At 43.2% G+C, this 55301-nt stretch carries 67 protein-coding genes and 1 other RNA gene (1 of these 68 running past the window's edge); 41 read left to right on the forward strand and 27 right to left on the reverse strand.

The window, feature by feature from the left end; genetic code table 11:
* Positions 1-169 precede the first annotated feature (169 nt).
* Positions 170-1423, forward strand: coding sequence for a homoserine dehydrogenase (locus E2L07_RS07740; RefSeq protein WP_134229285.1), 1254 nt, complete (start codon positions 170-172; stop codon positions 1421-1423).
* Here the strand turns inward: E2L07_RS07740 and E2L07_RS07745 are convergent.
* The gene (locus tag E2L07_RS07745) at positions 1365-1664 is read right to left on the reverse strand and encodes a hypothetical protein (RefSeq protein WP_010897422.1); all 300 of its coding nucleotides are present in this window, start codon (positions 1662-1664) and stop codon (positions 1365-1367) included. The genes E2L07_RS07740 and E2L07_RS07745 overlap by 59 nt on opposite strands.
* A 158-nt stretch (positions 1665-1822) precedes the next feature.
* On the opposite strand from E2L07_RS07745, the gene ssrS reads away from it, so the two are divergent.
* Positions 1823-2011, forward strand: a non-coding RNA gene (gene ssrS, locus E2L07_RS07750) — 6S RNA.
* Between the two features lie 224 nt (positions 2012-2235).
* Complete coding sequence (locus E2L07_RS07755; RefSeq protein ID WP_053431578.1) at positions 2236-2997, forward strand: tRNA threonylcarbamoyladenosine dehydratase; 762 nt, start codon at positions 2236-2238, stop codon at positions 2995-2997.
* A 50-nt stretch (positions 2998-3047) separates the two neighbouring features.
* Here E2L07_RS07755 and E2L07_RS07760 read toward each other — a convergent pair whose 3' ends face one another.
* Both E2L07_RS07760 and E2L07_RS07765 read right to left on the reverse strand, forming a co-directional pair.
* Positions 3048-3659 carry an RsfA family transcriptional regulator gene (locus E2L07_RS07760; protein ID WP_134229286.1) on the reverse strand — a complete coding sequence of 204 codons (612 nt, stop codon included), beginning with the start codon at positions 3657-3659 and terminating at the stop codon, positions 3048-3050.
* 84 nt (positions 3660-3743) lie between these two features.
* Positions 3744-5030: a replication-associated recombination protein A gene (locus E2L07_RS07765; RefSeq protein WP_134229287.1), complete on the reverse strand. Its 1287-nt coding sequence runs from the start codon at positions 5028-5030 to the stop codon at positions 3744-3746.
* Positions 5031-5181: 151 nt separating this feature from the next.
* On the opposite strand from E2L07_RS07765, the gene E2L07_RS07770 reads away from it, so the two are divergent.
* The 21 genes from E2L07_RS07770 to E2L07_RS07870 all read left to right on the forward strand — a co-directional run bounded on the left by E2L07_RS07770 (position 5182) and on the right by E2L07_RS07870 (position 24339).
* On the forward strand, positions 5182-5886 hold the full coding sequence (locus E2L07_RS07770) for a YczE/YyaS/YitT family protein (protein WP_010897426.1): 705 nt from the start codon (positions 5182-5184) through the stop codon (positions 5884-5886).
* Complete coding sequence (gene cymR, locus E2L07_RS07775; RefSeq protein WP_010897427.1) at positions 5819-6238, forward strand: cysteine metabolism transcriptional regulator CymR; 420 nt, start codon at positions 5819-5821, stop codon at positions 6236-6238. The genes E2L07_RS07770 and cymR overlap by 68 nt, the downstream gene beginning before the upstream one ends.
* A 24-nt stretch (positions 6239-6262) precedes the next feature.
* Entirely contained in the window at positions 6263-7423 is a 1161-nt protein-coding gene (locus E2L07_RS07780) for a cysteine desulfurase family protein (RefSeq protein ID WP_134229288.1), read from the forward strand.
* 30 nt (positions 7424-7453) lie between these two features.
* Complete coding sequence (gene mnmA, locus E2L07_RS07785) at positions 7454-8569, forward strand: tRNA 2-thiouridine(34) synthase MnmA (RefSeq protein ID WP_134229289.1); 1116 nt, start codon at positions 7454-7456, stop codon at positions 8567-8569.
* A gap of 136 nt (positions 8570-8705) precedes the next feature.
* Positions 8706-9380 carry a tetratricopeptide repeat protein gene (locus tag E2L07_RS07790; protein WP_134229290.1) on the forward strand — a complete coding sequence of 225 codons (675 nt, stop codon included), beginning with the start codon at positions 8706-8708 and terminating at the stop codon, positions 9378-9380.
* Positions 9377-11698 (forward strand): SF1B family DNA helicase RecD2, encoded by a 2322-nt coding sequence (recD2, locus tag E2L07_RS07795; RefSeq protein ID WP_134229291.1) that lies wholly within the window; start codon positions 9377-9379, stop codon positions 11696-11698. The genes E2L07_RS07790 and recD2 overlap by 4 nt, the downstream gene beginning before the upstream one ends.
* A gap of 26 nt (positions 11699-11724) precedes the next feature.
* The gene (locus E2L07_RS07800; protein ID WP_010897432.1) at positions 11725-12198 is read left to right on the forward strand and encodes a PRC-barrel domain-containing protein; all 474 of its coding nucleotides are present in this window, start codon (positions 11725-11727) and stop codon (positions 12196-12198) included.
* Positions 12199-12212: 14 nt separating this feature from the next.
* Positions 12213-12401, forward strand: a complete 189-nt coding sequence (locus E2L07_RS07805) for a hypothetical protein (protein ID WP_010897433.1) — start codon at positions 12213-12215, stop codon at positions 12399-12401.
* Positions 12402-12448: 47 nt separating this feature from the next.
* Positions 12449-12625, forward strand: coding sequence for a DUF3918 domain-containing protein (locus E2L07_RS07810; protein ID WP_134229292.1), 177 nt, complete (start codon positions 12449-12451; stop codon positions 12623-12625).
* 223 nt (positions 12626-12848) lie between these two features.
* Entirely contained in the window at positions 12849-13925 is a 1077-nt protein-coding gene (locus E2L07_RS07815; protein WP_010897434.1) for an AI-2E family transporter, read from the forward strand.
* Between the two features lie 330 nt (positions 13926-14255).
* Positions 14256-16895 carry an alanine--tRNA ligase gene (alaS, locus tag E2L07_RS07820; protein WP_134229293.1) on the forward strand — a complete coding sequence of 880 codons (2640 nt, stop codon included), beginning with the start codon at positions 14256-14258 and terminating at the stop codon, positions 16893-16895.
* An 80-nt stretch (positions 16896-16975) separates the two neighbouring features.
* Positions 16976-17248, forward strand: a complete 273-nt coding sequence (locus E2L07_RS07825) for an IreB family regulatory phosphoprotein (protein WP_010897436.1) — start codon at positions 16976-16978, stop codon at positions 17246-17248.
* Complete coding sequence (ruvX, locus tag E2L07_RS07830; RefSeq protein WP_134229294.1) at positions 17245-17667, forward strand: Holliday junction resolvase RuvX; 423 nt, start codon at positions 17245-17247, stop codon at positions 17665-17667. Before E2L07_RS07825 ends, ruvX begins: the two co-directional genes overlap by 4 nt.
* A 13-nt stretch (positions 17668-17680) precedes the next feature.
* Positions 17681-17962, forward strand: coding sequence for a DUF1292 domain-containing protein (locus tag E2L07_RS07835; RefSeq protein ID WP_010897438.1), 282 nt, complete (start codon positions 17681-17683; stop codon positions 17960-17962).
* 174 nt (positions 17963-18136) lie between these two features.
* A complete protein-coding gene (gene mltG, locus E2L07_RS07840; RefSeq protein WP_134229295.1) occupies positions 18137-19285 on the forward strand; it encodes an endolytic transglycosylase MltG in 1149 nt (382 codons plus the stop codon).
* A gap of 101 nt (positions 19286-19386) precedes the next feature.
* On the forward strand, positions 19387-20130 hold the full coding sequence (locus tag E2L07_RS07845; RefSeq protein WP_276399885.1) for an O-methyltransferase: 744 nt from the start codon (positions 19387-19389) through the stop codon (positions 20128-20130).
* Entirely contained in the window at positions 20117-21046 is a 930-nt protein-coding gene (locus E2L07_RS07850; RefSeq protein WP_010897441.1) for a peptidase U32 family protein, read from the forward strand. Before E2L07_RS07845 ends, E2L07_RS07850 begins: the two co-directional genes overlap by 14 nt.
* Before the next feature lie 15 nt (positions 21047-21061).
* Entirely contained in the window at positions 21062-22324 is a 1263-nt protein-coding gene (locus tag E2L07_RS07855) for a peptidase U32 family protein (RefSeq protein ID WP_010897442.1), read from the forward strand.
* Positions 22324-22959 carry a uridine kinase gene (udk, locus tag E2L07_RS07860; protein ID WP_134229296.1) on the forward strand — a complete coding sequence of 212 codons (636 nt, stop codon included), beginning with the start codon at positions 22324-22326 and terminating at the stop codon, positions 22957-22959. The genes E2L07_RS07855 and udk overlap by 1 nt, the downstream gene beginning before the upstream one ends.
* Positions 22960-23123: 164 nt before the next feature.
* Positions 23124-23600 carry a transcription elongation factor GreA gene (gene greA, locus E2L07_RS07865; RefSeq protein ID WP_010897444.1) on the forward strand — a complete coding sequence of 159 codons (477 nt, stop codon included), beginning with the start codon at positions 23124-23126 and terminating at the stop codon, positions 23598-23600.
* 187 nt (positions 23601-23787) lie between these two features.
* Positions 23788-24339, forward strand: a complete 552-nt coding sequence (locus tag E2L07_RS07870) for a YrrS family protein (protein WP_134229297.1) — start codon at positions 23788-23790, stop codon at positions 24337-24339.
* 31 nt (positions 24340-24370) lie between these two features.
* On the opposite strand, the gene E2L07_RS07875 is transcribed toward E2L07_RS07870, so the two are convergent.
* Positions 24371-24580: a YrzA family protein gene (locus E2L07_RS07875; protein ID WP_053431566.1), complete on the reverse strand. Its 210-nt coding sequence runs from the start codon at positions 24578-24580 to the stop codon at positions 24371-24373.
* Positions 24581-24714: 134 nt separating this feature from the next.
* Between E2L07_RS07875 and mtnN the strand changes: the two genes are divergently transcribed.
* The gene (mtnN, locus tag E2L07_RS07880) at positions 24715-25410 is read left to right on the forward strand and encodes a 5'-methylthioadenosine/S-adenosylhomocysteine nucleosidase (protein WP_010897447.1); all 696 of its coding nucleotides are present in this window, start codon (positions 24715-24717) and stop codon (positions 25408-25410) included.
* 80 nt (positions 25411-25490) lie between these two features.
* Positions 25491-25736 (forward strand): YrhC family protein, encoded by a 246-nt coding sequence (locus E2L07_RS07885; RefSeq protein ID WP_053431564.1) that lies wholly within the window; start codon positions 25491-25493, stop codon positions 25734-25736.
* 35 nt (positions 25737-25771) lie between these two features.
* Here E2L07_RS07885 and E2L07_RS07890 read toward each other — a convergent pair whose 3' ends face one another.
* Positions 25772-26395 (reverse strand): NUDIX hydrolase, encoded by a 624-nt coding sequence (locus tag E2L07_RS07890; RefSeq protein WP_010897449.1) that lies wholly within the window; start codon positions 26393-26395, stop codon positions 25772-25774.
* Positions 26396-26828: 433 nt separating this feature from the next.
* Here E2L07_RS07890 and E2L07_RS07895 point away from each other — a divergent pair, with 433 nt between their 5' ends.
* The 5 genes from E2L07_RS07895 to E2L07_RS07915 all read left to right on the forward strand — a co-directional run bounded on the left by E2L07_RS07895 (position 26829) and on the right by E2L07_RS07915 (position 31131).
* Positions 26829-27437: a DUF6431 domain-containing protein gene (locus E2L07_RS07895; RefSeq protein ID WP_276399879.1), complete on the forward strand. Its 609-nt coding sequence runs from the start codon at positions 26829-26831 to the stop codon at positions 27435-27437.
* Between the two features lie 36 nt (positions 27438-27473).
* A complete protein-coding gene (locus E2L07_RS07900) occupies positions 27474-28826 on the forward strand; it encodes a DDE-type integrase/transposase/recombinase (protein WP_134229026.1) in 1353 nt (450 codons plus the stop codon).
* On the forward strand, positions 28819-29619 hold the full coding sequence (locus E2L07_RS07905) for an ExeA family protein (RefSeq protein ID WP_134229027.1): 801 nt from the start codon (positions 28819-28821) through the stop codon (positions 29617-29619). The genes E2L07_RS07900 and E2L07_RS07905 overlap by 8 nt, the downstream gene beginning before the upstream one ends.
* A 387-nt stretch (positions 29620-30006) precedes the next feature.
* Entirely contained in the window at positions 30007-30675 is a 669-nt protein-coding gene (locus tag E2L07_RS07910) for a DUF4397 domain-containing protein (RefSeq protein ID WP_010897450.1), read from the forward strand.
* Between the two features lie 240 nt (positions 30676-30915).
* A complete protein-coding gene (locus tag E2L07_RS07915) occupies positions 30916-31131 on the forward strand; it encodes a hypothetical protein (protein ID WP_010897451.1) in 216 nt (71 codons plus the stop codon).
* A gap of 90 nt (positions 31132-31221) precedes the next feature.
* On the opposite strand, the gene E2L07_RS07920 is transcribed toward E2L07_RS07915, so the two are convergent.
* On the reverse strand, positions 31222-32646 hold the full coding sequence (locus E2L07_RS07920; RefSeq protein ID WP_134229298.1) for an alanine/glycine:cation symporter family protein: 1425 nt from the start codon (positions 32644-32646) through the stop codon (positions 31222-31224).
* A gap of 254 nt (positions 32647-32900) precedes the next feature.
* On the opposite strand from E2L07_RS07920, the gene sigK reads away from it, so the two are divergent.
* The gene (gene sigK, locus E2L07_RS07925; RefSeq protein ID WP_010897453.1) at positions 32901-33608 is read left to right on the forward strand and encodes an RNA polymerase sporulation sigma factor SigK; all 708 of its coding nucleotides are present in this window, start codon (positions 32901-32903) and stop codon (positions 33606-33608) included.
* 38 nt (positions 33609-33646) lie between these two features.
* On the opposite strand, the gene E2L07_RS07930 is transcribed toward sigK, so the two are convergent.
* The 5 genes from E2L07_RS07930 to E2L07_RS07950 all read right to left on the reverse strand — a co-directional run bounded on the left by E2L07_RS07930 (position 33647) and on the right by E2L07_RS07950 (position 36949).
* The gene (locus E2L07_RS07930; RefSeq protein ID WP_134229299.1) at positions 33647-34201 is read right to left on the reverse strand and encodes a hypothetical protein; all 555 of its coding nucleotides are present in this window, start codon (positions 34199-34201) and stop codon (positions 33647-33649) included.
* A gap of 492 nt (positions 34202-34693) precedes the next feature.
* Complete coding sequence (locus tag E2L07_RS07935; protein WP_053431560.1) at positions 34694-35050, reverse strand: hypothetical protein; 357 nt, start codon at positions 35048-35050, stop codon at positions 34694-34696.
* Complete coding sequence (locus tag E2L07_RS07940; RefSeq protein ID WP_134229300.1) at positions 35019-35639, reverse strand: ImmA/IrrE family metallo-endopeptidase; 621 nt, start codon at positions 35637-35639, stop codon at positions 35019-35021. The genes E2L07_RS07935 and E2L07_RS07940 overlap by 32 nt, the downstream gene beginning before the upstream one ends.
* Before the next feature lie 136 nt (positions 35640-35775).
* Positions 35776-36114: a helix-turn-helix domain-containing protein gene (locus E2L07_RS07945; protein WP_010897456.1), complete on the reverse strand. Its 339-nt coding sequence runs from the start codon at positions 36112-36114 to the stop codon at positions 35776-35778.
* A 253-nt stretch (positions 36115-36367) separates the two neighbouring features.
* Positions 36368-36949, reverse strand: coding sequence for a DUF421 domain-containing protein (locus E2L07_RS07950; protein ID WP_134229301.1), 582 nt, complete (start codon positions 36947-36949; stop codon positions 36368-36370).
* A gap of 174 nt (positions 36950-37123) precedes the next feature.
* Here E2L07_RS07950 and E2L07_RS07955 point away from each other — a divergent pair, with 174 nt between their 5' ends.
* From E2L07_RS07955 to E2L07_RS07965, 3 genes are all read left to right on the forward strand, one after another.
* Entirely contained in the window at positions 37124-37555 is a 432-nt protein-coding gene (locus tag E2L07_RS07955; protein ID WP_134229302.1) for an ArpU family phage packaging/lysis transcriptional regulator, read from the forward strand.
* A gap of 326 nt (positions 37556-37881) precedes the next feature.
* Positions 37882-38166 (forward strand): BhlA/UviB family holin-like peptide, encoded by a 285-nt coding sequence (locus E2L07_RS07960; protein WP_134229303.1) that lies wholly within the window; start codon positions 37882-37884, stop codon positions 38164-38166.
* Positions 38167-38309: 143 nt separating this feature from the next.
* The gene (locus E2L07_RS07965; RefSeq protein WP_134229304.1) at positions 38310-39071 is read left to right on the forward strand and encodes an N-acetylmuramoyl-L-alanine amidase; all 762 of its coding nucleotides are present in this window, start codon (positions 38310-38312) and stop codon (positions 39069-39071) included.
* A gap of 218 nt (positions 39072-39289) precedes the next feature.
* On the opposite strand, the gene E2L07_RS21195 is transcribed toward E2L07_RS07965, so the two are convergent.
* Positions 39290-39643, reverse strand: a complete 354-nt coding sequence (locus E2L07_RS21195) for a hypothetical protein (protein WP_243854932.1) — start codon at positions 39641-39643, stop codon at positions 39290-39292.
* A gap of 46 nt (positions 39644-39689) precedes the next feature.
* Positions 39690-40118, reverse strand: a complete 429-nt coding sequence (locus tag E2L07_RS21200) for a hypothetical protein (protein WP_053431550.1) — start codon at positions 40116-40118, stop codon at positions 39690-39692.
* 174 nt (positions 40119-40292) lie between these two features.
* On the opposite strand from E2L07_RS21200, the gene E2L07_RS07975 reads away from it, so the two are divergent.
* Together E2L07_RS07975 and E2L07_RS07980 are read left to right on the forward strand one after the other, a co-directional pair.
* Positions 40293-41114 carry a PPC domain-containing protein gene (locus tag E2L07_RS07975; protein ID WP_134229305.1) on the forward strand — a complete coding sequence of 274 codons (822 nt, stop codon included), beginning with the start codon at positions 40293-40295 and terminating at the stop codon, positions 41112-41114.
* 21 nt (positions 41115-41135) lie between these two features.
* Entirely contained in the window at positions 41136-41873 is a 738-nt protein-coding gene (locus E2L07_RS07980) for a hypothetical protein (RefSeq protein ID WP_053431548.1), read from the forward strand.
* A gap of 18 nt (positions 41874-41891) precedes the next feature.
* Here E2L07_RS07980 and E2L07_RS07985 read toward each other — a convergent pair whose 3' ends face one another.
* Positions 41892-42434: a GNAT family N-acetyltransferase gene (locus E2L07_RS07985; protein WP_010897468.1), complete on the reverse strand. Its 543-nt coding sequence runs from the start codon at positions 42432-42434 to the stop codon at positions 41892-41894.
* A gap of 193 nt (positions 42435-42627) precedes the next feature.
* Here E2L07_RS07985 and E2L07_RS07990 point away from each other — a divergent pair, with 193 nt between their 5' ends.
* The gene (locus tag E2L07_RS07990; RefSeq protein ID WP_134229306.1) at positions 42628-43347 is read left to right on the forward strand and encodes a polysaccharide deacetylase family protein; all 720 of its coding nucleotides are present in this window, start codon (positions 42628-42630) and stop codon (positions 43345-43347) included.
* Positions 43348-43536: 189 nt separating this feature from the next.
* Here the strand turns inward: E2L07_RS07990 and E2L07_RS07995 are convergent, their stop codons facing one another.
* The 4 genes from E2L07_RS07995 to E2L07_RS08010 form a co-directional block, all read right to left on the reverse strand.
* Positions 43537-44325 carry a lytic polysaccharide monooxygenase gene (locus tag E2L07_RS07995; protein ID WP_134229307.1) on the reverse strand — a complete coding sequence of 263 codons (789 nt, stop codon included), beginning with the start codon at positions 44323-44325 and terminating at the stop codon, positions 43537-43539.
* Between the two features lie 311 nt (positions 44326-44636).
* Positions 44637-46139 carry a transposase gene (locus tag E2L07_RS08000; RefSeq protein WP_134228599.1) on the reverse strand — a complete coding sequence of 501 codons (1503 nt, stop codon included), beginning with the start codon at positions 46137-46139 and terminating at the stop codon, positions 44637-44639.
* A gap of 265 nt (positions 46140-46404) precedes the next feature.
* Complete coding sequence (locus E2L07_RS08005) at positions 46405-46587, reverse strand: hypothetical protein (RefSeq protein ID WP_010897471.1); 183 nt, start codon at positions 46585-46587, stop codon at positions 46405-46407.
* A complete protein-coding gene (locus E2L07_RS08010) occupies positions 46565-46777 on the reverse strand; it encodes a sporulation histidine kinase inhibitor Sda (protein ID WP_010897472.1) in 213 nt (70 codons plus the stop codon). The genes E2L07_RS08005 and E2L07_RS08010 overlap by 23 nt, the downstream gene beginning before the upstream one ends.
* 157 nt (positions 46778-46934) lie before the next feature.
* Here E2L07_RS08010 and E2L07_RS08015 point away from each other — a divergent pair, with 157 nt between their 5' ends.
* Positions 46935-48536 (forward strand): catalase, encoded by a 1602-nt coding sequence (locus tag E2L07_RS08015; RefSeq protein ID WP_134229308.1) that lies wholly within the window; start codon positions 46935-46937, stop codon positions 48534-48536.
* Positions 48537-48659: 123 nt separating this feature from the next.
* Entirely contained in the window at positions 48660-49625 is a 966-nt protein-coding gene (locus E2L07_RS08020) for an alpha/beta hydrolase (RefSeq protein WP_053431545.1), read from the forward strand.
* 86 nt (positions 49626-49711) lie between these two features.
* On the opposite strand, the gene E2L07_RS08025 is transcribed toward E2L07_RS08020, so the two are convergent.
* Both E2L07_RS08025 and pssA read right to left on the reverse strand, forming a co-directional pair.
* Positions 49712-49984 (reverse strand): HU family DNA-binding protein, encoded by a 273-nt coding sequence (locus E2L07_RS08025; protein ID WP_134229309.1) that lies wholly within the window; start codon positions 49982-49984, stop codon positions 49712-49714.
* A 166-nt stretch (positions 49985-50150) separates the two neighbouring features.
* Positions 50151-50690 carry a CDP-diacylglycerol--serine O-phosphatidyltransferase gene (pssA, locus tag E2L07_RS08030; RefSeq protein WP_134229310.1) on the reverse strand — a complete coding sequence of 180 codons (540 nt, stop codon included), beginning with the start codon at positions 50688-50690 and terminating at the stop codon, positions 50151-50153.
* Between the two features lie 140 nt (positions 50691-50830).
* On the opposite strand from pssA, the gene E2L07_RS08035 reads away from it, so the two are divergent.
* Positions 50831-51610 carry a phosphatidylserine decarboxylase gene (locus E2L07_RS08035; RefSeq protein ID WP_134229311.1) on the forward strand — a complete coding sequence of 260 codons (780 nt, stop codon included), beginning with the start codon at positions 50831-50833 and terminating at the stop codon, positions 51608-51610.
* Positions 51611-51619: 9 nt separating this feature from the next.
* Here E2L07_RS08035 and E2L07_RS08040 read toward each other — a convergent pair whose 3' ends face one another.
* The 7 genes from E2L07_RS08040 to E2L07_RS08070 form a co-directional block, all read right to left on the reverse strand.
* Positions 51620-52078, reverse strand: a complete 459-nt coding sequence (locus tag E2L07_RS08040) for a small multi-drug export protein (protein WP_134229312.1) — start codon at positions 52076-52078, stop codon at positions 51620-51622.
* Between the two features lie 108 nt (positions 52079-52186).
* Positions 52187-52540 carry a monovalent cation/H(+) antiporter subunit G gene (mnhG, locus tag E2L07_RS08045; protein ID WP_053431544.1) on the reverse strand — a complete coding sequence of 118 codons (354 nt, stop codon included), beginning with the start codon at positions 52538-52540 and terminating at the stop codon, positions 52187-52189.
* Positions 52515-52802, reverse strand: coding sequence for a Na(+)/H(+) antiporter subunit F1 (locus tag E2L07_RS08050; protein ID WP_010897481.1), 288 nt, complete (start codon positions 52800-52802; stop codon positions 52515-52517). Before E2L07_RS08050 ends, mnhG begins: the two co-directional genes overlap by 26 nt.
* Entirely contained in the window at positions 52802-53278 is a 477-nt protein-coding gene (locus tag E2L07_RS08055; protein WP_010897482.1) for a Na+/H+ antiporter subunit E, read from the reverse strand. The genes E2L07_RS08050 and E2L07_RS08055 overlap by 1 nt, the downstream gene beginning before the upstream one ends.
* Before the next feature lie 5 nt (positions 53279-53283).
* On the reverse strand, positions 53284-54765 hold the full coding sequence (locus E2L07_RS08060) for a Na+/H+ antiporter subunit D (RefSeq protein WP_134229313.1): 1482 nt from the start codon (positions 54763-54765) through the stop codon (positions 53284-53286).
* Positions 54758-55096, reverse strand: a complete 339-nt coding sequence (locus tag E2L07_RS08065) for a Na(+)/H(+) antiporter subunit C (RefSeq protein ID WP_010897484.1) — start codon at positions 55094-55096, stop codon at positions 54758-54760. The genes E2L07_RS08060 and E2L07_RS08065 overlap by 8 nt, the downstream gene beginning before the upstream one ends.
* Positions 55096-55301: the 3' end of a Na(+)/H(+) antiporter subunit B gene (locus E2L07_RS08070; protein ID WP_010897485.1), read on the reverse strand. Its footprint extends 235 nt past the window's final position; the window shows 206 of its 441 coding nt (coding positions 236-441); the start codon falls outside the window, past its right edge; its stop codon occupies positions 55096-55098. Before E2L07_RS08070 ends, E2L07_RS08065 begins: the two co-directional genes overlap by 1 nt.

Here is a 55301-nt window from a genome sequence, read left to right on the forward strand (position 1 = left end):
TGGTTTTCGGCGTTATGATCGCTTGCGAAGCCGTATTCTCTTGCATCATCAATTCAAACATCAAACATTCGGGGTAGGATAAGAGGGGCTCGCCCTCCTATGCCACCCCAACATTTGACTAAGAACCTATAAAAATGAGGAGAGGGCATACGAAAGGGGAAATAATCAGATGATTAAAGTTGGTGTGATCGGATTTGGCACCGTTGGGCAAGGTGTTGTCGAGAGTCTAGTTCAATTGGAGCGAGGATTAAGGAAAGAAGTTACTCTCGAAATGTTGCTTGTGACCAATCGGAGAAAGCATGAACATAGTGAACAGTACGCCCTTGTAACAGACGATTGGAAGACATTTGCTGCTCGTCATTATGATGTGGTATTTGAGGCGGCTGGTGGAATTGAGCCAGTGTATGATTATGTCCGCTTCTTTTTGAAAAAAGGCGTACCCGTCGTGACCGCAAACAAAAAACTCGTTGCTGAAAGAGGAGAGGAACTGGAACGGCTAGCTGCCGAAAACGACACGTACCTTTGTTACGAGGCAGCGGTAGCCGGAGGAATCCCGATTTTAAATGCCATTAAAGGTACGCTAGCGACGACTTCCTTTACATCAGTAGCGGGGATTTTAAATGGAACGACAAACTATATTTTAACAGGGATGATTGAGCAAAACCGACCGTTTCAAGACATGCTGGAGGAAGCCCAGGCCAAAGGGTATGCAGAGGCTGATCCAACGGACGACATTGAAGGATATGATGCATGGTATAAAATCCGAATATTAGCACGACTTTGTTTTGGGATTTGGTCAAACCGTGACGACATTTCGCGAAGCGGACTACATGACGTGCTCGACTGGCACGTCGAATTAGGTCAATCACTAGGGCTCACGTTAAAGCTTGACGGTAGAGCCTCTGTAAAAAATAACACCATTATTGGGTCTGTTGCACCTGCCTTTTTTACAAACGATCATCCATTTAGTACAGTCTATGGCGTTACGAACGCTGTTGTCTTGGAAGGGAAAGCGATCGAGCGACTGCTGTTCACTGGACCTGGTGCAGGGAAGGAGGCGACGGCCAACAGCATGGTCGAAGATTACTTGTTCCATGAACGATACAAAGGAGAACGTCAACCGATGCTCATAAAAGAAAAAGAGCAAAACAGGATCGCGAACGTCCTTGTCATGGTTGCTGCTCATGAAAAAAAGGAAGCAGAAAAGGTGGTAGAGCACTTACCGTGTCAACGGATCAATACATTTGCGGCGGGCGAAGGCGAAGCGTGGTGGCTGAAGGTATATGAGGATGTTATCCCATTCATTTCGAAGCAGCTAGGATTAAGTCTCTATCGTGTTTATGGGGCGTTTGAAAAACAGCTAGTTACGACAAATATGCATCACCCTTCGTCAATCGATGAAACGCTTGAACAAAAGGCTTAGGGTCATCTTTAATAATAAACGTGCGTACACCGCTGGTCGTATGAAGATAAAGATAGCCCATATCCTCTTCAGACTTACGGTAAGAAATATCTAAAATCTGCTTGAGCGGAAAGGTTTCTGATGATGTTACTAATTGATCAGGAAACAGGTGCATTTCAAACGTTTCCTCGATCGTTCGTTTTTCGATCCATCCTATTTCTTGCCGGATGAGAACATAGCGTTGACTTGCAAGACAGTCCATGTAAACCCTCCATAATCAGTAATGGATTTGCTATTTATCGTATCACAGTTACAAGGTGAGCGACAAAAGAAAACAATGACTGAAAATTGCGAAAAAAGATGGTGCACCCTTGCATTAGATGAGGTCTTTATGCTAGAATAAGGTCAGAAATTGAACAAAGAGTCCTGAGGTGTACGTGCATAACTGTACGTTTTGAGCCAACACTTTTGAATAAGGGAGCTTGTTGTCTCCTCATGGATTACATGCCCTTTCTCATAGATGAGGGACGTAAGAAGTGATGAGCAGAGCACCCACCTGCCGAGGGCAGGTTCAAAACCAAAGTTTTCGACGGCACATTTGGGACTCTTTCACACACTGTATTTTGAGCCTAAGGGGGACACACCCTTAGGTTTTTTTACGCTTAAGAGAGTAAAGCGATCGCTTCCGCCATACATAAGGCTAACCTCAATGAACCTCTTTTTAACTCATACTCGTTTCCCCAGAATCAAGCGTTGAGGTCTTTGTTTTTTCGATCTGTTATGATATAGTCATTTCCGTAAAAGGATTGACGCATGTGGAAGGAGAAGAAGGAATGTTGCACCAATTTTCAAGAAATGAACTTGCCATCGGACACGATGGATTAGAGCGCTTAAAGCAATCGACGGTTGCGGTTTTAGGAGTTGGCGGAGTGGGCTCGTTTTCCGTAGAGGCATTAGCCCGTTCCGGTGTCGGCCGCATCGTCATCGTTGATAAAGATGATGTGGATATTACAAATGTGAATCGTCAAATTCACGCATTGCTATCGACGGTCGGAAGGCCAAAAGTAGACTTGATGAAAGAGCGAATTTCCGACATAAATCCAGAGTGTGAAGTCATTGCCTTAAAAATGTTTTACACAGAAGAGACATATGAGCAGTTTTTCAGCTACGAGCCAGACTACGTCATTGACGCCAGTGACACGATTACGTACAAGATTCATCTTATGAAAGAATGTCTCAAGCGGAACATTCCGATCATCTCGAGTATGGGTGTTGCTAATAAGATGGATCCGACTCGTCTGCGAATTGCGGATATCTCGAAAACGAGCTATGATCCGATTGCAAAGGTGATTCGCACCCGCTTACGCAAAGAGGGGATTCATAAAGGGATCGAAGTCGTTTATTCCGATGAGCAGCCAATTCGAATCAGAGAAGACATTCGCAAAGAAATTGTCCCAGAGGCTGCCGAAAGTGGAAAGATACGAAAGGCGAAAATGCCACCATCCTCTAATGCATTCGTTCCGTCGGTTTCTGGATTATTCATGGCCGGTCACGTCATCAGCAAACTTCTCGATGGCATTGAAATCCAGCGTTAATACAACACAAAGCCCACTCAGTCACTCATGACCGAATGGGTTTTGTTTCGTTATTTTGCGATTTTTTCCAAATTACCGTTTTTATCCATCTTGAATGCTTGCGTCGAGGCTGGTTCGTCGTCTTGTAAAATCGCCATCCGCCGCGCACGATTCATAATTTGGATCATTGATTGATAATCTTCTTCGATGATACTATGCTCTTGTTTGATTTTTTGTAGTTCTTTTTCAAGCTCTTTGTTTCGTTCTTGAAGCTGTTCATTTTGTTTCATCAGCTCTTCTTGCTCTTTACGCGTTTGTCCGTCTGCTACTTTATGGGTTGCTAACTGCTGTAAAAATTCAATTACCATCGGTAGTGTAAGAGATGTAGCCTCACCAGTTAACACAACTGGTTGTTGGCTCGCTGTAGGATATAGCTGATAGGCATAAGATGCTGCACGTTTTCGGCGCTTTCGTTCCTTTTTCGCTTCCGCAATTTGTTTTACATAACGCTGACGGACAACAGCATTCCAGCGGAATCCGCAGGCTGCAGATGTCCGGTTTAATACGTCACCTACTTCATCAAAGGCACGTAATTGGGTGCTTCCTTCTTCAATATGTTTTAGTACGGTTTCCGCTAAGAAAACATCATCTTCATGAGACCATGCATCTTGTCTTACTTTCATTCTGGATCATCTCCTCATTAAATCATTGTCTAGTTGTATCGTTTCCAAGAATATGAAGAGATATACCAGTATGATAGAAAAATGCTAGCTTTCTTTTGAAAATGTTGATTTTCTAAGCTTCTCATAGACATCTGCTAAGGCATCTTCAAACTTGCCTGTTCGCTTGGGCTCATAGTATGCTCGACTTTTTAAGGAATCAGGTAAATATTGTTGTTTAACCCAACCACGTTCATAATCGTGTGGATATTTATAGCCAATTCCTCGTCCGAGTTGTTCAGCCCCTTTATAGTGGGCATCTTTTAAATGGGCTGGAACGCTTCCGACATGACCTTTACGAATATCGGCAATCGCTGCATCTAAAGCAACATAAGCAGAATTCGACTTAGGGGAGAGGCAAAGTTCAACCACAGCATTTGCCAGCGGGATGCGGCCTTCTGGGAAGCCGAGGCGCTCTGCTGCTTCAATGGCCGCAAGGGTCCGCGGCCCTGCCTGTGGGCTGGCGAGCCCAATATCTTCGTATGCAATCACAAGTAAACGACGGCCAATGCTTACTAAATCTCCCGCTTCAATGAGTCTTGCAAGGTAGTGAAGAGCTGCATTGACATCACTGCCGCGAATCGATTTTTGAAAAGCGGATAAAACATCATAATGGGCATCACCATCTTTATCATGATGAAAGCTTTTTCGTTGAATGCACTCCTCTGCAACAGATAATGTAATTTCCTTCTCTCCCTTAACATTCGGTTGGGTCGAGCGTACGGCAAGCTCTAGTCCATTTAAAGCAGAGCGTACATCTCCGCCACAAGCGAAGGCAAAATGCGCCAACGCCTCGTCGGAAATGACAACAGGCTCCTCCCCAAGTCCGTGTGTTTTATCCGTCAAGGCTCTTGTTAAGGCAACTTTAATCTCATCCGTCGTTAGTGGAGTGAGTTCAAAAATTTGGCAGCGGCTACGGATCGCAGGATTGATGGAGTGGAACGGATTGGCTGTTGTCGCTCCAATTAAAATAAGCAGCCCTTTTTCTAGGTGAGGCAAGAGAAAGTCTTGCTTCCCTTTGTCGAGGCGGTGGACTTCATCTAAAATAAGAATAAGTTGGCCAGACATTTTTGCTTCCTCAACGACAATTTCCATATCTTTTTTATTGTTGACGACTGCATTCAACAACTTATAATGAGTATCTGTACTGCCGGCGATGGCTTGAGCGATCGATGTTTTTCCGACTCCCGGAGGTCCGTATAAAATCATCGATGAAAGCTGCCCAGCATCCACCATGCGACGGATAATTTTTCCTTCACCAACTAAATGTTGTTGACCAATCACTTCATCAATGTTCGATGGCCGCATTCGATAGGCTAGTGGCTGTTTTTTCATGTAACGTCACCTACAATGTTTAAGTCTGTCTCAAGTGTAAAACATCTTGAAGAAAAAACCAATGCAAACGCAAACCGTGTGAGATGATACCAATTTGAAAACAATTCATGCTATAATGGCAAGGACTTCAAGAGAGAGAAGGGTATTCAGAATGTTATCTGAAACGGAGTGGAGAACGAAACGCTTACTTTTACGTTGGCTTATTTTCATGATCGGCCTGATCGTCATGTCCTTTGGGATTGCTTTGATGATTCGTGCCAATTTAGGAAGTGCTCCATGGGATGTCCTACATATCGGTTTAACGATGCAGTTTGGCTTAACGGTCGGATCGTGGTCGATTATTATGGGTTTTTGTATCATTGGTCTGACTGCTTGGTTAACGAAGGAATGGCCGCAGCTAGGAGCGTTTGTAAACATGCTTTTAGTTGGTGTGTTCATCGATATCTTTTTATGGATGATCCCTCCATTTGAAGGGTTTGTCGTCCAACTGATCGCTTTGATCGTTAGTATTATAATTATCGGATATGGTATCGGTTTATATATCGCACCGAATTGTGGGGCAGGTCCACGGGACAGTTTAATGCTAGCCATCGCTGAAAAAACGGGATGGAAGGTGCAGTATGCAAGGGGCGGGATGGAAATACTCGTACTCACAGCAGGCTGGCTATTGGGTGGACCGGTATTTCTCGGGACGGTTCTGTTTTGTTTCGGGATCGGAACGATTGTCGGGTTTACGCTACCCCAATGCAAAGCGTTCGTAGATTACTTATTAGAAAGAGGGATTCGTTATGAAAATATCCACGAAAGGGCGTTACGGACTTACCATCATGATGGCGCTCGCGAAAAAATCAGGTGAGGGTCCAATTTCGCTAAAATCGATCGCGAAAGAGCATGACTTATCAGAACATTATTTAGAGCAATTAATAGCACCGTTACGTAACGCTATGCTTGTAAAAAGCGTTCGGGGTGCTTACGGAGGATATATGTTAGCAAAAGAGGCATCAGAAATTACCGCTGGGGATATCATTCGCGTGCTTGAGGGGCCGATTAGCCCGGTGGAAGTGATGGAGAACGAAGAACCGGCCAAAAGAGATCTATGGATTAAAATTCGCGATGCGGTCAAGGAAGTGTTGGATAGTACCACATTGGAAGATTTAGCGAATTATGAAGATAAAGGTGACCAAGAATATTATATGTTCTATATTTAGCATTTGAAGAGGGTGTGTGTAACTATGGAGCCGATTTATTTAGATCACGCGGCAACATCACCGGTTCATCCAGAAGTGATCCAAGCGATGCTCCCCTATTATGAGGAGCAATTCGGGAATCCATCTAGCATTCATCAGTTTGGGCGCAGAGCGCGTCAAGGAGTGGATGAGGCGAGAGGGACGATCGCGAGGCTCCTTCAGGCGGACCCTTCTGAATTCATTTTTACGAGTGGTGGTACAGAAGCCGATAATTTAGCGATTTTTGGCTATGCTTATCAACATCGGGGAAAAGGAAATCATATTATTACGAGTCAAGTAGAACACCATGCGGTTCTTCATGCATGTCAAGAGTTGGAACATCAAGGTTTCGAAGTGACGTACGTACCAGTCGATCAAACGGGACGCGTTTCGGTAGAAGACGTTAGGCAAGCGTTACGCGATGACACCATTCTCGTAACACTCATGTATGGGAATAATGAAGTTGGGACGATTCAACCGATTGCTGAGATCGGTGCCTTGCTTCAAGACCATCAAGCGGTGCTTCATACAGATGCTGTTCAAGCGTTTGGCGCAATCTCAATTGAGCTTGACCATCTTCCTGTCGATATGCTGTCAGTATCTGCACACAAAATTAACGGCCCAAAAGGTGTTGGTCTTTTGTATGTTCGAGATGGGGTTGTCCTGAAGCCGGCTTTATATGGCGGGGAGCAAGAACGGAAGAAGCGAGCAGGTACGGAAAATGTTGCAGCGATTATCGGTTTTGCTAAGGCGGTGGAAATAGCCATTGCCAATCGGGAAGAGCGGCAAAAAGCTTATTTCGATTATTGTCAAACATTCTTTGACCAGTTCCAACAAGAGGGCGTACAATTTGTCATGAATGGACACCAGACATGGCGCTTACCTCACATTTTTAATGTCAGCTTTCCTGGTGTTCATGTGGAAGCGCTACTCGTTAATCTTGACCTCGCGGGAATTGCTGCTTCAAGTGGCTCTGCATGTACGGCAGGATCGATCGAGCCTTCCCACGTCCTTGTGGCGATGCATGGAAGCGACTCAGAGCTTGTCACATCAGGTGTGCGCTTTAGCTTTGGTTTAGGCAATACGAAAGAGCATGTGCAATGGGCGGCAAAAGAAACAGCGAAGATTGTCAAACGACTTCAGGACCAAGAGGCGTTTATTCGATAAAAAACCCAAGACCAAAAGGTGGTGATGCAAATGGAAGCAAAACGACCAGAACAGACGCGAGTCGTCGTCGGGATGTCAGGTGGGGTCGACTCATCTGTAACAGCCTTACTTTTAAAGGAACAAGGCTATGATGTCATCGGGATCTTTATGAAAAATTGGGACGATACAGATGAAAACGGTGTTTGTACTGCGACCGAAGATTATCATGATGTCGTTCAAGTATGTAATCAGCTAGGGATCCCATATTACGCGGTCAACTTTGAAAAAGAGTATTGGGACAAAGTCTTCACCTACTTTTTAGAGGAATACAAGGCTGGTCGAACGCCAAATCCAGATGTGATGTGTAATAAAGAAATTAAATTTAAAGCGTTCTTGAACCATGCGTTAACCTTAGGTGCAGACTATGTAGCGACAGGTCATTATGCGCAAGTAAAAAATGTCGATGGCCAATATCAATTAATTCGCGGGAAAGACCCGAACAAGGATCAGACGTACTTTTTAAACGCGTTAAGTCAGCAACAGCTGTCAAGGGTTATGTTTCCTCTCGGCCATTTAGAGAAAAAAGAAGTACGTGCCATTGCGGAACGGGCAGGGTTAGCAACGGCGAAGAAAAAAGATAGCACCGGGATCTGTTTTATCGGAAAACGGGATTTTAAAGAATTTCTGAGCTCCTATTTACCTGCACAGCCAGGAGAGATGCAAACGTTAGACGGTGAAGTGAAAGGCACTCATGACGGTTTAATGTACTACACGCTTGGCCAAAGACAAGGGTTAGGGATCGGTGGTTCAGGAGAGCCTTGGTTTGTGATCGGAAAAAACCTTGAAAAAAACATCTTATATGTAGGACAAGGCTTCCATCACCCAGGGTTGTATTCGGAAGGGCTACGCGCGATTAAGGTGAATTGGATTTTGCGAAGAGAAAGCGACGAGCCGTTTGAATGTACAGCGAAGTTTCGTTATCGTCAGCCAGATCAAAGGGTGACGGTCTATTCACAGAGCGATGGAACCGTAGAAGTCCTGTTTGCCGAGCCACAACGGGCGATCACACCAGGACAAGCAGTTGTCTTCTATGATGGCGATGTCTGCCTTGGCGGCGGGACAATTGATCACGTGTTGAAAAAGAAAGAGGATCGGGAAAGCGCCTGACGTTTTCCCGCTTTTTCTGAACATTGAACTACACAAAATGGACAGGAGAATGATGGGCTGGGCATGGCGTATGTGCTCGGCTTGCTTTTCATCTTTTGGAACCGTGAGGAAAAACCATGAGTAAGGGGGAAACGAAATGAACTTTCATGAGCAAGGAGTTCGCTACATGCGAGAAGAGAACTATGAAGAGGCGGCGAAGGCATTTAATGCAGCAATTGAAGCCAATCCGAGTGATCCAATTGGGTTTGTGAACTTTGGGAACCTTCTTGGAATGGTAGGAGAACTGGACAAGGCGCTTATCTTTTTTGATAAAGCCATTGGCCTTCAAGAAGATTGCGCTCCTGCCTACTATGGGGCTGGGACGATTTATTATAAGCAAGAAAAGTTCGAGGATGGGGCAAAAATGTTTAAGCAGGCGATTGCCCACAAATTAAACGAGACTGATGTTTATTTCATGCTCGGTATGTGCTATTACCAATTAGGTGCGCTTCCCCATGCCCAGGCTAATTTCCAGCGCACACTTGAGCTTGATTCGAATGATGTGGAAGCCCGTTTCCAGCTTGGGCTTTGTCTTGCTCAACTGGAACAGGTTGACGAAGCGATTAAACATTTGCAACTTGTCGTTGAACATGTCCCTGATCATGCGGATGCTCACTTTAATCTTGGAGTAGCTTTTGCATACAAAGATCGACTGGAAGAAGCTTTGGCTCATTTTGAACGAGCGATACATATTCAGCCGGAGCATATTCTAGCCCATAACGGTAAAAAAACGGTGGAAGAAGCGTTAAATAAAGGAGCGAACGAAGCATGACGGATGGGCGCTCATTGACCAATGAAAATGAGCACCTCGAGAAAAGCTATCTCAAAGGGGAAGTCGTTCAGATCATCTTTCGGAACGAAGAGAACCAGTACACGGTTGCGCTAGTTCGTGTCCACGAGTCGTCTGATGATGTGAAAGAGAAAACGATGACCGTGGTTGGTTTGCTACCGAAGCTAGAAGTTCATGATACGTTTACCTTTTATGGTTCTTTCAAAGAGCACCCTCGTTTCGGTGAACAGTACGTTGTGGACGACTTGCGCCGCGAAGTACCGAAAACGTCACAAGGGATCATTCGTTATTTGTCGAGCGACAGATTTCCAGGCATCGGAAAAAAGACAGCTCAGCAAATTGTAGATACACTTGGAGAACAAGCGTTGTCACGAATTGTAGAGGATGAATCGGCCCTTGATGCCGTACCAAAGCTTTCAAAAGAGAAAGCGAAACTGCTTCGAGAACAGCTTTTAGAGCAGCAAGGTTTTGAACAAGTTTTGACCGCTTTATCCGATTACGGGTTTGGGGTGGAGTTGTCGATGAAAGTATTTAATGTCTACAAGCTTCACGCCCTTGAAATCATTCGCACGAATCCATACCAACTCATCTATGATGTGGAGGGAATAGGATTCCGTCGTGCAGATCGTCTTGGAGCAGCCATTGGCATTAAAGGCAACCATCCCGACCGAATTCAAGCCGGCTGTCACTTCGTTTTACAAGAGTGGTGCTTACAAGAAGGGCACATTTTTTTGACGAAGGAAGCGCTCATTCCTAAGATTATTCAGCTTTTATCATCACCAGCTGAGTCGATTGAGGAGCAGGACGTATTAGAGCAAATGCAAATGATGGAAGAAGAAGGAGCTCTCATAGTTGAAGAGGAGCGCGTGTATATAAAATCGTTATACTTTGCAGAAAAAGGAATTGTATCAAGCATCGTTTCGCTACTTCATCAGGAAGTACAAGAGGAGTTCCCTGCTTCAGAATTTTTGCAAAAGCTTGGAGAGTTGGAGGAAGAGCTGAAAATTGAATATGCCCCGTCTCAACGGGAGGCGATTGAAACAGCCCTTTCTTCACCGTTTATGATTTTAACCGGAGGGCCTGGGACGGGGAAAACGACGGTCATAAAAGGGATTGTGGAGCTGTATGCCCGCCTTCACGGACTTTCGCTTAATGTCGCTGATTATCCGAAAGGGACTTCCTTCCCAATATTACTCGTGGCCCCGACTGGCCGGGCAGCCAAACGGATGAGTGAAGCGACAGAGCTGCCAGCCACGACAATCCACCGTTTATTAGGATGGAAAGGTGCCAATAGTGGCTTTGACAAAAATGAACACGATCCCCTAGAAGGTGAGCTCCTAATTGTGGATGAAGTGTCGATGATGGACGTGTGGATTGCTAACCAGCTGCTAAAATCCGTACCGAAAGGGATGCAAGTCATTTTTGTTGGCGACCAAGATCAGCTTCCTTCTGTTGGTCCAGGCCAGGTGATGAGAGATTTGCTTACCTCGGGTGTCGTTCCTACGGTGGAGTTAACGGATATCTATAGGCAAGCGGAAGGGTCCTCAATCATTGATCTAGCGCATGCCATAAAATCAGGTTCATTACCAAATAACATTGTAGAGCCAATGAAGGACAGGCGCTTTTTTCCGTGCACACCGGAACAAGTAAAGGAAGTGATTGGGCAAATTTGTCGTGGGGCAAAAAGCAAAGGCTATACTGCTAAAGACATCCAAGTGCTCGCGCCAATGTATAAAGGAAATGCTGGAATTAATGAATTGAATGCCATGCTTCAAGAATTGTTCAATCCAGCGAGTGAGCAGCGGAGAGAGTTACGGTTCGGGGATATCGTATACCGCACAGGGGATGTTGTCTTACAGCTTGTAAACAATCCTGATGAGAATGTCTATAATGGGGACCGAGGGGAAATTGTGGCCATCTTATTTGCCAAGGAAACGGTGGAAAAACAAGACCAAGTCGTCATTTCTTTCGATGGCGTGGAAGTGATTTATTATCGTAAAGATTTATCACAGATTACTCATGCGTATTGTACATCCATTCATAAAGCACAAGGAAGTGAATTTCCTACGGTCGTCATGCCGATCATCCGCAACTATTCACGGATGCTAAAGCGGAACCTTTTGTACACAGGAATAACGAGAGCGAAGCAATATTTATTAATGTGCGGGGAAGTTTCAGCGATGGAACGAGCGATTCAAGAATTAGATGAAGACGGCCGGAATTCTATGCTGAAGGAGAAGCTTCAGGCAGTACTGGGAAAAGACAACGGACATGACCTAAAGGACGATTGCTTACACTAAAAAATGTTCGGGAAGGTGGCGATACTTTGCGAACATTTGCCTCACTTGAAGGATTACCAGTCATCGACAGGCAGACAGGCAATGAGCTCGGATCGGTGATGGATGGGATCATCGCTCCAGATCGGATGATGGGTTTTCTCGTCAACAAAAACGGTTGGTTCCATCGCCATCAATGGCTCCCGCTTGATCATATTATTAGTCTTGGTACAGACGGAGTAATGATTGAAGCAAAAGGCCTTTCCAAAGAAATTTCGACAAATGGGGGAGCGGCTTATCCGCTCATGCATGGACAGCATAAATTGCAAGGGAAACCTCTCATTACAGAGGAGGGGGAACGGCTCGGCTTAGTGCAAGATGTATATTTTCTGGAAAAAGCGGGCAAGATCGTAGCGTATGAAGTTACCGAAGGTCTGCTTGCTGATATAACAGAAGGGCGAAAAGTCGTGCGCAGCAATGGACCTGTAACGGTAGGCAAAGATGTTTTGATTGTGTCTATGTAGAGGAGGTCCAGTCCATGCAATGCCCCAACTGTCAGTCGAAAGATATTGGAAAGATCGGTACGCACCAATATTATTGCTGGAATTGTTTTGTTGAAATGACGTTAACGAAGGGAAAGCTATCCCTTCATCAGGTGGAAGAAGATGGGACGTTGAGCTCGTTGGATGATCTGTTTGAGGATCACGATTTGCAAATCGGGTCGTAGCAGATGATTGGAAAGTCGCCAAATGAAGACGTGGAGGTGACGTGCTAATGCGTACAGCAGCTTGGACATCACTTGTTGCTCTTGGAGTAGGAGCAGCTGCGTATTCGATGAGCGACCGTAGAACTAAAAGACGAATTCAGCGATATATCCAACCTATTACCCAAATGAACATGGGAAGTGGTTGGAGATCGATTCGTCGCCAGATTTCAAGAACTTGGTCTTAGTGTTGTGTTAAGGACTGAGCCGTATTTTCGGTTCAGTCTTTTTTTGCTTTAAAAGGACTGAACCTTTTATCAGGAGTGTAAGAAAGCAGCCGAAAAACTATTTAACGTTAAAAAGATACGTTTTGCAAAAATGAGATCTGACCAAGGGAATTTGCGTAAATTTAAATGATTCGATGCACACTAACAAATAAATCGATGACGGGGTTTACGCGAGAGGTGTGGCATGGAACGAGATCAACACATTCGAATCATTTACAAATTAATAATCGTTCTCCTGGTTCTTCTCATCATTTACGTTGTCGTGCAACTAGCCGATCTCTGGGTACCGTTTGTATACGTACTGAAACGGCTCTTAATCCCCCTTGGTCTCGCTGCAATCATTACCTATTTATTTCACCCGCTAATTGAAGCCATGCATCGCCGCGGAATGGGTAGAGGCTTAGCCGTATTACTCGTGTTCGGTGCAATGATTGCCTTGCTTGTTTGTTTTGCTGTCGTTGGCGCCCCATACGTACTTCAGCAAATAGAGGAGCTGACGACATCCTTTCCTACGGTCATGAAAGATGTGGAGGGAACGGTGTCAAAAATGGAATGGCAAATTCAGCAACTCCCACATCCTTTCCACAATCAGGCGGAAAATTGGCTTAACCACCTTGGGAAAAAAGCAGGTAACCTTTTAGGACAAATGGAGCGGGTGATCGTCGTTTTGATTCAATCGATGGTGTTATTGATTACAGTCCCTTTTCTTGTTCTATATTTTCTAAAGGATTTCGATCTGATTGAACGAGCGGCATGGTATGTGACTCCTCGAAAATGGCGTCCTAGTTTAAAACGGTATGTCCGCGACGTGGATCGCTCATTCGGTCGGTATATTCGCGGGCAATTGCTCGTGGCACTGTCTGTTGCCGTTGTTTCAATGATGGCGCTTTGGCTGATCGGGGTTCCTTATCCGATCCTTCTCGGTGGCTTTATTGGTGCGACAAATATTATTCCTTATTTTGGTGCATTTATCGGGGCTGTCCCCGCCCTCGTATTCGCGTATTTTGAGTCATGGCCTGTCCTTTTAGCAACAGCGATTGCCCTGTTTCTCCTCCAGCAATTAGAAGGGAACGTGTTATCCCCGCTCATTGTTGGTCATTCCCTTCACCTCCATCCGATCACGATTATCTTAGCGTTGCTTGTAGGCGTTGAAGTCGGCGGGGTAATCGGCTTAATTTTAGCGGTTCCGATTCTCGCAGTTTTAAAGGTAACGTTTATTCATTTGCGTCTTCACGTTAGTAAAGTTGACAGGGAGGTGTAACGTTTTTTATAATATAGGTGCAAAATGGAAAACAGGTAATACGTTGATGGAACGAGTACGTTGCAGACCATCCAAAAACGCCTACATAGCTAGTGCGTAATCAGAGAGGTTGTTCCTTGGCTGAAAGAACAACTGGATGAAGGGTAACGGAAGGCTACTCCGAAGTGCAGGAAAACCCTGCCGTTTGCTGCGTTAAGGCTTAAAGTGATGGACCTATGTCCATAATTAGGGTGGTACCGCGTGACTTCAGCTCTCGTCCCTTCATAAGGGAGAGGGCTTTTTCTTATGGAACCAAAGCCCACATATAGGAGATAAAGGAGTGTACCTGAAATGAAATATCTTACGTCAGCACAAGTTCGACAAATGTTTCTCGACTTTTTTAAAGAAAAAGGACATGATGTAGAACCGAGTGCTTCTCTTGTACCCCACGACGACCCATCTTTGCTCTGGATCAATAGTGGGGTGGCCACATTAAAAAAATATTTTGACGGGCGAGTGATTCCTGAAAACCCACGCATTACAAATGCGCAAAAATCGATTCGGACGAACGACATTGAAAACGTAGGAAAAACAGCGAGACACCATACGTTCTTTGAAATGCTCGGAAACTTTTCGATCGGAGATTACTTTAAAGAAGAAGCGATCGAGTGGGCATGGGAATTTCTCACGAGCGAAAAGTGGATCGGTTTCGATAAGGAGAAATTATCGGTAACCGTCCATCCGGAAGATGACGAGGCTTACTCGTATTGGAAAGAAAAAATCGGCATTCCAGAAGAGCGGATCATTCGATTGGAAGGGAACTTCTGGGATATTGGTGAAGGCCCAAGCGGTCCTAATACTGAAATATTTTACGATCGTGGACCGGAATATGGTGATCAGCCGAACGATCCTGAATTGTATCCAGGTGGAGAGAATGATCGTTACCTCGAAGTGTGGAATCTTGTCTTTTCACAGTTCAACCATAATCCGGATGGAAGCTACACCCCATTACCGAAAAAGAACATCGATACAGGAATGGGGCTTGAACGAATGGTATCGGTGATTCAGAATGTGCCAACGAACTTTGAAACCGATTTGTTCATGCCGATCATCCGTGCGACTGAAAAAATTTCTGGAACGGAATACGGAAGCCATCACGAAGCGGACGTCTCGTTTAAGGTCATTGCCGACCATATTCGTACCGTAACTTTTGCCATTGGGGACGGTGCGCTCCCTTCCAACGAAGGGCGTGGGTATGTATTGCGCCGATTGCTACGCCGTGCGGTTCGTTATGCGAAGCAGATCGGGATTGATCGTCCGTTCATGTACGAGCTCGTCCCAGTTGTTGGTGACATCATGGTTGATTTCTATCCAGAAGTGAAAGAGAAAGCGGCTTTTATTCAAAAAGTGGTAAAAACAGAAGAAGAGCGATTCCATGAAACGTTAAATGAAGGGCTGTCTATCCTTGAAAAGGTGATTGATAAGGCCAAAAGCGAAGGGGCGTCGACGATTTCAGGATCTGACGTATTCCGTTTATACGATACGTACGGCTTCCCGGTTGACTTAACGGAAGAGTATGTAGAAGAGCAAGGTCTACAAGTGGATCTTGATGGATTTGAAGCGGAGATGGAACGTCAGCGGGAGCGGGCCCGTACCGCAAGACAGCAAGCGGGCTCCATGCAAGTTCAGGACGAGGTGCTTGGCCAAATTACGGTAGATAGTACGTTTATTGGTTATAAGCAGCTGTCAACCGAGACGACGATTGAAACGATCGTTCTTGATAAAACAGTGGCAGACTACGTTGGAGCCGGTCAAGAGGCGAAAGTGATCTTGAAGGAAACGCCTTTCTATGCAGAAAGCGGTGGACAAGTAGCAGACAAGGGGATCATTCGTGGAGCGAATGGCTTTGCAGTTGTAAGTGATGTACAAAAAGCACCAAATGGGCAACACTTGCATACAGTTATCGTAAAGGAAGGGACTTTACAAGTAAACGATCAAGTGCAAGCTATCGTAGAAGAAACGGAACGTAGCGGGATTGTGAAAAACCATACCGCCACGCACTTGCTCCACCGAGCGTTAAAGGATGTTCTTGGTGAGCACGTAAACCAAGCAGGTTCCCTCGTATCAGAGGAACGGCTCCGTTTTGACTTCTCCCACTTTGGACAAGTAACAGACGAAGAAAAAGAGAAAATCGAGCGGATCGTAAACGAGAAAATTTGGCAAGCCATCAAAGTGAACATTTCGACAAAGACCCTTGACGAAGCGAAAGCGATTGGCGCGATGGCCTTGTTCGGCGAAAAATACGGTGACATTGTACGCGTGGTTGAAGTGGGTGACTATAGCATAGAGCTTTGCGGAGGCTGCCACGTTACAAACACGTCAGAGATCGGTTTATTTAAAATCGTCTCTGAATCAGGGATCGGGGCAGGTGTTCGTCGGATCGAGGCGGTGACAGGAAAAGAAGCCTTTTTGTTTATGGCAAAACAGCTTGATTTATTAAAAGAAACAGCCGCAACCGTGAAAGCGAAAAACGTAAAAGATGTCCCTGTCCGTGTAGAAGCATTGCAACAACAAATTCGAGAATTACAACGGGAAAATGAATCACTCAACGCAAAATTGGGTAACATGGAAGCTGGAAGCCTTGTAAACGAAGTCCAGGAAATCGAAGGGGTCCCTGTATTAGCAAAAGCGATTAGAGGTGCGGACATGGATGGCTTGCGGTCGATCGTTGACAAATTAAAGCAAGAGATACCGTCTGTGGTGATCGTTCTGGGAACAGCAAGTGAAGGGAAAGTAAATATTGTGGCAGGGGTCACAAAGGACTTGATCAACAAAGGCTATCATGCAGGGAAGCTCGTAAAAGAAGTGGCGACTCGCTGCGGTGGCGGCGGTGGTGGAAGGCCAGATATGGCGCAAGCAGGAGGGAAGCAACCAGAAAAGTTACAAGATGCCCTCAGCTTTGTTTATGAATATGTGAAATCAATTTCCTAAATGAATCAATTTATTGTACAATAAAGGAAACGAGGAAGTACGACCTAACGCAGTCGGTTGGTCAGAAAGAGGTGTTTGTGATGAGCTCTATGGACAACACGATGAAGTTTAATGTGAACGAAGAACCGGTCAGTGTCGACGTCCAAGAGGTTTTAATGTCAGTCTATGAGGCTCTTGAAGAAAAGGGGTACAATCCAATTAATCAGATTGTCGGCTACCTGCTTTCGGGAGATCCAGCTTACATCCCGCGCCATAAAGACGCGCGGACGCTCATTCGCAAGCTTGAGCGTGATGAATTAATTGAAGAGCTTGTCAAATCCTATTTATCACAGCACCGCAAGAGCTTAGAATGAGAACGTTAGGACTGGATGTTGGGACGAAGACAATCGGAATTGCTGTTAGCGATGCCCTCGGGTGGACGGCTCAAGGCTTGGAAACATGGAGACGATCTGACGCAAATGAACAGGCAGATTTTGAACATATTGCTTCTTTGGTAAAGGAGTACGAAGTAACAACGATTGTCATCGGATTGCCGAAAAACATGGATGGCTCCATTGGTCCAAGCGGTGAACGAAACGAGACGTTTGCCGCTGAGCTTAGACGCTATGTACCATGTGAGATTGTTATGTGGGATGAGCGACTTACGACCACGGCAGCTGAAAGGATGCTCATTTCCGCTGATGTGAGCCGGAAAAAGCGTAAAAGCGTCATTGATAAAATGGCAGCCGTAATGATTCTTCAAGGATACTTAGACCGACAACAATTAAAATGAAAAGAGGTGCCGTATGGCTCAAGAAGAAAAAGAACGGATTGTTATCCCTGATGAAAATGGGGATGAACATCTATTTGATGAACTATTCAAATTTACAGTAGACGAAACAGGAAAATCCTATATCCTTCTTACACCAGTTGGTGAAGAGGAGGGAGAAGAGGAAGAAGCAGAAGTCTTTGCCTTCCGTTTTGAGGATCGTGAAGGAGAAGAGAACGACATCGCCTTGTTTCCAATCGAAACGGATGAAGAATGGGACATGGTGGAAGAAATGCTCAACACGTTTAGCGAAGAGTAATATTGATCGAAAGCAGGCCTTCATGGTCTGCTTTTTCCATTTGTACTGTTCATTCTCGAAAACCTAGAGCAATATTTAATCATGAAGTTTTTCTTAAATTTGGACATTCCTCGGAAAAGCTTGTCAAAAAAGGAGGGAAGTATAGTATAATGGATCGGTGGAAGGAGGAGAACCATGTCTGATTCCAACGAAAAGGCTCGAAATTCTGTTTTCGAAGAGCGGCTCGCTCAAGCGAAAATGGCTCGAAAGATCGTGTTATTTTCTGTTCTAGGATTGGTGCTTATATTATTAATTGTGATAGGTAGTGGGTACCTATATGTGAAAAATGCGTTAAGTCCTATGGATCAAGAAAATAATGAAGAAATTGAAGTTACGATTCCTATCGGATCAACAACCACTCAAATTGGGTCAATTCTTGAAGATTCAGGACTCATTCGAAATTCGACATTTTTCCGCTATTATGTAAGGTATAAAAATGAATCTGGATTTCAAGCAGGGGAATATGTTCTGTCGCCGTCGATGACGATGGATGAAATAATCTATGAATTGAAGGATGGACGTATGCTTGAAGATCCTGCGCTCGTTTTTACAATTCCAGAAGGATTATGGTTAGAACAAGTCGTTAAGCTGATTGCGGAGCATACAGATCATGAAGTGGATGATATTATGGAAACGATCAATGATCGTGACTATTTAAACCAACTGATTGATCAATATACGATTTTAACAGATGACATTCTCGATGAAAGGGTTCGTCATCCGCTGGAAGGGTATCTTTTCCCAGCACGATACGATTTTATAGAGGAAAAGCCTGAGATAGAGACGATTATTGAAGGGATGATTTCACGAATGGAAAATGTACTCATGAAACATTCCGACATGCTAGAGGATAGTGAATATTCGGTGCATGAGATTTTAACTTTGGCCTCGATCATTGAGCGTGAAGCGCAAAAATCAGAGGATCGATACCTTATTTCAGGCGTCCTATATAATCGACTTGAGGAAGACATGATGTTACAAGTAGACCCAACGGTAGCGTATGCTTTAGGTGAACATCGCTACATGACTTCACATGCAGATCTTGAGGTCGATTCCCCTTACAACACATATCGATATAAAGGTATTCCTGTTGGACCAATTGGGAATCCTGGGGAAGACTCGATCGTAGCAGCTCTAGATCCAGAGGACACAAATTATTTATTCTTCTATGCTCGTTATAATGGCGAGGTCATTTACAATGAAACCTATGAGGCTCATAATGAAACTCATCAAAAATACCGCCATGAATGGGTTGAAGCACAGGAAGAGCAAGAGGAATCGTAATGGTGCAGGCATGAGACTTGGAACATGAGGGAAATACTTGACTTGAAAACTCGCCAACTGGCGAGTTTTCTTTGCAGGGATCGTCTAAAAGGACACACGACATGAAGATGAAAACATCCAATACAGCCATCCTGTCACTTGGGGTGTTGGCAAGTACAAGGGAGTGGAACATAATGATAGAAGAACGTCTGAAGCACTATTTAGAAAAACAAATACCTGCACGGGATCAGTATATTGAGCAAATGGAGCGAGAGGCCCACGAGCAGCAAGTGCCGATCATGGATTTACTTGGGATGGAGTCCCTTTTACATCTATTAAAAATGGCCGCACCGGCACGGATTCTTGAAATTGGTACAGCGATCGGTTATTCTGCGATCCGCATGGCGCAAGCTTTGCCAGAAGCAACGATCGTATCCATTGAACGAGATGAACGGCGGTATGAAGAAGCGCATAAGCATGTGAAGGCTTTAGGACTCGAGTCAAGAATCGAATTGTTGTTTGGCGATGCGTTGCAGTTAGGTGAAAAACTTGAATTATATCCCCTTTTTGATGTATTATTTATTGATGCTGCAAAAGGTCAGTACCGCCGCTTTTTTGACATGTACAGTCCTATGGTTCGTCCTGGGGGCCTTATTTTATCAGATAATGTGTTGTTTCGCGGTCTTGTCGCTGAGACAGACATTGAACATAAGCGTCACAAGCAATTAGCAACAAAAATTGATACCTATAACCAATGGCTGTTAGAACATCCTCAATACGACACGAGGATTTTCCCTGTTGGTGATGGGATAGCGATTAGCATAAAGAGAGAAACGAAAGGGGATACGGACGATGAAAAAGCCTGAGCTACTCGTCACACCTACTGATGTGGCTGCAGTTGAGCCGCTCGTGAAGGCGGGAGCAGATGCCATTCTCATTGGAGAGCAACGGTACGGCCTGCGCCTTGCGGGAGAATTTACGAAGCAGGATGTGCAAAAGGCAACCGTCATTGCTCAAGAGTTAGGGGCAAAAGTGTATGTCGCGATGAATGCTATTTTTCATAATGAGAAAGTGGACATGCTTGCTGAGTATGTTCGTTTCTTACGGGATACAGGGATAGATGGGATTGTCTTCGGTGATCCTGCAGTCCTCATGACCGTGCGAGAAGTTGCCCCTAATATGAAGCTCCACTGGAACACGGAAACGACTGCTACGAATTGGTATACGGCTAATTATTGGGGACGTAAGGGGGCCAAACGGGCCGTGCTTGCCCGTGAAATAAGCATGGATGCCATTGTAGAGATTAAAGAGCATGCAGAAGTGGAAATTGAAGTGCAAGTGCATGGTATGACAGCGATGTTCCAATCGAAACGGAAGCTTGTCGGCAACTACATGGAGTTCCAAGGGAAAAACTTAGAAGTGGAAAATCGCGATAAAAAACGTAACATGTTTTTGTACGACCCTGAACGAGAAGCGAAATATCCTATTTTTGAAGACGAAAATGGCACCCATATTATGAGTCCGAACGACATCTGTATTATTGACGAGCTAGAGGATATGATCGATGCTGGGATTGACAGCTTTAAGATTGACGGGATTTTGAAAACGACGGAATATATGGAGAAAGTAACCTCTCTTTATCGACAGGCGATCGATTTATGTGCAGACGATCGGGAGGCATATGAAGAGAAGAAGGAAGATTTTATAGAGGAAATCGAAGCGATCCAACCGGTGAACCGATCGATTGATACAGGTTTCTTCTTTAAAGAAACCGTTTATTAAAGGAGGGAAGAAAACATGCAAGCAATCGCGACAAAAACAGCAGAGGGGAAGCGGGTCATTACGAAGAAGCCAGAGCTTCTAGCTCCTGCTGGGAGTTTGGAAAAGTTAAAAGTTGCGATCCATTATGGAGCGGATGCTGTCTATATCGGGGGCCAAGAGTTTGGTCTTCGCTCCAATGCGGACAACTTTTCGATCGAAGAGATGCGTGAAGGCGTGGAATTTGCTAATAAATATGGGGCTAAAGTATATGTGACGACGAACATTTACGCTCATAACGAAAACATGGATGGTTTGGAGGAATATCTCTCGGCCTTGCAGGAGGTCGGTGTGACAGGTATTATCGTAGCAGACCCGCTCATTATCGAAACATGTAAACGAGTCGCACCAAAGGTAGAAGTTCATTTAAGTACACAGCAGTCCTTGAGCAATTGGCTAGCGGTGAAGTTTTGGAAAGAAGAAGGTTTACACCGTGTCGTGCTTGCCCGTGAAGTGGGACTTGAAGAAATGCTCGAAATGAAAAAACATGTGGACATCGAAATCGAAACATTCGTCCATGGCGCCATGTGTATATCCTATTCGGGACGCTGTGTATTAAGTAACCATATGACAGCCCGTGACTCGAACCGTGGAGGATGCTGTCAATCCTGTCGGTGGGATTATGATCTATACGAGCAACAAGATTCAGCGGAAATACCGTTATTTGCTGAGGGCGATGTACCATACACGATGAGTCCGAAAGATTTAAACTTAATTCAAGCGATCCCACAGCTTATTGAAGCAGGAATTGACAGCTTAAAAGTGGAGGGGCGCATGAAATCCATTCATTATGTCGCCACTGTCACGAGCGTGTATCGTAAAGTGATTGATGCGTACTGCAGCGATCCAGATAACTTTAAAATTAAACGTGAGTGGTTAGAAGAGCTTGAAAAATGTGCGAACCGTGATTTCGCACCGCAATTCTTTGAAGGAACACCAACCTACAAAGAACAGATGTATGGAATTCATCCAAAACGGACAAAGTATGATTTCGTTGGCCTTGTCTTAGACTACAACGAAAAAACAGGGATCGTCACCCTGCAGCAGAGAAACCATTTCAAACAGGGAGATGAAGTGGAATTCTTTGGACCTGAGATCAATCGGTTCACCCAAACAGTGGAGAAAATTTGGGATGAAGATGGAAATGAACTGGATGCCGCTCGTCATCCGTTACAAATTGTAAAATTTAAAGTGGATCAAAAAGTGTATCCGCAAAACATGATGCGTAAAGAGGTACGATAATGGGGAAAAGACCAATCATCATCGGCGTAGCCGGAGGGACTGGCTCTGGAAAAACAACCGTAGCGAAGGAAATATTTTATCAATTTAATGAAAAATCGATCGTATTAATTGAGCAAGATGCATATTATAAAGATCAATCACAGTTAAGTTTTGAAGAACGCTTGCAGACGAACTATGACCATCCTCTTGCATTTGACAATGATTTGTTAATTGAACATCTGCATAGCTTATTAAATGGTCAATCGATTGAAAAGCCAGTATATGACTACAAGCTGCATACACGTTCAAATGAAGTGATCCTAGTGGAACCGAAAGACGTGATCATTCTTGAGGGGATCTTACTACTTGAAGATGAACGGTTACGCGAGCTAATGGACATTAAACTGTTTGTTGATACAGATGCAGATATCCGCATCATTCGCCGAATGGTGCGCGATATTCGTGAGCGTGGGCGAACGTTGGAATCGGTCATCGAACAGTATACAAAGGTGGTCCGGCCAATGCATATGCAATTTATCGAACCGACAAAGCGTTATGCAGATGTAATCATCCCTGAAGGGGGACAAAATCGGGTAGCCATTGATTTAATGGTGACAAAAATTCGCGCAATTATTGAAGAAAAAGCCGTTTTATAATAGCATAGAGGGAAGCGAGGGTGAATCACCCCTTGCTTCTTTTCTACATAAGCTCCTTGTATAAGGGGTAAATAAAGGATTTCAGCAATGATTGTAGAAGTAACTTAAGAAGATTTATGAATGTGAATCTGTTTATTTTGTAAGGAATTGAGGAGTGAAAGGACATGGCAGAAGAAAAAAAGCATTACATGACACTTGAAGGGAAGAAAAAGCTAGAGGAAGAATTGGAATATTTAAAAACGGAACGACGTAAAGAAGTCGTTGAACGTATAAAAATCGCTCGTAGCTTTGGCGACCTTTCCGAAAACTCAGAGTACGACTCCGCGAAAGAAGAGCAAGCTTTTGTTGAAGGGCGTATTTCACAAATTGAGAAAATGATTCGCAATGCTGAGATTATTGAAGAAAGTGAAGGGGATGCAAACGTTGTATCCTTAGGGAAAACCGTTAAGTTTGTAGAAATCCCTGACGGTGAGGAAGAAGAGTATACGATCGTTGGAAGTGCAGAATCAGACCCGTTTGAGGGAAAAATCTCCAATGACTCACCGATGGCACAAAGTCTCCTTGGTCATACGATTGATGACGTTGTAATCGTCAATACTCCAGGCGGGGAAATGGAAGTAAAAATCTTAGAAATTCGATAACGTGAAGAGGAGGCGTTGCACAAGTGACGTCTCTTTTTCGTGGGATAAAGGAAAGAATAAGTCTCATGTATAAGCGAGTTTTCTTTCAGTTTGTTAAAAGTTGATCAAAAAGACGGATTCGCTTCCCGACTTAAAGGTTGTTATAATAAAAGAGAAGCTTGACTGACGGATATGGGGGAGTGAGGAAATGCCACGATCTCGATTAGAAGCACGCAAAAAACGCAGAGTAAACACGTTTTTAAATGTAGCCATTGGTATTGTGGCATTGCTAATTATCTACTACACTGCCCAGCTTTTCATCAACCCAGGGGCAGACGAAACAACAGCAGATGTAGAAGAGACGAACGAACAAGAACAGAATGGAGCGAATTCTGATTCTGCAACTGACGGAGATTCAAACGATCCAGACGGTCAAGAGGTGGAGGAGCAAGAAGAAGAGACGGTCGAAGCTGGAGTGGAGGATGGAGAATGGGAGCCAATTGGTACTCAACAAACAGGAGAGTTTTCACATGACTTCACAAGAGGTAGCGTAAACTGGAACGAAATGGTGCGGGCTATTGAGTATGCGACAGGGTTAAGCGGGGACGAGTATATCTTGGAACGACTCGAAAATGGTGGCACAGCGACAACCGCTAGAGGAATTGTCAGCCTTAAAGGTGATCGAGCTACTCAATACCAAGTGACGATTGAATTTATTGAAGGAGAAGGCTGGATGCCGATTGAACTAATTGAACCTTAGGGAATAACCGATCTCTTAAGATGGAGATCGGTTATTTTTTCGCTCTAAAGTGAACGGTAGCTGTATAAACAGGCTGTGAGGTCTTTGGGTCCAAATGGACATAATGGTGGACATTTGCTACTTCAAGTAGCAGCGCTTGGTTATGTTCAATTTGCTCGTTCATTGCTTTTTCCAATGCTTTAAAATCTCTCGCTTCGAAGCATTCGACTTTATCTTGAATCATCTCTAGTTTTAGTTCCATGACATTCATCCTCCTTGAACGATTCTAACGTTTCTTACTATAGCAGAAAACCGATACACGAGAAAGAAACTCGTGCGTTTCTCGTAGAGGGTGTGTATACTTATCAATGGATGTTTAGAAAAGAGGTGTAGAGGATGACAAAAATAGGGATCATTGGTGCGATGGACGAAGAAGTAGAGCTTTTAAAAAGCAAACTAAGCAATTGTTCAGAGCGAACGATCGCCGAATGTGAATTTTATACAGGAACGATTGAAGGAAAGGAGATCGTTCTCCTTAAATCGGGGATTGGAAAGGTCAATGCAGCGATAGGGACTACATTGCTTATTCAGCTATTTCAACCGACGGCTATTATTAACACAGGGTCTGCAGGTGGATTAGATTCTTCACTCCATGTTGGTGACTTAGCGATCTCAACCGAGGTTCGTTACAATGACGTGGATGCAACTGTATTTGGTTACGAGTTTGGACAAGTTCCACAAATGCCCGCTTTTTATCAACCGGATGACATGTTAATTGATATCGCGATAGAAGCAGCAAAAACCGTCGGTATTCCATCAAAGAAAGGGCTTATTCTCTCAGGCGATTCGTTCATGAGTGATGCGGCCCTTGTGGAGCAATTAAAAAGACGGTTTAACTACCCGCTATGCTCAGAGATGGAGGCTGGTGCTATCGCTCAAGTGTGTCATCGCTTTGGCGTGCCGTTTGTAATCATTCGATCGCTCTCGGATATTGCAGGAGCAGAAGCGAAAGTTTCTTACGATGAATTCCTAGAAACGGCTTCAGTGAACTCTGCTAACCTTGTTCTAGCAATAGTCGGGCGATTGGGATAATCTCACTCCATTGCTGACAATTGCTTCCCCTTTTAAGGCATAGATGATGTTATACTAGTCTCGTCTGGAGGGGAAAACGGATGGAAGAAAAAAAGATTGTTGAATTGGAGAAACAAGTAGAAGACTATCGACAGTTCAGTTTTGTTCTACTTTCGTTGAGTATCTTTTTGTTTATCGGGCTAGTCCTCCCACCAAGCTATGCACCTCAAGTGGCGGCAGAATGGCTGATTGCAGGTATAGGGGGAGCGTTAACATTCGCTTGGCTCTTTAATCGAAAAGTCGTTCAATGTCAACAAAAACTGTTTGAAGAAGAAGATCAACAATAACATGCCAACCTCAGAATGAACGAGGTTGGCTTTTCTTAAGATGGTTTGAGAATCGTAATGACGTGCCGAAGAATTTTCGCAGTTAGTCCCCAAATGACATACGATTGATAGTAATAAAAGGATTCGGTGATTTGACGTGTACTTTTTTGATAGGCGCTTTGATTGGCAATTCGCTCAATGGGAAACCCTGCTCCAGGCTCGAAATGAACATTTATCCGATATTGTTCAGGAGGGTGACTGATAAAATGGTCAATGGGAACCGTGAAAACGTGGTCTACCTCCGCTTGATTCAATGGATAATCGTTCTTGTGCGGAATAGAGCCTATGACTGGATAAATTATCCCTCTGAATGGTGTGACTAGCACATCTAATGAAGTAATCGGTGCGATGACTGACGAAGGAATTCCAAGTTCCTCGCTCGTTTCGCGGATCGCAGCTTCTTCAGGTGAAGCATCCTCAGGATCAATGCGTCCTCCAGGGAAGCAAATTTCTCCCGGCTGTTGCTTTAACGTGTGTGCCCTTACTTCAAATAAAACATGCACCCCGTCGTCTTTTTCAACAAGGGGAATGAAGACGGCAGACTTTTTGACGTACTCCTCCCCAAGAATACCAGCATGATAGCTTAACAATTGGGATTTCAGCTGTTGTAGAGAATGCAATACGAAGTCCTCCTCACGTTTTCCACTAGCAAATCTCTCCTCCTTTGAGTATAACATACCGTATTTAAGAAAAACTGTGATATTATCTAACGAAAATGCTGAAACATCAAGAGAGGTTGGGTATTCTAGAATCAGGAACGGTCACTGACCTAGCTCCAATTGTTCTCTCTACTCTCCCCCATGGACTATCCGCAATCCGCGGATAGTCATTTTTTTACTTTAAGGCGTCAATTGCTCTTTCATTATATCGATTAAACCATCCTAATTTTGTAAATGTGTAGCTCGGAAATACATATTGCCTTCATCTGAGAGACATAGTGTTTAAGCTGATCTAAATATTCCGAAAGTTGATGCTAATGCCTGGCCGAAGGTTGACCGATATAATGACCAGAAGTATAAAATCTGGAGAAAGGAAAAGACGTCCCCCATAAATGTGAAACTACGCCAACAGTTTCACAGGAGACGTCCACCCCAAAAAAGATTATGGTCATTATATCAAATTATTCCTTGGTTGAGAAGCAATCTGGCGTTTTTTGTTAGAAGTACGGAACGAATCCCCTGCCCTTGTTGTGGAGGAACACTTTCAGTGGCAGGAAGCCGGAAACGTGCATGGTATAAAAGCAGTGGCGAGCGCTCCAGGCTTGTGATTCGAAGGCTATATTGTGAGGCATGCGATAAGATTCATCATGAACTCCCTGATATTCTTGTGCCTTATAAAAGGTATGATGCGGAGAGTATAGAAGGTACCGTTTCTACACCACCACGTACAGAGGCAGCGGTGGATGAAGCAACCATCTTTCGATGGAAGAACTGGTTTCAGGTGTGGGTGGCGTATGCCATCGGCTGCCTCCGGTCTATCGCGATACGTTTTGATCTGCCTGTGGAGGAATTGTCCGAATCTCCACAAACCGTACTTCACTCCCTGGGACAATATGTAGGTATGGAGGAGGGATGGCTGAAGAGAGCTGTCCGTTCCATGACAAATTTAAATCTTTGGGTCACAGACCCGTTCCGCATTTCTGGCCGGACTGCTCTGGAGTAAACTCATGCTATACCAATGAATGGGAGGCATGAGAAGATGAAAAGTCAACGGAAAGCGGAAGAAACAGCCGCGGAACGTATGCAGTTAATCTCCCCTCTTTTGGCGGAGGGGTTGGATGCTGGCAAAGCAAGGAAAATCAAGGCTGATATCTGTGAAAGAGCAGGTGTTTCGGAAAGGACCATCCGCCGGTATCTTTCCCAGTACCGTAACGAAGGGTTCGAAGGCTTAAAGCCGAAGGAAAAAGGAAGAAAACCTGCCAGGACAGGGATCCCTCCTGCTTTACTGGAGGAGGCTATCCTTTTGAGGAGGGAGGTTCCGGGGCGGAGTGTCAGCCAGATCATTCAGATTCTTGAGTGGGAAGGAAAGGCAGAGCCGGGAGAATTAAAAAGGAGTACGCTCCAGGAAAAACTGGCTGAACGGGGCTACAGTTCCCGGCAAATGCGGATGTATACAAGCAGTGGAGTTGCCGCAAGAAGATTTCAAAGAAGGTACCGGAACAGCCTTTGGCAGTCTGATATCAAGTATGGCCCCTTTCTACCGATTGGTCCCAACGGGACCAATAAGCAGGTATACCTAGTCTTGTTTATTGATGACGCCACAAGATATGTTCTTCATGGTGAGTGGTATCCCACACTGGATCAGTCCATTGTCGAAGACTGCTTCCGTAAAGCGATACAAAAGGCGGGACTGCCTGAGGCCGTCTACTTTGATAACGGAAAACAGTACCGGACGAAGTGGATGGGGCGAACCTGTTCTAAACTGGGTATCCGTTTATTATACGCAAAGCCGTACTCACCTGATTCGAAAGGGAAGGTGGAAAAGTTTAATAGGAACGTTCAGGCCTTTATGGATGAAGCAATGTTGGAAAAACCGAAAACATTGGATCAGTTTAACCATCTCTTCCAGGCCTGGCTGAGTGAATGTTATCAGAATAAACCCCACTCTGCTTTGGACGCAGCCAGTCCTGAAGCTGCGTTCCGGTCCGATTCCAAAACGCTTCGTTTCCCTGAGGTGGATGTACTGGCCAATGCCTTTTTGCATTGCGAAGAAAGAAAAGTAGATAAAGCAGGCTGTATCAGCTTTATGGGCAAGAAATACGAAGTGGGTCTCTTGTTTATTGGCAGGAAGGTACAAGTGGTTTATGACCTGGCGGACATTTCAGAAGTAACCATTGAATATGAAGGGCATTCTCCGTGGAAAGCAAGAGAACTGGAGATCGGAGAGCGCGCAGGCAAAAGACCAGTTCTGCCGGATCACCTTCTGATCCAGGAAACAGACCACTCCCGATTACTACAGGGAGCTGAACAAAAACTGGAAGAACGGAAACAGATTCAAGCCCCTGCCGTCTCCTACCGGAGAGTAAGGAAGGAGGAAAACGGCTATGTTTGAAGCTTTTTATGAATTAACTCATACACCCTTTTCCCGGGCTATTCCAACGGAAGAGCTATATAATTCCTACCTGCTGGAAGAGACACTGGGCAGATTGGAATACGCTGCGGAACGCCAGCTATTTGGAGTCGTTACAGGGGATTGCGGCACAGGAAAAACAACCACGATTCGTCGGTTTATGGATGGGCTGGATCCTTCCAAGTTCTCGCTTTTATATATTTCCGATTCGAAGCTGACGCCCAGGAACTTTTACAGAGGCGTTCTTGAACAGCTCGGCTGCGAATCTAAGTTTTATCGAGGAGATGCGAAGAGGCAGCTCCACAAAGAGATTGAACTGATGCGTGGAATCCATGGTATTCAGCCGATTGTAGTAGTGGATGAAGCCCATTTACTGGACCGTGAAATGCTTGAAGAGGTTCGGTTCTTATTGAATTTTAAAATGGATGCTCAAAGCCCGATGGCCCTTATACTGGTCGGCCAAAACGAACTTTGGGACCGCCTGAAGCTCCAGTCTTATTCGGCGATCCGCCAGCGAATTGACTTACAGTGCAAGCTGGTTCATTACGACCGTTCAGAGACAAAGGAATACATGAAGCGCCATCTGTCCTATTCCGGTGCGAAGCAGGAGATTTTTTCGGATGGGGCAGTAGATTGTATTTATAATTTTTCTAGTGGTTCCGCCCGGCTGATTAACAAAGTGTGTACCCATAGTCTTTTATACGGGGCACAGAATAAGCGCAGGATTATCGATGATCATATGGTGAAACAGGTGATAGAAGGAGAACTATCTTGATGTGGGAATGTCGGTTTATCGCCTATTCTAAGCTTATGAAGTGTTGGCTTTTGGTAAAAGGGGAATATGGCCGCTTCCTGTATGAGGGAACCCGATTTTATATGCGTTTTGATGAAGGAGTCTTCCTTCCTTGTCAGCTCGAATTCGATAGACAGTGGTATGTGACCATCGGTGATGAGGGCATACGACTTAATTTGAGAAAGAACGAAGAATACCAAGTTTATATGTAATTAATAGGGAAGCGATGCACAACCAAGCTTCCCTTTCATTTGGACAAAATAGGGAGCAATATCGGGACAAAGTTTCCCGTCTTCCGCATGACTTTATATGGCGTCAGTAACAACATAGTAATCATGAGGTTCGTTACAAAAAAGGAGTTGAATCAAAATGATCAAGAGAGGATTCGTTGTCCTAGTACTTATGGCGGCTATGTTTTCAAACCCTGCCTTTGTCCAAGCCCAGCAGCAGGCTCATGTCAGAGTGTTACATGCTTCGCCTGATGCTCCACCAGTAGATGTGTATATTGATGGAAAAAAACAGATGGAGGGCGTGCCATTTAAGCAAACGAGCAGCTATTTCAACGTCCCTGCTGGGGATCATATGATCACTATTTTTGCAGCAGGGGATGATCCGGCAGAAACCCCTGTGATTGAAGAAACTTTATTAGTCGAGGCTGGGAAAAATTACACAGCAGCTGTCGTAGATGAAGTAGATGCGATCCACTTAGTTGTTTTAGAAGATGAACAAGAGGTGAATCGAGGAGGAGCGGCTAAGCTTCGAGCGGTTCACCTATCTCCAGATACACCAGCTGTTCAACTACACCTCTCAGCAGCCAATGTTGACATGCCATCCCTTTCTTTTGAGAATGCGTCCCGTTATATCGATCTACCCGCGGGTGCATATGACCTCGACATTCGAATGATTGAAACGGATGATGTGGCAACAGAGGGGAACAGACTGCAGGTGAAAGAAGGAACAGCATACACGGCTATTGTTGTCGGACTTCAACGGGGTGAACCTGAGTTTGAAGTGGTTTTACTTACAGACACTAAATAAGAACGTACGTCCTTACCAAGCAGCAAGTCGACTCGGCTTGCTGCTTAGTTATGCGAGTTAGGAAGGATTCATCTCATGTGTTAGTACAGCTTAAAATGGTGGAAATAGTAAAACCATAGAACCTGCCAAAGGAAAAATGACAGGTTGCTCGCTTTTTTTTAAAATAGATTGTTTTCCTTACTCCATAACCGATCATTTGTTATCATATGAAGGGGAAGAAAGAGAGGTTGATTAAGACGTATGTTTGAAACGTGGAATAAATATGGGGCAAAAAGTGCGATTGTTTTTGCTGGTGGTATCATTCTGATTGGAATATTTCAGATCATGATAAGTATCGATGTAGCTATGTGGGAACGGCTAGGCATTAGCGTTCTCTTTATCCTGATCATTTCAGGCTTTATGTACGGCTATTACAAGCTCATCACGTTTCTGGTTAAACATTTATCGAGCAGGTGACCTACTGATGGGGGTCTTGATAAAAGAGGGGACGGAATGTACGTAACATGCAAAAAAGCGGACTCTACTGATCCGCTTTTTTGCATACTTTTATCCAACTTGACGTTCTTCAGACGTGTCTTCATCCCAGCATTCCGTGTTTTCAATGCCTAATTTGGATGGAGAGAATGTCGGATCGAGTCCTTGTTTACGCTGAGTCTCATAGTCTTTTAATACCTTGAAGGCCACCCGTCCTAAAAGGGCGATACCTACGAGGTTAATAACGGTCATCAAAGCCATGAAGACGTCGGCTAAATCCCACACAAGGCCGAGGCTTGCATTGGCGCCAAACATGACAAGACCCATCGTAGCAAGACGATAAAATAAAACCCCAGTTTGACTCTTTTTAATAAATTCAATATTCGTTTCCCCATAGTAATAGCTTCCGATAATGGAGCTAAAGGCAAATAGGAAGATCGCGATCGCGACAAAAATGGACGCCCATGGACCAATATGAGAACTTAAAGAATCTTGCAAGAGTGTAATTCCGGCAGCTTCAGTAGATGTGCCAAACCCTTCAGCCATAATGATAATAAAGGCAGTTGCCGTACAAACAATCAACGTGTCAACAAATACTCCGAGAGTTTGAATAAATCCTTGCTTCGCTGGATGTGTAACGTCAGCTACAGCAGCAGCGTTTGGTGCACTACCCATCCCTGCTTCATTGGAAAATAGGCCACGGCGCACCCCTTGCATGATGGCAGCCCCAATTCCTCCACCGATCGCCTGCTCTAATCCAAAAGCGCTTTGAATAATTAAAGAAATGGCAGCAGGAACTTGAGAGATGTTCATGATGACCACAATAGCGGCGATTGTAATATATAACAGAGCCATCACTGGAACAATGACGCTAGAAACATTGGCAATCCGGTGAACGCCACCGAAAATAATCGCACCAGTTAACACCGTAATAATAACCCCCATTAACCAAGTAGGGATCCCGAAAGCGTTATTAAAAGCTTCTGCAATCGTGTTGCTCTGTACAGAATTAAAAATAAGTCCAAACGTAATCGCAATTAAAACAGCAAACATGATCCCGAGCCAACGCATGCCAAGTCCTTTTTCAATGTAGTAGGCAGGACCACCGCGAAAAACAGATTTCTCTTTATCCTTTATTTTGTAGACTTGAGCGAGTGTACTTTCAATAAAGCTAGTGGCACCACCGAGTAAAGCGACTAACCACATCCAAAAAACAGCACCTGGTCCACCGATCGTAATTGCGACAGCAACACCGGCTAAGTTACCGGTTCCAATTCGAGTCGCAGCTCCAATACAAAACGATTTAAAGGAGCTGATGCTCTTGACTTTCTGTCCGTCCTTTGGTGGATCAAATAGGACGCGAATCATTTCCTTTAAGTATCGAAATTGAACAAAGTTTGTGCGGAACGTAAAATATACGCCGAGGCCGAGTAATCCGCCGATGACGACATACGTCCACAGAAAACCATTGACCCCGTCAATGAGTTGTTGAAGCATTGAGATAACCCCCTATTCATTGTTATACGACAGATTATATCTAGAAAAGTTAAAAATAGATACAAAGCATGTCAGATTATTTAACATACTTTTTTAGAATATTACATAATTCGTTAGGAAGTCTAACAATTTCTATCCAATTTCTAACAATGAGAATCTCCTCCGTGTGATTTTGACGTGTACAGACACGACCAAGCCCAAGTCGACATACCTATAAAGGTAAAAGGTAACGAACTGATCATGGGGGTGATGTCGTGTCGAGCATTATCGCGGCACTTACGTACTTTTTTAAAGAAGTATTAGTGTTCGTTTCGTACGTGAAAAACAATGCCTTTCCGCAACCGTTAAGCAAAGAAGAGGAGCGACATTATTTAAAGCGAATGGCAGAAGGGGATGAGGAGGCGCGCAACCGTCTAATTGAACATAACTTACGACTGGTCGCCCATATTGTAAAAAAGTTCGAAAACACAAGGGAGCATACGGAAGATTTAATATCCATCGGTACGATTGGTTTAATAAAAGCGATTGAAAGCTTCTCTGAGGGGAAAGGCACGAAATTAGCCACTTATGCGGCCCGTTGTATAGAGAACGAAATCTTGATGCATTTAAGAGCTCTGAAAAAAGTAAAAAAAGATGTCTCGCTCCATGACCCGATCGGAACGGATAAAGAGGGAAACGAAATTACACTTATTGATGTTCTTCAGGAAGATTCGGAGGACATTGCTGATTCCATTCAGCTAAAAATGGAAAAGAAACAAATTTACGAATACATTCATGTTCTCGATGACCGGGAAAAGGAAGTGATCGTAGGCAGGTTCGGACTTGACTTAGAAGAGGAACGGACCCAGCGGGAGATTGCCAAAGAACTCGGAATATCGAGAAGTTATGTATCCCGAATTGAAAAACGGGCGCTTATGAAGCTATTTCATGAGTTTTATAAACATAACCATGGGAAAGGATAAAAGAACCGCTCGATGAAAAGCGGTTCTTTTACTGTAAATTAAGGGGTGGGGCCACCGACGCCATTCCCATTTCCATTTGGTGGTGCAGGAAAGGTAACGGTTGGTGGAGTAGTCAATGGCTGACAACGATGCTGAACTAAGTCACATTTATGACCTTCTTTATCCACAACGATTGGTCGAGTTACAGTGATTGTAGTACGTAGGATAACTTTGACTAAAATACCCTCGACTAACTCTAAGCCTGCAACCCCAAGTACTGGTACACCTGGTTGGGTAAATATTCCTTCCACTTCAAGAGGTGTTTCATGCAACCTATCCTCTGGACAGGCTCCAGGACAATCAGTATGCTCTTGAAATGGTAAGCTCGTGGTAAGTGTAAGAGGTAACTGAATCCCTAATACTGTTATTGTGATGGTTGCTGGAATCAACCCGATATTAACAACTTTATCTTGGATAATTCTAGCGTTTTGAGTAATTCCATTTAGATCTGGTACAACATTGATAGAGATTATATCAGCAATCGTAATACCTGCTGGGGCAATTAAATCAAGAGGGAATGTTATTTCTGCAACTTTTGTACTGTTTTTGAACAAACAAGTGAATCGACTACGATGCAGTCACTCGTCAATGGTGCCTCTTTACGTACTGGGGCTTTAAAATGACAATCACAAACCGAATCGTGGCATCCACAACTTGTGCAGTGATCGACAGGCTTTCTTTTCTTTCTACGTTTTGGAGGAACTGGTTTTGGCTTTATCGGCTCAAACGGCTCGCGATCTTTAATTGTCGCGCAAACTTTTTTCCATCTATGCATTTGTTATTGTCTCCTTTCTTTTCGATTCCATGAGTAGTGTATACGCCCTTAATTGAAACAGTCACATGGAATTCTAAGGATTTTGTTATTATATGTTAATTTTTCGACGGTTTTTATCGATATATATTGGATATGAGTTTTGGGTGGTGGGTAAGTATCATGCAGAAAACCCATAAAAATAAAGGTTTATATGGAAGGCAATGATGTTTATGGGTATAAGTACATTTTTTTGCAAATGGGGAGAAGCCTATGAAAGCTATTGATTAAATGCTCAAAACTTAAAACAGCCTCTCACATCCATTTGCAATACCTCCTCAAGGTCCTCCATCCTGATTAAGAAAAAATTAGCTTCATTAACGGCCTGAGCGGGATGACCGTTCACTGTGAGATCTCTTTGAACGGTCGGAAGGTGGATGGAAAAATGGGAGGATGCGGAGGGATTTTTCATTAGAGCGCCTTGACTAACGGATAAGATCATATGATGATCGTAGAAATCTTCAGGATAGAAGCGTTCAAAGGGAGTGGTAAGGGAATACGAAGGAGCTTCCTCCGAGGCGAAAGCCGGGACTAGTAACCATTGCGGCTGAAGCTGTCCATCAATGTCCTCGTAATAAACGTGAAACCTCATAGTTTATGTTCTCCTCTCCGACTTGGCTTTCTAATTGTTTTAACACATCATAGGTTGATGGATAGATTCGTTTAGGTTGCAAGCTTTTTGTACGAAATTTTGACTCCTGTTCGTGTAATTGAATTTGCTGATTTGTACGACATTGCTCCCTTTGAATCGTTTTTACCCGTTCATTGATCATCTCTTCAGGCAGCTCAAACAATTCAGCTAACGTTGCAATACATTGATGCTTAAAAGCGAGCGGTTCAAAAATGTGGCGTGGCATTGCAAGATAAAGAGAAATCCAGTAGGCTTGCCTTTCTTGTAAAGAGTTGAACTCCTGAGGAAGTTGATTCTGATCTCCGTAGTGGGCAATGACATGGGCTAATTCATGAAAAAATTCTTTGCGCATCGTTGGAACAGGATTCCGCTTTAAGCGAATGATCGCAAAGTCATGATCATATGTTGCGTGACTTGGAAAATCATGATAAAGGACCATTGTATTAAATGCGGTTGCTACATGGTCAATTGCCAGATGTTCCACTGTTTCGAAACCTTTGTTTTTCATTAATTGGCTATATTTTGAATCATTAGTCGTTCTAAATCTCATGAAAAATCACCTGTTCACACGAATGTATGTTCTGTCTTTTGTTAAAAGAAGAAGCCACGCTTTAAATAAGGGGCTTTAGTAGATTTGATAGTTGTTTTTAATTATAACGTATTTTTGGAACAGATTCCATAAACTTTTATTCTCTCAGCTTTTCATGGAAAAACCGCTCCTTAAGCTCACGATATTTTTTTAATTCTTGCTCAAGGTGAGCTTTTTCATCCTCTGTTAATTCTTCACCGCCGTGGGAGAAAGAAATGCTTAGCTGAGTCGTCTCATCATCGACTCTGCCAAGAATATAATCGGTTGTTACTTGGAAGAAATCAGCCATTTTTGTTAGGGTTTCATAATCAGGTTGGGTATTTTCTAATTCGTATCGAGCTAGAGTTGACCGATTAAGACCTAACGTTTTCGCAAGCTCTTCCTGCGATAGCTTTTTGTTTATTCGCAGTGATCGTAGCCTTTTACCGAAACTCATCATTATCACCTTATTGTGTAGTATATGAACATTATACGTGAATTTTCTGCACAATCAAATATTTGTGCAAAAAATGAACAATATCTCTTGACTGTGAAGAAAATGCACGTTACCATATGTGTAGAAACTTCACACTGGAGGTGCAAAACGTGAACGATCTAAAAGAGATTTGTGAATGTAATTTAGATCACACAAGCAGTATGATTTATTTTTTAACTGTCATTGTGCAAAAAATGCACGTTCAGGTTTATGTTTATTTTAATTCATCTGGTGGTGAAACTGCGTGCTCATCTTGGATGACTTCATAAAAGAGGCTACCATCAATATCGGCCGATTGATTCTGTTTTATGACCATCGCACCCATTAACTTTTTGAATTCACCTACTGTTAACGGCCTTGCATCAGGCTTTAGCTCATATCCCATTTGACCGTTTGGCTCAATTGTTGCATTTTTAATGTCTGCAATATTGGAAATGCCATTTTGGCGCATTTGCATTTCGATTTTGTCAATCGTCATTCGGATTTTCCTTATGTTTTTTAGGTTAAACTGACCGTTTTCAATTACGCTGATGGCTTGACCAGACAGCAGCTTTTCTAGAACATCAATCTTCATTTGTAAAAACTCAAGAACAATAAGAAGAGCAACAAAAATGGCGATCGTCACAATCGTTTTAATCATACTATGCTCGATAATCGGTTGAACGATGATGGCACCAATCGAAATCATAACGACAGTTGTAGGGATGGACATCTGAGCAATTGATTTTCGACCAGAAATGCGAAGTAAGAGGAAACCTGAAAGCATCATAATGATCGCTTGCCATGCAAAATCCATGTTGTCAGCTCCTTTAAGAAAAACAAATTCACAACTAGTAGTATAGACAGTGAACAACATTTTATGAAATAAGCTACTTGGAATTGTTCCTATAAACAAGCGTGAGGAAGATGGACAAGCTGGAGATCTCAATTGATGCGAGATAGACATGAAAATGATAAGGGGGAAAAACAAATGACATCGTTAGCTATACCAAAGCTGGATCAGAAGAAGGTTCGCGCAGCTGTGGAAAAAGAATTAGAAGCGTATCGTTTCTGCCTATTAACCCTTGACGAGTCGGAGCTACCGAAAATGACTCAATCGTTCTCCCTCATACCACCGAGTCATACAAACGCATTTTATAGTAAAACGGAGGAAGCTGCAGTCGATAATGTGGACCGAAGAAATGAAAAGAGAGCCCACATCGATCGGGTCGTAAAGGCAGTAAGCAAACTTACAGAAACAGAGAGAGCCATTGTTGTTCAGCGGTATTTGCAAGAAGACGAGACGTTCGATTATATCATTTACAATGAAATGGGACTGAGCCACCGGCAATATTATCGGATTAAAGCTCGAGCCTTTTACAAATTGGCTTTAGCTTTAAAGCTACCATTGTTGTATGAGTAGGTGGCACTTTCATGGCACAAAGGTGGCACTTCGTGTTTCAAATAACGTTGTATGATGGTAGTAGGGAATAGCACCTAACTTGAACTAGCACATGCAATAAAAAGGAACGCGTTTTATGGGTGAGCTGAAAAGCTCCCTTTTTTTTGCATAGTTCAAGTGTAAGTATGTTCATTCCTACAGTGTGAGAAAAGACGGGGAAGGGAGTGAAGCGAATGATCCTTACACAAATGAATTCATCTTGAATGGAGCAGAATGGAATGACTTTTTAGCTCAAAAAGCCAAGTATCAATTCTTCATTCTAGCATCGAAAAAGGAGGCTCTAGAGTGTGGATTACACCGTAGCAAATGAAATCGCGACAAGTCAAGCCGTTTGGGCGATTTTGTGCATTCTGCTTGCTGCTTATTTTATCCGTGAAATGAAAAAGGAAAATCAGGTCCATCGTGAAGATTCACGTAAGCGTGAAAATGCATTGATCGAACATCTTCATCGCTCAAACGAAAGCCAAGAGAAAACAGCAGAAACGTTGGAACAAATTCAACTTTCACTTCGTTCGTTAGAAAAGCGAATGGATCGAGTTGAACAAAACATGTATGTGCAGAGACGCAGCTAAGTGTTGCATTGAGAAAATAGGGTGGAGTATACAAAATTCTCATTCGTTTGGAAGGGGACAGCCATATCGGCAATCGCCGTTTCGGTCGTGTTCGGACAATCATATGGTATAGAGAAGTCATTTCAATAGGAGAGTGATTGGATATGACAAAAATTTTTATTGACCCAGGTCACGGTGGTAGCGATTCGGGTGCAGTAGGAAATGGGATGCGTGAAAAAGATTTAACCTTAACGATTTCGCGGCAAATTCGGGACATGCTCCTAACCGAATATGATGGAGTTGAGGTAAGAATGAGCCGAGATAGCGATACAGCCGTCAGTCTATCTGAACGTGCGACGATGGCGAACAATTGGGAAGCTGACTATTTTTGTTCCGTTCATATTAACGCAGGCGGGGGAACCGGATTTGAATCCTATATTCATTCTAGCCTTCCTACACGAACGCAGCAACTACAAAACATCGTTCACCCAGCGATCGTCCAAGAGATAAATGTGACGGATCGGGGTCGTAAACATGCGAACTTTGTGGTTCTTCGGGAAACGGCCATGCCTGCCATCTTGACAGAAAACTTGTTCATTGATAATGCGAATGACGCTGAGCGCTTAAAAAGTCCTTCGTTCTTGACTCGAATTGCACGCGGTCATGTGAATGGCATTGCCGAAGCATTCGGTCTCGAAAGAAAAACGAACAGTTTGTACAAGGTTCAGTGCGGGGCATTTTCGCAAAGAGCGAACGCTGAGGCCTTAGCCGAGCGTTTACGTAATGACGGCTACAGCCCGTACATCTATCAAGCAGACGGGCTATTCAAGGTTCAGGTTGGTGCATTCGCCCAGCGTTCAAATGCAGAAGCCTTAGTGGAAGAACTGCAATCCAAGGGATATGAGGCAGTTATTACTGTTGGCTAAATGAATCATCACTTTTAGTAGGTCTATTTTAGAGGACCTACTTTTTTTATGGTGGTCGAAAAAATCAAATTTAAATGGAGGGGATCTATTAATGAATTTTCCAGGTGTTTTATATTCTGTTGGTTCATAAATGCAATAAAATATAAAGATTGTTTTCGCATGGTATTTTTAATGACTATTAAATGATCTCTCGCGAAAAGATAGCTTCTAAACAGAGTCTACTCTTCTAACTCTAACCGCTTGTTCATTTCAATATGAATCGTGACATCATCAGCTACTTGTTCGAGATACTCCAAATCAAACTCAGGTTTATCAGGTGGAAGGTATTCGGCTATTTCTAGGGCTCCACGATAAAGATCACCAGGAAGATCGACCTCTTCATTTTCATCTTCATCTGTTTCAGCAGATTCTACCATTAGATCGTTAAAGTATTGAGCTAACGCTTCTTTTGTCGATTCAGGAAAGGTGACGTGTTCCTCGTCTATAGTATAAGCTTCGGGCAAATGTAATGTGATAAATTCAATATTTTCCGGGTGATTATCGGAAACGGGGAACATGATCTCTGTGAACATTAAGAGATCGTTTGGTCGTATGACATAGATTTCAAACGGATTGGGTTCAATCTTTCTTTGTTTTAACGTCTCCCTTATTTGTAGAAATCATTGCTTGACCTTGGAGGCCATCATTGATGTTATGAAGATCAAAGACAACAATCTGGTCAGAATGATTGCCAAAATCACTTAAACGAAAAAGGTAATAGTACTGGTCTGTCTTCACATCTTGAAAGATATCTACTTCATCTAGTGTTAATTGAATTGGACCAACCTCTTTTTTAACGTCTAACCCATTTAAAAGAATATGTCCTTTTTTCACTAAGTTTTCCATTGTCGGATGTTCATCCCCGATAGTAAAAAGCGGTTCAAAGTCATCGCGTGGGATCAGATCTTGTTCATTTGATTCTTCTGCTGTTTCTTCATGGAACGAGCATGCAGATACAAGATTGGCCACTAGGATAAATGCGATCAAGTGCATACAATGTTTGATCATGTGATCCTCCTTTTAGTACCCATACATTACGATCATTAAGGTGCTCACGTTTCCATCATAGCAAAATTTTAGAAAAAATTCACAGATTCGCTAAAATACAAAAAATAGAATCCGATACAATTGATAGGAAGGAAAAATAGTTTGAAATATGGGAGGCTCTATCTATGGTAAAAAATGGTCTTGTCGTTGCTCTTGTTGCTGTTTCTTGTTCCAACTAATTTGGTGCATGCAGAAAGTGAGCCTAGAATTATTGACCAGTATGAGGAAAACAATACGTTTAACACTGCGTATCCACTAGGGAATTGGAAGTACAAACTGTTGTCAGGAACGATACATGCGCCGGAAGATTACGATTACTATCAGTTTACTGCTAGTAAAGGGGATCGTTTAGCGATTCGCTTATCACAAATTCCGAATCATGTGAACTACGATCTCTACCTTTATAAAGACAGCTATGGATACCCTCTCATCGATTATTCCACAAGATCGGGCAACCAAGATGAAATCATTCGCTTTGATGTTCCTGAAACGGGCTCCTATATTGTCCTCGTACGGTCTGCAGATGGTAGCTATGACGACTGGAATTTCTATCGTTTACCCTTTATCGACCGTATTAAAACGGCCACTTATACGGCTAATTTGACGCCTACGGTATTAACAAGTCCAGGAGCAGGAACTACTTCACAAGTAGCTTCCGTTAATCTGAGTAATCAACAGGCGGTTCCTGATGGTGCAATCGTACGGAGTGTAAGTGCTCAAGGGACCATCTCGCCAAGTTTAGGTCACACGTACCGAGAAGTAATGAACGGATCAGAAGGGATCTGGTATACCTCGATTTCAGGGAGTGGCTCGTTTCCTGATATTACAGTCGCTAAGGAACTCCCTGTAAAAACGATATGGAATGTAAGATACTATTCCTTAGCACACAGCAGCTCGACTTGGCGAAACCCTCAATTAAGAATTACGTACGAATATGATGAAACATATCATTATTAATCGAAAGGCGTGGAAAATCAGATGAACTTGTTTTTTCATGATCTAATGAATAGCCGCTACGATCGTCAACTGTATAAAAATATAATGAAAAAACGAGCTGACTCGACCGATTACTCAGCTAGAAAGATTCATCGTCAGTATGATACGGTGAGCATTAGTCAAAAGGCGTTAGACAAACAAAATGTACGAACTATGGGAAGTCAAATGAATGGGCTTGATTTTTTAAACTATAGTTTGGCACAGGATCGAGAGCGCTTAAGTAAAACGATCCAGGATCACCTTAACGAAAACGACATTCACCTAGAGGAAGGGGAATCCTTCACAATCGACGTTTCTTACCGTTTTCAGATAACAGTTACAGGATTATCTGATAAGGAAAAAGCCAAACAAATCGAAGCCGTTTTAAATCAAACGAACATTGGTTTTCGCTTACTTGAACATGACCAAACGGTAAAATCCTTTAAAAATGGTGCCTCAGTCGAACGAACACAAATGTACGATAAATGGCATGCGGATCATTTTTTAAGACAATTTGCTAACACGACTATTGAGGATGTATCCCTTAATCAAGATGGGAAACTTACAGGTAATGATCAATTAAACGAATTGATGGAGAAAGCTAGTAGAGGGAAGGGTGAGCTTAACGAATACGTTCAAGCGATGATTGCAAAAGTAAGGGCCGTCCTACTTATAGGAATTGATCACATTCCCAATCGTTCAGCTACTTTTACGTACTCTGATGAATTGCAGTATCCATGATCAAAAGAAAAAGGGGCCCTAAAATTGGGCTCCTTCCTCTTTGCTTGTTCGTTTGACATACACCGTTAGCTTAGTAGTCTTTCCTTTGGAATTTTCTATGACTTCGCCCTCATCGCGAAAGTGAAGCTTTTCTAGGATTTTGATGGAGCCCACGTTAGCTGGTTCTACCTTGGCTACCATTCTTTTGAGTTGAAGATGGTCAAATGCATAATGTATTAAAGCGGTGATTGCTTCTGTTCCGTAGCCTTTACCCCAATAGGATTGATCAAGTTCATAGCCAATTTCAGCGCTCCCTACCTCCCAATCGATTTCGTTGTAGCCACATGAGCCAATGACTGTATTCGTTCCTGTCTCAATCATGGTAAAACGAAGTGCTTTTTTTTCTGCTGATAAAGAGGTCAACAGCTTAATCATATCAATGGCTTGTGCTTCCGTTTTGAATGCTTCCACGTTCATGAATTTAGTTACATCAGGGTCTGACCAGATGCAAAAGAGAGCCTGGGCATCGTCTAACGTCATTTCTCGTAAGTAAAGTCGTTCGGTTTTTAGTTCTGCTTTCACGCTTTCCCCTCCAAATAAAAATCATTTCCGTTCGTTAACTGTTGAAATGATCTGTGCATGAGTCAGTCCCTTCTGTTCCGTACTATGATTTATCATATCATGATGAGCAAAAAATCATCATGCCATTACTGAAAGTTTTGTTAAACGATGATAGTCTGATAGACAGAATGAAAAAGTATAACAGGAGGTATTTATGAGAAAGGGTTTGATTATCCTTCTGACGACTCTTACGATACTTTTGGGCGTATATGGAGTGAACGAATGGTCAAAGTCGAGAAGTTTCCAAGTTTTTGGTGGGCTTGTTAATCATGTTGCCACAAATGAGCCTGTTATTGCCTTGACATTTGACGATGGGCCGACGGCTTTAACGGATGATATCCTTTCAATTCTACAAGAGGAAGACATAAAGGCAACCTTTTTCCTAACAGGGAGAGAAATAGAAGAGCATATGGAGGAGGCGCAAAAAATCGTTGCAGCAGGGCATGAAATAGGCAATCACTCGTATTCTCATCAGCGAATGGTGTTCAAGTCTCCTTCGTTTATTCGCGAGGAAATTGAACGAACGGATGAATGGATCCGTCAAGCTGGATATGAGGGAGACATTCATTTCAGGCCACCGTTTGGAAAAAAGCTAGTGGTGTTGCCTTATTATTTATCCCAACAGGAGCGAAAGACGGTCTTATGGAATATTGAGCCAGAAACATTCCCAGAAATCACAATGGATTCACAAAAAATAACCGATTATGTAATGGAAACGGTGGAACCTGGTTCGATTATTTTGCTGCACGTTATGTATGAAAGTCGAAAGCCGTCGATAGAAGCGGTTAAGGAGCTCATTCCAGCGTTAAAACAGGAAGGATACACCTTTGTTACGGTGTCCGAGCTACTTGAATATGAAGAGATCGATTCATAAATTACTTGGATCGCTCTCTTTTCTTGGATACATACCCGTTTGCTCCGTATCACTTCTCCAACTGGCTCGATTTAGTAATCAGAGCACCACTCACTTTATTAAAAAAGCGTCAGCCTGAAGATCAAGTGAGCGATGTGAAGAAAAAAGATATGTAATGCCCCCTATTTGATTTGATAGGGGGCCATGCATTTAAAGAGGGCGCCAGACGTCAGCGCTTCCTGGTACCTCGCCGAGTGTCCACCATCTTGCTTCATACGCGCGACCGTCATACAGGACGCGGTCACCACCTAAATAAACGGTTGTTGCATCCCAAATAGGGTAAGGGGAAGGTTCTGGTGGTTGAGGGCTAGGATCTACGGGTGGCGTGTCATTTCCATTTCCGAATTCAACGTCAATGACATTGTAAAAAGCATTGGCTGTATCAGCGACATCCCATACACCTAAGATCACGTGGTAACCTGTGCGCTCTGGGATCGTCACTTCGTGAGTGACCTTCTCCCCTGGCCGTGCTCCGCCATCATATTGTTCATAAAAAGGAATGAGCTCAAATTGATCTCTTGTTAAGGGCTCATTTGGATTCCAGTTCGGCTTTGTCACGTAATAATGCCATTTAGCTGTTGCATGCCTTGCGGTTAGGTGCCAAGTGAATGTTTGAGTTCCACTAGAAAGGGGAACCTTTGACCAACGGGTCGAGCTTTGTTCATCAAGCTTCGGAAACACACCACCGGCTGAGGCGATTTGCCCATCGGGAATGCTCGGTCCCGGAAAGCCTTTAGGGGCTTCTAAGCTTTGAGGTTCCCAAATAACCGCACCACAGTCTTGGTTGATGGATTGTTGGCAGAGTAGGGCTCGAGAGCTAGGATTTTCAATATAGCCATGGGCTGAGGCTACTTGAATCCCTGCAAGCATCAACAATCCGAGTACAGCTGTGTGTACCACAATGAGACGACAACATTTCGTGAGGTTTTGTCTTACCATAACATCCTCCTTGAATAGGTAATTACAACTTTCACGAAAATGTATATTATCAAGCAATGAATTTTAATACGAATTTTTCTTGATTGTAATGATTTGTGAAAAATTAGGGGGGTGAGACAGTTGTAGATATAAGGGGATCTCAGAAAAGTGAGTTATCATAGAGTCTCGGAATAAATAACAATTTTCCGGGTGAAATGAACCAAAATTACTGGAAATTGGATTGGAATGGCCTGCACACTCATTATTTTCATTGTATTTTCAAAAATGTGCATGACAAAGAAACCTATTGCCATTATTTTTTTAAAAATTGACTAGGCGGCTTTAGGAAAGATGATTTCTTCAATATTTAACTGCTCTTTCTGACTGCTGTACCAAGCATCGATGTGCTGACACATCATTATGGCGTATAGGCGAATGTACCACATTTTTGTTGACCGGTGGCGTCCAGATTCCAAGTGATAATCTATTTTTTCTCTTTTATTAGAACGTTCAACAGAGGTTCTTCGTTTGTATATAAGTTTCCACTTTTCAGAGGACCTTGGTGTTTTGGTAAATAATCGTAGATTATCCTCTCTGAATGTATGGAATGTCCGACCATATTTTGCTTTTGAACACGGTGATGAGCATGTATTTTTGGTACCGCAAGCAAGTGGACAACGCCATTTTTGCCGATTTTGAGATTTGTCAAACCCGTTGGGCTTCATCTCCTTCCCAATCGGACAGATTGGAACACCTGTTGGAGATATTTGAATATCACTTTCTGTACTAAAGTTCTTCTTTGTTCGAACATTTAAATCGATGAAGGGTTCCACATTTTGATGTTCAAGTAGCTCATAAATGGCCTCAGCATCGTGCGCTGCATCAAGAAGAATTTTATCAATCGTGCCCAAGGTGTACCGTTGCGAAAATTCAATTGAACTAACCACTAGGCTGACTGAATCATGCCGGGAAGCAGGATGCAGCCGTGGATATAGCGGTAAGTCGTATTGGCTATCGCTAGTGGATATCATGTAGAGATGATATCCGTTGAAGTACTTTTCCTTAGAACTATCCCAGCCTGAGTCGATGTCGGGTTGTGAATACTGGCGTGGGTGAGTACAGTTCGTTAGTCCTTGGGCACTACAATTACAGGTTGATTTACTTCTCGGGTACCTAGCTGTTTCAATTGGTGTCCCATCTCCAACTACACCTAGAGCTTCGGGATCCCCAAGAAGACCAAGTTTCGTAGAAACCGCTAAAAATTGGGATTGAAAAAACTCAAATAATCGGTCTCCTGGCAGTTGTTTTTGTTTGGAACCATAACGCATTGCCCGATCAACGAGTTTACGAACAATTCCGGGATTCTTAGGTTCAGCTTTTTCACCCTTTTTAGGCTTCTTTTTCTTTTTTGACTTTTTCTTTTTAGGTTTGACCTTCGGCATAACATTCGGGCTTTCGAAGGCCCATAAACGTTTGAAAAAGTCTTCAAATGTTCCAACACCTGGTGTGTCACCGGGTTCAAAACCGCTAAGAATTGCATACAACGGAACGCGACGAAGTTGATCAACCCAATGAGTAATACCTTTTGTAGGTTGAACAAATAATGAAAGCAGATAAGAACGCATCATAGAAGCAGGGTCACGAGGCTTTGGTCCCTTTTTGGAATAGGAATCACCAAGCCATGTAGTTACCGAAGAGAGATCAGTTATCCAAAGCTTTTTAATTACTGGCCAATCCTTATTAACAAGGGTAAGAATGCCGCCAGAATAATGGGCATTTAACTGATTTAGAACGAAGTTTTGATAAGTTTCGTGTGCAATAAACGTTGGTTTCATTTTGGCACCTCAATCACAAGTAGTAAGGGAAAATAATCCCTTCACCGGCGATTATTGTGGTGTTTTTGAAAAGTCAAGTGTTTCTTGTCGAATTCGAGAAAATATTTTGATAATTAATTTCCAGTTTTAAAAAATGAACATTAAAAAATCCCACCTAAAATAGGAGGGATGAAATAAATTGGTTTGAGGAAAATCCTTGAACCACAAAGCTCGGCGAATGCCGAGAGTCTATTATCAGAAAAGGAGGCAGAGCAACAGGTTATTTTTAATACAATTCAAAGCCATATGCTGCTGCCCATTTTCCATCAACTTGATCAACAACATAGAACAAGTGACTGTCTTCTTTTTTGATGATAGCTTGTTCATCAGTAGCAAACAATCGTGCATCCGTTATTTCTTCAAACGGAATCGCGTCAATGTTCCGGTTATGAACCGTGAGAATCGGCATTTGCAAGCAGCTCCTTTTGATTTAACGTTTCATCTATAGCATGACCTTGTAGAGACAAATCATTCTCAGGAATTGGAAGGCTTCGACGTTCACATTCCTCTATTAAAATATGGATAAAATCAGGATCTAGGTTAAGCTTTATGGCATATTTACATGCTTCCATAAGAAATGTGTCTGATAATGTCTCCATGAAATTCCTCCATCTTATCTATTTTTAAGGATATATGCCCCAATTTTTCATAGAGCAAACTGTTTTTTTGTAGTAGATTGAAATCCCTCCTTTTTTTTACATAATGATGGAAAGTTTGTGCAAGCTAATAAAGATCATAGAGTGAAGGAGTGATAAGATGAAAGATCAAAATCAAGATCCCAATAAGCGATCTGACAATGAAACAGATGAAACGTTAACGAACAGACAGGGTCATCCTGTCACGAACAACCAGCATGTTCGAACAGTGGGAGATCGCGGGCCTACTACTTTAGAGAATTATGATTTTCTTGAGAAAATTAGCCATTTTGACCGAGAACGTATTCCAGAGCGTGTCGTTCATGCCAGAGGGACAGGGGCACACGGTTATTTTGAAAGCTATGGTACATATGGGGATGAACCCATTTCGAAGTATACTCGTGCGAAAGTGTTCACGGAAAAAGGCAAGCAAACACCGGTTTTTGTTCGTTTTTCCTCGGTCATTCACGGTGGGCATTCACCAGAGACATTACGAGACCCTAGGGGATTTGCGGTGAAGTTTTATACCGAAGATGGTAACTGGGATTTAGTAGGGAACAACTTAAAAATCTTCTTTATCCGTGATCCGTTGAAATTTCCTGATTTGGTTCATGCGTTCAAGCCAGATCCGGTTACGAATGTACAAGATGGAGAACGGATCTTTGATTTTATTTCACAAACACCAGAGGCCATGCACATGATCACATTCTTGTTCTCACCGTGGGGCATACCTGCTAACTATCGAATGATGCAAGGGTCTGGCGTAAACACCTACAAATGGGTAAATGAAGAGGGGAATGCGGTTCTCGTTAAATACCATTGGGAACCGAAGCAAGGAATCAAAAATTTAACGCAGAAGGAAGCAGAGGCCATACAAGCGAAAAACTTTAACCATGCAACTTTGGATTTGTACGAAGCGATTGAGGACGGAGATTATCCAGAGTGGGAATTGTATGTGCAAATTATGAGTGATGATGCCCATCGAGAGCTTGATTTTGACCCGCTAGATCCCACGAAATTGTGGTATAAAGATCAATTCCCATGGGTACCCGTTGGCAGAATGGTGTTAAATAAAAATCCTGAAAACTACTTTGCAGAGGTGGAACAAGCCGCCTTTGGGACGGGTGTACTCGTCGATGGCCTTGATTTCTCAGACGATAAGCTATTGCAGGGCCGAACGTTTTCTTATTCTGATACACAACGGTATCGGGTAGGGGCAAATTATTTACAGTTACCTATCAATGCCCCCAAAAAACGGGTAGCAACGAATCAGCGAGATGGACAAATGGAATACCATGTGGACATAGGACCAAAGCAAAACCCCCATGTAAACTATGAGCCATCTTTATTAAATGGGCTAAAAGAAGCAAAGCAAGATGGCCAGGACCATACCCCGTATGTTGAAGGTGAACTGCAACGGGCGAGCATCGATAGGCGAAACGATTATGGACAGGCAGGTGAAACCTATCGCCGGTTGTCAGACTGGGAGCGAAATGATCTTATTTTGAATCTTGTGAACACACTCGCACCTTGTCATGAAGACATTCAAAAGCAAATGATTGATCACTTTAGCCAATGTGACCCTGAGTATGGACGAAGGGTGAAGGAAGGGTTAGAGAAACAAAAGGGAGCAGATACTCATAGGCAGCCACAAGGCGGTGTAGATGGGGATGCGGCGATGCATGCGGCAGAAGCTCTGGGACATCCTTCAGATCCTTATTAAAGCATTGCGAGAACCTCATGTTGTGAGGTTCTTTTTTTAATCATAAAATATAGCTCTTTTGGACTGAAAATAGGATTATAATGTATATGTAAGCGCTTAATTATTGAGGGGGAGGTACTTTCGTTGGCGAATACCCATTCACCTTTATCCAGACCACCAGTAAAGAAACGTTGGCTTCACCGTGTCATTTTAAGTGTTTGCGTGCTTGCGTTTCTTGGGGGTCTTTCGATTGTAGGAATATCTGTTTATGTCGGGTGGAACTTATCCCATCCAGAAAGGGAAGTGATTGACGAATCACCGACTGATTATGGGCTACTATTTGAAGATGTTGTCTTTTACAGCGAGAAAGATGAAGTCGAATTAAAAGGCTGGTGGATACCGGCTCAAGACAACGGAGAAGAGCTAGGGACAGATCGCGCTGTTGTTTTCTCCCATGGCTATCGTCATTCGCGTCTTCAAGGAGAAAACGATATTTTGCCTTTTGCTAAGCGGTTGGCGAAAGAGGGGTATCACTTATTACTGTTTGATTATCGTGGTTCAGGCGAATCAGGTGGTACGTATACAACGATTGGTCAATACGAAACAGATGATCTTCTTTCCGCTATCGCGTTTGTAAAAGCAGAAAAGCACGTTGAGGAGATCGCAGTCATTGGTTGGTCGATGGGGGCGGTTTCTGCTATTTTGGCTACGCAACAATCAGAGGATGTTCAAATCGTCATAGCCGATAGTCCATTCGCGAATTTGCGCCAATACTTATCGGAAAATTTATCCCATTGGAGTGACTTACCAGACGTCCCATTCACTTGGGTTGTATTGCAAACGATCCCGGTTTTAATTGGTGCCGATATTGATCAAGTTAGTCCCGTAGATGCTGTTTCGCCGATTGGAGAAACAAAACTCTTTCTTATTCATGGAAGATGGGATGAAGCGATCCCCCATAGGGACAGTGAAGCGATTTTTGAGGCAGCAGACGGCCAAGCAGAACTGTGGCTACCTGAAAATGAGGGACATGTAAAAACGATCAATGAGCAGTCAGAGGAATATGAAGAGCGCATTCTCGCTTTTCTCGAAAAAAGCTTTACAGAATAAACGCGGCGAGAAGGGTTGTTGGCTGAAAAAGGAGCGAGGGGTTGTCCTCGCTCCTTTTTTCAATCGCCGAGGTATGTACCTCGTCTTTAGTTTACTGCGTCTTTAAGTTGTTTACCAGGCTTGAACGCAGGGTTTTTTGTAGCTGGGATTTCGATTTCTTCACCAGTTTGAGGGTTGCGACCTTTACGAGCAGAACGCTCACGTACTTCGAAGCTACCGAAACCAACAAGTTGAACTTTGCCGCCTTCTTTTAATGCACCAGTAATGCTTTCAAAAACAGCGTCGACTGCTTTAGAAGCGTCCTTTTTAGAAAGTTCTGCTTGATCTGCCACTGCATTGATTAAATCTGTTTTGTTCATGAAAAAACTCCCTTTCATTCCTTGGATAATAAAGCCTGCAAGTAAAATTTCTCATGAAACCCTTGTCGTGTCAAGCCTTCAGACCAAATTTAAAGCAAAAAACCCGATATTTTCACGATTTCTGTCATTTTTTCTACAAGTTTTGACCCTTTTCGCTATCGATAGCTTACATTTTCCGGACGCGGATTGTACTAACCATGAGAAACGACAAAATTAAAATCGCAAACATGAACGTATAATCTGGCCAATAACCGACAGCTAAATAGAGCAAGGTGAGTATGCAGCCAGCAGCTGTGATTGGCAATCCGATGAAACTATTATGATTTTCTGTAATGTTGAAGCGTGCTAGGCGAATAGCGCCACAAGCAATGTAAAAGACAGTAAACAGTGCTCCAGCGTATCCGAAATCAAATAAGATGGCATGATAGATCATGAGTGCAGGAGCTACACCGAAAGAAATAATGTCTGTTAAGGAATCAAGTTGCTTTCCAAAATCAGATGAACAGTCAAACTTTCTTGCAGCTGCTCCATCTAGACGATCAAAGACAGCAGCTATCGTAATAAAAAGTAAACTTACTCGTAGTTCCCCTTGAAGGGTAAACAAAATCGCAAACACGCCGCAGCTTAAATTTATAATTGTGAAGAAATTTGCTAGTTGGCTTTTCATTTTCTTTATAGTATGATCTAATTGTTGAAGTAGAAACATGTTGTTCCCCTCCCCTCAGAAAAAAATGTAAATTCCTCTTCTTAAAAGATTATAATAGCACATTACTAACGAAATAACTAGAGCGAAAGAATGATTGTTTTATGAAAGTTTACTGATGAAATAGTAGGTGAAAGAACGTCGTGAGAAAAACATTTTTTAGACTATGCTTCGAATTGAGTAGTCATCCTGTCCTGTCATCGATGCTAAAAGCATTTACTACTTCTAAAGCGAGCCGTTGGTTAATTCCTTCGTTTGTAAGAGTTTATAACATCAATGGGCAGGAAGCAGAAAAACCACTTCATACTTATCAATCGCTTCAAGAGGTATTTACAAGAACGTTAACGGAAAACTGTCGTCCAATTGATTTATCACCTAAAAGCATTGTCAGCCCAGTTGATGGCGTTTTAGCTGAGCAAGGAACTCTATCAGACGAGGCAAACTTTGTCGTGAAAAATCAGACCTATACACTGGAGGAAATGTTAGGTGGAAAAGAAAAAGCCAAGCTCTATCGAGAGGGGACGTACTTGCTTTTTTATTTAAGTCCAAGTCATTATCACAGAATTCATAGTCCAGTAAACGGCACAATCAAAGATCAATGGACATTAGGGAATAAATCGGCTCCTGTAAATAATCTCGGATTGCGTTATGGGAAACGGCCACTATCAAGGAACTATCGTTTGCTCACCGAGTTAGAGGCAGAAGAGGGGCGCTGTATCGTGGCCAAAATCGGGGCCCTTAACGTGAACAGTATTGTACCGACTCATCAATCAGAGCATGTAGACAAAGGGGAGGAGATCGGCTATTTTGCCTTTGGTTCATCCGTTATGCTGTTTTTTGAAAAAGGAACGATGCAATTGGATCATCAGCCTCGAGCTGTTGAGGTAAAGATGGGGGAAAAGGTAGGGAGCTGGCTACGCTAAACAAGTCTATTAGCGTTGAAACCAGCTAAATCCGTAAAACGTCCCAACCGCAAAAACAACGATCCAAAGCGCCAAGCTAAAGGTAATCCATCCAGTCACTAAATATTTCGGTGAGCGAAAGGCAAGGGCCATTAACGCGGATAGATGGGTACCGATGACGAGCGGTCCCCCTAAGGCTAAACCTGGGAGGCCGTATCGGTTCCAAATATGACGTGCCCGCTTTTGCCGTTTTGATTCTGGCGGTGTTTCTATCCCTTTTTGGGCTCGGCGTTTTTCTCGCCATGCTTGAAACTTTTCATAAAATATAATGACGAGCAAAATCGTCAGCCAATTACCGATAAATGCTACGACTGATACGAGCCATGGATTTAGCCCGCGAATAATGCCTAATGGTACAACAACGATCGCTTCAAGCCAAGGAGTAGCCGCCGCTAAAAAAATGAGCACGTATTCCCAAAGGGTCATCATGAAACATTCTCTCCTTTTCGTATAAGTCACAAATTACAGTGTAGCGTCCAAGACATCATTTAGCAATGGTTCAGCTTGCACAAAAAAACAGGGCAGTGGTGCCCTGTTTTATGTTTGTCTCTTTTTAGCATACACTTTTTTTAAATCGTCCTGAACCGATTGATCCCATAATGGAACACCAATCCGGTAGGCAGAGCGGGAAATCATAAGCCCAGCCACAGGTGCGGTCAGAAACACAAATAAGATCGTAAATAGAATTTTCCCAACGAACAGACCTTCAATCAAGAGGAAGTAAAGGAAGGTGGCGACCATGATCGAGATAACACCGAGCGTCGCACTTTTCGTTGCCGCATGTATCCGGCCATAAACATCTGGAAAGCGAATAATCCCAACACTGCCAAGAAAGCTTAAAAACGCTCCTAGCAAGATGAATAAACTAACGATGATCTCGACTGCGGTCAAAAATAGTCCCCCTTTCTAAAAACTTAGCTAATGCGATGGAACCGACAAAGGCTAAGATGCCTAGCACTAGAATAACTTCCGCATAGGCGATGGTCTCTTGAAGGATCATAATAATCCCAATAAACCCAATAAGGTTAATCCCAAACGTATCAAGAGCGACAATTCGATCCGACATCGTCGGGCCGACAATGGTTCGATAAAAGCAAGCCGCAAGGGAGAGGGACATAATGACTAAAACGACGTGTAAAACCGTTTCAAACATTACGCAGTCACCTCCAAAATCGCTTTTTCAAACGTGTCGTGAATTTCCCGTATCATCGCTTCCTTATCAGGCACGTGAATGGAGTGAATATAAATGTATTTCTTGTCATCTGAAAAATCCATTGACAACGTACCAGGAGTGAGAGAGATTAAGCCAGCTAAAAGGGTTAACTCCCAATCTGATTTTAGTTTTGTCGGTACCGCTACGATTCCTGGAGTAATGTCAAGCTTTGGACTGAGAACAATTTTAGTCACGTCAATATTGGCCAATACGAGCTCCTTGAAAAACAAAACAATTAACTTGATCCATGCCCAAACCTTGCGAAAATAAAGGTCAAAGATCATAAACCTGCGGAGCGCGATTAAGATTCCAATACCGACTACATAGCCGACTAAAAAGTCAGCGAACGTAAAGCTGTTTTGTAGGAACATCCAGATGATCGCGATGACAAGGTTTAGTAATATTTGTAACGCCATGGCAACTACTCCTTAAGCACAGATTCGATGTAGACGGATGGATTTAATAGCTCGTCGGCCACTTGCAGCGAGTATTGGAAGATTGGTTCTGCTCCGAATCCTAAGCCGATCGTTAGCACGACGAGAGGAGCGATCGGTAGCAAAAGTTTTCCAATTGGCATTTTTGCTTGCTGCTCTGTATGCTTTTGCTCGCCCCAAAACGCATAAATGAAAATCTTCATCATCGAGAAAAGGGTGAGCAAACCGACGATGAGCGCGACAGTTACGATCACATATCGACCTTCTTCAAAGCCTGCAAGAATCAGAGCGAATTTACTGAAGAAGCCGCTTAGTGGAGGAATTCCTGCAAGTGAAATGGCTGAAATAAAGAACAACCATGCAAGCCATGGGTGGGTCTTTAAAAGGCCGCCCATCTTTTTCAATTCCGTCGTCCCTGTGATTTTTTCTGTTGCCCCTGCAAATAAGAAGAGGGCTGCTTTTACAATAATATGGTGGGCGATATAATAAATCGCACCTGCAAGGGCAAGGGGAGTAAAAATCCCGAGCCCCATGACCATGTAACCGACCTGACTAATGATGTGGTAGGAGAGGATACGCTTAAAGTCAAATTGCGATACTGCTCCCAAGACACCGAAAAACATCGTGAATCCAGCCAAAGCGAGTATTATCGTATGCGTAAAGCTCGGGTCATGGTTAAAAATAAGTGTAAATGTCCTGATAATCGCGTAAATTCCAACCTTTGTTAGCAAGCCACCGAACAAGGCGGCAATTGCAGCAGGTGGTCCATAATAGGATCTTGGAAGCCAGAAATAGAGAGGGAATAAAGCACCCTTCATCCCGAATACGACCAAGAACAAAATCGCGATCACATTGAGCACCCCTTGTTGCTCTAGCTCTGCCACGCGAATAGCTAAGTCCGCAAAGTTCAGTGTCCCTGTGACTGAATAGAGATAGGCGACACCTACGATAAACAAAATGGAAGCAAAAACATTAATCACGACATATTTGAAAGACTCACGTAACTGATACTTCGTGCCTCCCAAAACAATCAACGCATAGGAAGCGATGAGCATCACTTCGAAAAAGACGAATAAGTTAAAGAGATCGCCAGTAAGAAACGCCCCATTCACTCCCGCAATTAAAAACAAGTAAAACGGATAAAAGTAATAGCGTTCTCTTTCAGATGAAATAGTCTGAAAGGCAAAAAATAAACATGCGACGCCAACAATGCTCGAAAGAATGATCATCATCGTCGCAAACATATCAGCGACGAGCACAATTCCGAACGGGGCTGGCCAATTTCCAAGCTGAAGTGTATAGATTCCTTCTTGATAAACAAGGGTTGCTAAATAAAAGGAAAACAACAGCAGGCCAACCATCGTTATTGCTGTAAGAAATCGTTGAATCCCGTGATGCTTTGCAAACAAAATGAGAAAGGAACCAACGATAAACGGTAATAAAATTGGTAGAATGACTAAGTTACTCATCAGCAGTTCCCCTTAATTGATCCAGATCATCTGTTTGATGTTCTTTATAGGTTCGATAAGCAAGTACGAGCAAAAAGGACGTTACCCCGAAGCTGATGACGATAGCCGTCAAGATTAAAGCTTGAGGAAGTGGATCTGCAAAGTATGGTGCATCAATGGACAGAAGCGGTGGCACGCCCCGTTGTAAGCCCGCCATCGTTAAAAGCAGGAGGTGTGCTCCATGAGACAGGAGCACAAGCCCTAAAACGACGCGTAATAGACTTTTCGTTAGAATCATGTATGTGCCGACCATAAATAGGACACCGACTGTGATGGACATTAAAATTTCCATTACGCATCATCCTCCGCGATCGTCAAAATAATGGTGAGGGCGATTCCTATCACGACTAAGTAAATGCCTAAGTCGAATGGAAGTGCCGTCGTTAACTCTGTTTCTCCTAAAATCGGTAGCTGAAAGTATCTAAAATATTGAGTGAGAAACGGATCGCCAGCGAGCATGCTAGATACGCCTGTGAAAATGGCGAGCAGCAGTCCGA

The sequence above is a fragment of the Halalkalibacterium halodurans genome (assembly GCF_004376175.1).
In the GTDB taxonomy this organism is placed as follows: Bacteria; Bacillota; Bacilli; order Bacillales; family Bacillaceae_D; genus Halalkalibacterium; species Halalkalibacterium halodurans.

Coding starts and splice junctions, on each gene's coding strand:
- E2L07_RS07740 (WP_134229285.1), top strand. CDS start 170: ATGATTAAAGTTGGTGTGATCGGATTTGGCACCGTTGGGCAAGGTGTT.
- E2L07_RS07745 (WP_010897422.1), bottom strand. CDS start 1,664: ATGGACTGTCTTGCAAGTCAACGCTATGTTCTCATCCGGCAAGAAATA.
- E2L07_RS07755 (WP_053431578.1), top strand. CDS start 2,236: ATGTTGCACCAATTTTCAAGAAATGAACTTGCCATCGGACACGATGGA.
- E2L07_RS07760 (WP_134229286.1), bottom strand. CDS start 3,659: ATGAAAGTAAGACAAGATGCATGGTCTCATGAAGATGATGTTTTCTTA.
- E2L07_RS07765 (WP_134229287.1), bottom strand. CDS start 5,030: ATGAAAAAACAGCCACTAGCCTATCGAATGCGGCCATCGAACATTGAT.
- E2L07_RS07770 (WP_010897426.1), top strand. CDS start 5,182: ATGTTATCTGAAACGGAGTGGAGAACGAAACGCTTACTTTTACGTTGG.
- cymR (WP_010897427.1), top strand. CDS start 5,819: ATGAAAATATCCACGAAAGGGCGTTACGGACTTACCATCATGATGGCG.
- E2L07_RS07780 (WP_134229288.1), top strand. CDS start 6,263: ATGGAGCCGATTTATTTAGATCACGCGGCAACATCACCGGTTCATCCA.
- mnmA (WP_134229289.1), top strand. CDS start 7,454: ATGGAAGCAAAACGACCAGAACAGACGCGAGTCGTCGTCGGGATGTCA.
- E2L07_RS07790 (WP_134229290.1), top strand. CDS start 8,706: ATGAACTTTCATGAGCAAGGAGTTCGCTACATGCGAGAAGAGAACTAT.
- recD2 (WP_134229291.1), top strand. CDS start 9,377: ATGACGGATGGGCGCTCATTGACCAATGAAAATGAGCACCTCGAGAAA.
- E2L07_RS07805 (WP_010897433.1), top strand. CDS start 12,213: ATGCAATGCCCCAACTGTCAGTCGAAAGATATTGGAAAGATCGGTACG.
- E2L07_RS07810 (WP_134229292.1), top strand. CDS start 12,449: ATGCGTACAGCAGCTTGGACATCACTTGTTGCTCTTGGAGTAGGAGCA.
- E2L07_RS07815 (WP_010897434.1), top strand. CDS start 12,849: ATGGAACGAGATCAACACATTCGAATCATTTACAAATTAATAATCGTT.
- alaS (WP_134229293.1), top strand. CDS start 14,256: ATGAAATATCTTACGTCAGCACAAGTTCGACAAATGTTTCTCGACTTT.
- E2L07_RS07825 (WP_010897436.1), top strand. CDS start 16,976: ATGAGCTCTATGGACAACACGATGAAGTTTAATGTGAACGAAGAACCG.
- ruvX (WP_134229294.1), top strand. CDS start 17,245: ATGAGAACGTTAGGACTGGATGTTGGGACGAAGACAATCGGAATTGCT.
- E2L07_RS07835 (WP_010897438.1), top strand. CDS start 17,681: ATGGCTCAAGAAGAAAAAGAACGGATTGTTATCCCTGATGAAAATGGG.
- mltG (WP_134229295.1), top strand. CDS start 18,137: ATGTCTGATTCCAACGAAAAGGCTCGAAATTCTGTTTTCGAAGAGCGG.
- E2L07_RS07845 (WP_276399885.1), top strand. CDS start 19,387: ATGAAGATGAAAACATCCAATACAGCCATCCTGTCACTTGGGGTGTTG.
- E2L07_RS07850 (WP_010897441.1), top strand. CDS start 20,117: ATGAAAAAGCCTGAGCTACTCGTCACACCTACTGATGTGGCTGCAGTT.
- E2L07_RS07855 (WP_010897442.1), top strand. CDS start 21,062: ATGCAAGCAATCGCGACAAAAACAGCAGAGGGGAAGCGGGTCATTACG.
- udk (WP_134229296.1), top strand. CDS start 22,324: ATGGGGAAAAGACCAATCATCATCGGCGTAGCCGGAGGGACTGGCTCT.
- greA (WP_010897444.1), top strand. CDS start 23,124: ATGGCAGAAGAAAAAAAGCATTACATGACACTTGAAGGGAAGAAAAAG.
- E2L07_RS07870 (WP_134229297.1), top strand. CDS start 23,788: ATGCCACGATCTCGATTAGAAGCACGCAAAAAACGCAGAGTAAACACG.
- E2L07_RS07875 (WP_053431566.1), bottom strand. CDS start 24,580: ATGGAACTAAAACTAGAGATGATTCAAGATAAAGTCGAATGCTTCGAA.
- mtnN (WP_010897447.1), top strand. CDS start 24,715: ATGACAAAAATAGGGATCATTGGTGCGATGGACGAAGAAGTAGAGCTT.
- E2L07_RS07885 (WP_053431564.1), top strand. CDS start 25,491: ATGGAAGAAAAAAAGATTGTTGAATTGGAGAAACAAGTAGAAGACTAT.
- E2L07_RS07900 (WP_134229026.1), top strand. CDS start 27,474: ATGAAAAGTCAACGGAAAGCGGAAGAAACAGCCGCGGAACGTATGCAG.
- E2L07_RS07905 (WP_134229027.1), top strand. CDS start 28,819: ATGTTTGAAGCTTTTTATGAATTAACTCATACACCCTTTTCCCGGGCT.
- E2L07_RS07910 (WP_010897450.1), top strand. CDS start 30,007: ATGATCAAGAGAGGATTCGTTGTCCTAGTACTTATGGCGGCTATGTTT.
- E2L07_RS07915 (WP_010897451.1), top strand. CDS start 30,916: ATGTTTGAAACGTGGAATAAATATGGGGCAAAAAGTGCGATTGTTTTT.
- E2L07_RS07920 (WP_134229298.1), bottom strand. CDS start 32,646: ATGCTTCAACAACTCATTGACGGGGTCAATGGTTTTCTGTGGACGTAT.
- E2L07_RS07935 (WP_053431560.1), bottom strand. CDS start 35,050: ATGAGGTTTCACGTTTATTACGAGGACATTGATGGACAGCTTCAGCCG.
- E2L07_RS07940 (WP_134229300.1), bottom strand. CDS start 35,639: ATGAGATTTAGAACGACTAATGATTCAAAATATAGCCAATTAATGAAA.
- E2L07_RS07945 (WP_010897456.1), bottom strand. CDS start 36,114: ATGAGTTTCGGTAAAAGGCTACGATCACTGCGAATAAACAAAAAGCTA.
- E2L07_RS07950 (WP_134229301.1), bottom strand. CDS start 36,949: ATGGATTTTGCATGGCAAGCGATCATTATGATGCTTTCAGGTTTCCTC.
- E2L07_RS07955 (WP_134229302.1), top strand. CDS start 37,124: ATGACATCGTTAGCTATACCAAAGCTGGATCAGAAGAAGGTTCGCGCA.
- E2L07_RS07965 (WP_134229304.1), top strand. CDS start 38,310: ATGACAAAAATTTTTATTGACCCAGGTCACGGTGGTAGCGATTCGGGT.
- E2L07_RS21195 (WP_243854932.1), bottom strand. CDS start 39,643: ATGTTCACAGAGATCATGTTCCCCGTTTCCGATAATCACCCGGAAAAT.
- E2L07_RS21200 (WP_053431550.1), bottom strand. CDS start 40,118: ATGATCAAACATTGTATGCACTTGATCGCATTTATCCTAGTGGCCAAT.
- E2L07_RS07975 (WP_134229305.1), top strand. CDS start 40,293: ATGGTCTTGTCGTTGCTCTTGTTGCTGTTTCTTGTTCCAACTAATTTG.
- E2L07_RS07980 (WP_053431548.1), top strand. CDS start 41,136: ATGAACTTGTTTTTTCATGATCTAATGAATAGCCGCTACGATCGTCAA.
- E2L07_RS07990 (WP_134229306.1), top strand. CDS start 42,628: ATGAGAAAGGGTTTGATTATCCTTCTGACGACTCTTACGATACTTTTG.
- E2L07_RS07995 (WP_134229307.1), bottom strand. CDS start 44,325: ATGGTAAGACAAAACCTCACGAAATGTTGTCGTCTCATTGTGGTACAC.
- E2L07_RS08000 (WP_134228599.1), bottom strand. CDS start 46,139: ATGAAACCAACGTTTATTGCACACGAAACTTATCAAAACTTCGTTCTA.
- E2L07_RS08005 (WP_010897471.1), bottom strand. CDS start 46,587: ATGCCGATTCTCACGGTTCATAACCGGAACATTGACGCGATTCCGTTT.
- E2L07_RS08010 (WP_010897472.1), bottom strand. CDS start 46,777: ATGGAGACATTATCAGACACATTTCTTATGGAAGCATGTAAATATGCC.
- E2L07_RS08015 (WP_134229308.1), top strand. CDS start 46,935: ATGAAAGATCAAAATCAAGATCCCAATAAGCGATCTGACAATGAAACA.
- E2L07_RS08025 (WP_134229309.1), bottom strand. CDS start 49,984: ATGAACAAAACAGATTTAATCAATGCAGTGGCAGATCAAGCAGAACTT.
- pssA (WP_134229310.1), bottom strand. CDS start 50,690: ATGTTTCTACTTCAACAATTAGATCATACTATAAAGAAAATGAAAAGC.
- E2L07_RS08040 (WP_134229312.1), bottom strand. CDS start 52,078: ATGATGACCCTTTGGGAATACGTGCTCATTTTTTTAGCGGCGGCTACT.
- E2L07_RS08050 (WP_010897481.1), bottom strand. CDS start 52,802: ATGTTTGAAACGGTTTTACACGTCGTTTTAGTCATTATGTCCCTCTCC.
- E2L07_RS08055 (WP_010897482.1), bottom strand. CDS start 53,278: ATGGCGTTACAAATATTACTAAACCTTGTCATCGCGATCATCTGGATG.
- E2L07_RS08060 (WP_134229313.1), bottom strand. CDS start 54,765: ATGAGTAACTTAGTCATTCTACCAATTTTATTACCGTTTATCGTTGGT.
- E2L07_RS08065 (WP_010897484.1), bottom strand. CDS start 55,096: ATGGAAATTTTAATGTCCATCACAGTCGGTGTCCTATTTATGGTCGGC.